Source organism: Streptomyces sp. NPDC096176, from assembly GCF_044763255.1.
Lineage (GTDB): Bacteria > Actinomycetota > Actinomycetes > Streptomycetales > Streptomycetaceae > Streptomyces.
Genome location: NZ_JBIWFV010000002.1, coordinates 230,903 through 287,527, shown reverse-complemented (window position 1 = coordinate 287,527; position 56,625 = coordinate 230,903). Strand labels below are relative to the sequence as shown.

General features: G+C 69.8%; 50 protein-coding genes and 3 tRNA genes (1 of these 53 running past the window's edge). 21 read left to right on the top strand and 32 right to left on the bottom strand.

The genetic code is table 11. The annotated features are described in order from the left end of the window. Nucleotides 1-348 carry the start of a pyruvate dehydrogenase (acetyl-transferring) E1 component subunit alpha gene (pdhA, locus tag ACIQ7Q_RS06475; protein ID WP_403856961.1) on the bottom strand. It extends 810 nt beyond the left edge of the window, so the window shows 348 of its 1,158 coding nt (coding positions 1-348); its start codon is at nt 346-348; the stop codon falls past the left edge of the window. Between the two features lie 211 nt (nt 349-559). Here pdhA and ACIQ7Q_RS06470 point away from each other — a divergent pair, with 211 nt between their 5' ends. Beyond that, nucleotides 560-1,099, top strand: a complete 540-nt coding sequence (locus ACIQ7Q_RS06470; protein ID WP_403857987.1) for an Lrp/AsnC family transcriptional regulator — start codon at nt 560-562, stop codon at nt 1,097-1,099. 175 nt (nt 1,100-1,274) lie between these two features. Here the strand turns inward: ACIQ7Q_RS06470 and ACIQ7Q_RS06465 are convergent, their stop codons facing one another. Next, complete coding sequence (locus tag ACIQ7Q_RS06465) at nt 1,275-1,883, bottom strand: TetR/AcrR family transcriptional regulator (RefSeq protein ID WP_403856958.1); 609 nt, start codon at nt 1,881-1,883, stop codon at nt 1,275-1,277. After that, complete coding sequence (locus tag ACIQ7Q_RS06460; RefSeq protein ID WP_403856955.1) at nt 1,880-3,394, bottom strand: 3-hydroxyacyl-CoA dehydrogenase; 1,515 nt, start codon at nt 3,392-3,394, stop codon at nt 1,880-1,882. Before ACIQ7Q_RS06460 ends, ACIQ7Q_RS06465 begins: the two co-directional genes overlap by 4 nt. A 122-nt stretch (nt 3,395-3,516) precedes the next feature. Between ACIQ7Q_RS06460 and paaN the strand changes: the two genes are divergently transcribed. Then, nucleotides 3,517-5,193, top strand: coding sequence for a phenylacetic acid degradation protein PaaN (gene paaN / locus ACIQ7Q_RS06455; protein ID WP_403856953.1), 1,677 nt, complete (start codon nt 3,517-3,519; stop codon nt 5,191-5,193). Between the two features lie 109 nt (nt 5,194-5,302). Here the strand turns inward: paaN and ACIQ7Q_RS06450 are convergent, their stop codons facing one another. The 3 genes from ACIQ7Q_RS06450 to ACIQ7Q_RS06440 are packed head-to-tail and all read right to left on the bottom strand — an operon-like array spanning nt 5,303 to nt 7,931. Next, nucleotides 5,303-5,962, bottom strand: coding sequence for a TrmH family RNA methyltransferase (locus ACIQ7Q_RS06450; RefSeq protein ID WP_403856950.1), 660 nt, complete (start codon nt 5,960-5,962; stop codon nt 5,303-5,305). Then, complete coding sequence (locus ACIQ7Q_RS06445; protein WP_403856948.1) at nt 5,959-7,146, bottom strand: HTTM domain-containing protein; 1,188 nt, start codon at nt 7,144-7,146, stop codon at nt 5,959-5,961. The genes ACIQ7Q_RS06450 and ACIQ7Q_RS06445 overlap by 4 nt, the downstream gene beginning before the upstream one ends. After that, the gene (locus tag ACIQ7Q_RS06440; RefSeq protein WP_403856945.1) at nt 7,146-7,931 is read right to left on the bottom strand and encodes a DUF5819 family protein; all 786 of its coding nucleotides are present in this window, start codon (nt 7,929-7,931) and stop codon (nt 7,146-7,148) included. The genes ACIQ7Q_RS06445 and ACIQ7Q_RS06440 overlap by 1 nt, the downstream gene beginning before the upstream one ends. A 135-nt stretch (nt 7,932-8,066) precedes the next feature. Here ACIQ7Q_RS06440 and ACIQ7Q_RS06435 point away from each other — a divergent pair, with 135 nt between their 5' ends. The 7 genes from ACIQ7Q_RS06435 to ACIQ7Q_RS06405 all read left to right on the top strand — a co-directional run bounded on the left by ACIQ7Q_RS06435 (nt 8,067) and on the right by ACIQ7Q_RS06405 (nt 13,326). Further along, nucleotides 8,067-8,378 (top strand): hypothetical protein, encoded by a 312-nt coding sequence (locus ACIQ7Q_RS06435; RefSeq protein ID WP_403856942.1) that lies wholly within the window; start codon nt 8,067-8,069, stop codon nt 8,376-8,378. A gap of 68 nt (nt 8,379-8,446) precedes the next feature. Beyond that, on the top strand, nt 8,447-9,412 hold the full coding sequence (paaA, locus tag ACIQ7Q_RS06430; RefSeq protein ID WP_403856939.1) for a 1,2-phenylacetyl-CoA epoxidase subunit PaaA: 966 nt from the start codon (nt 8,447-8,449) through the stop codon (nt 9,410-9,412). Then, on the top strand, nt 9,409-9,699 hold the full coding sequence (paaB, locus tag ACIQ7Q_RS06425; protein WP_403856936.1) for a 1,2-phenylacetyl-CoA epoxidase subunit PaaB: 291 nt from the start codon (nt 9,409-9,411) through the stop codon (nt 9,697-9,699). The genes paaA and paaB overlap by 4 nt, the downstream gene beginning before the upstream one ends. Nucleotides 9,700-9,773: 74 nt before the next feature. Further along, nucleotides 9,774-10,481 carry a 1,2-phenylacetyl-CoA epoxidase subunit PaaC gene (gene paaC, locus ACIQ7Q_RS06420; RefSeq protein ID WP_403857985.1) on the top strand — a complete coding sequence of 236 codons (708 nt, stop codon included), beginning with the start codon at nt 9,774-9,776 and terminating at the stop codon, nt 10,479-10,481. Further along, nucleotides 10,475-10,990, top strand: coding sequence for a 1,2-phenylacetyl-CoA epoxidase subunit PaaD (paaD, locus tag ACIQ7Q_RS06415; RefSeq protein WP_403856933.1), 516 nt, complete (start codon nt 10,475-10,477; stop codon nt 10,988-10,990). Before paaC ends, paaD begins: the two co-directional genes overlap by 7 nt. Beyond that, nucleotides 10,991-12,046 carry a 2Fe-2S iron-sulfur cluster-binding protein gene (locus ACIQ7Q_RS06410; RefSeq protein WP_403856930.1) on the top strand — a complete coding sequence of 352 codons (1,056 nt, stop codon included), beginning with the start codon at nt 10,991-10,993 and terminating at the stop codon, nt 12,044-12,046. Between the two features lie 137 nt (nt 12,047-12,183). Beyond that, entirely contained in the window at nt 12,184-13,326 is a 1,143-nt protein-coding gene (locus ACIQ7Q_RS06405) for an acyl-CoA dehydrogenase family protein (RefSeq protein ID WP_403856927.1), read from the top strand. Nucleotides 13,327-13,420: 94 nt separating this feature from the next. Here the strand turns inward: ACIQ7Q_RS06405 and ACIQ7Q_RS06400 are convergent, their stop codons facing one another. The 6 genes from ACIQ7Q_RS06400 to ACIQ7Q_RS06375 form a co-directional block, all read right to left on the bottom strand. Continuing rightward, nucleotides 13,421-13,765, bottom strand: a complete 345-nt coding sequence (locus ACIQ7Q_RS06400) for a rhodanese-like domain-containing protein (protein WP_403856924.1) — start codon at nt 13,763-13,765, stop codon at nt 13,421-13,423. A 137-nt stretch (nt 13,766-13,902) separates the two neighbouring features. Further along, on the bottom strand, nt 13,903-14,751 hold the full coding sequence (locus tag ACIQ7Q_RS06395) for a hypothetical protein (protein WP_403856922.1): 849 nt from the start codon (nt 14,749-14,751) through the stop codon (nt 13,903-13,905). A 33-nt stretch (nt 14,752-14,784) separates the two neighbouring features. Further along, on the bottom strand, nt 14,785-16,299 hold the full coding sequence (locus ACIQ7Q_RS06390) for a DUF2252 domain-containing protein (protein WP_403856919.1): 1,515 nt from the start codon (nt 16,297-16,299) through the stop codon (nt 14,785-14,787). Nucleotides 16,300-16,523: 224 nt separating this feature from the next. Further along, nucleotides 16,524-17,834, bottom strand: a complete 1,311-nt coding sequence (locus ACIQ7Q_RS06385; RefSeq protein ID WP_403856916.1) for a D-alanyl-D-alanine carboxypeptidase family protein — start codon at nt 17,832-17,834, stop codon at nt 16,524-16,526. Nucleotides 17,835-17,981: 147 nt separating this feature from the next. Beyond that, on the bottom strand, nt 17,982-18,704 hold the full coding sequence (locus ACIQ7Q_RS06380) for a spermidine synthase (RefSeq protein WP_403856913.1): 723 nt from the start codon (nt 18,702-18,704) through the stop codon (nt 17,982-17,984). Nucleotides 18,705-18,908: 204 nt separating this feature from the next. Beyond that, nucleotides 18,909-20,594: a ribonuclease J gene (locus tag ACIQ7Q_RS06375; protein ID WP_403856910.1), complete on the bottom strand. Its 1,686-nt coding sequence runs from the start codon at nt 20,592-20,594 to the stop codon at nt 18,909-18,911. A gap of 600 nt (nt 20,595-21,194) precedes the next feature. On the opposite strand from ACIQ7Q_RS06375, the gene ACIQ7Q_RS06370 reads away from it, so the two are divergent. After that, entirely contained in the window at nt 21,195-22,715 is a 1,521-nt protein-coding gene (locus ACIQ7Q_RS06370; RefSeq protein ID WP_403856907.1) for a SulP family inorganic anion transporter, read from the top strand. 261 nt (nt 22,716-22,976) lie between these two features. Here the strand turns inward: ACIQ7Q_RS06370 and ACIQ7Q_RS06365 are convergent, their stop codons facing one another. The 4 genes from ACIQ7Q_RS06365 to ACIQ7Q_RS06350 all read right to left on the bottom strand — a co-directional run bounded on the left by ACIQ7Q_RS06365 (nt 22,977) and on the right by ACIQ7Q_RS06350 (nt 31,153). Further along, on the bottom strand, nt 22,977-23,450 hold the full coding sequence (locus tag ACIQ7Q_RS06365) for a hypothetical protein (protein WP_403856904.1): 474 nt from the start codon (nt 23,448-23,450) through the stop codon (nt 22,977-22,979). A gap of 78 nt (nt 23,451-23,528) precedes the next feature. Next, nucleotides 23,529-28,358: a DNA repair ATPase gene (locus tag ACIQ7Q_RS06360; RefSeq protein ID WP_403857983.1), complete on the bottom strand. Its 4,830-nt coding sequence runs from the start codon at nt 28,356-28,358 to the stop codon at nt 23,529-23,531. A 97-nt stretch (nt 28,359-28,455) separates the two neighbouring features. Further along, the gene (locus ACIQ7Q_RS06355; RefSeq protein WP_403856902.1) at nt 28,456-30,501 is read right to left on the bottom strand and encodes a flotillin family protein; all 2,046 of its coding nucleotides are present in this window, start codon (nt 30,499-30,501) and stop codon (nt 28,456-28,458) included. A gap of 46 nt (nt 30,502-30,547) precedes the next feature. After that, a complete protein-coding gene (locus ACIQ7Q_RS06350) occupies nt 30,548-31,153 on the bottom strand; it encodes a hypothetical protein (RefSeq protein ID WP_403856900.1) in 606 nt (201 codons plus the stop codon). Between the two features lie 236 nt (nt 31,154-31,389). Here ACIQ7Q_RS06350 and ACIQ7Q_RS06345 point away from each other — a divergent pair, with 236 nt between their 5' ends. Beyond that, the gene (locus ACIQ7Q_RS06345; protein WP_403856896.1) at nt 31,390-32,451 is read left to right on the top strand and encodes a PucR family transcriptional regulator; all 1,062 of its coding nucleotides are present in this window, start codon (nt 31,390-31,392) and stop codon (nt 32,449-32,451) included. 319 nt (nt 32,452-32,770) lie between these two features. On the opposite strand, the gene ACIQ7Q_RS06340 is transcribed toward ACIQ7Q_RS06345, so the two are convergent. Beyond that, nucleotides 32,771-32,857 (bottom strand) — tRNA-Leu (locus ACIQ7Q_RS06340). A 337-nt stretch (nt 32,858-33,194) separates the two neighbouring features. On the opposite strand from ACIQ7Q_RS06340, the gene ACIQ7Q_RS06335 reads away from it, so the two are divergent. The 6 genes from ACIQ7Q_RS06335 (at nt 33,195) to pknB (ending at nt 41,306) form a co-directional block, all read left to right on the top strand. After that, complete coding sequence (locus ACIQ7Q_RS06335; protein WP_403856893.1) at nt 33,195-34,046, top strand: FhaA domain-containing protein; 852 nt, start codon at nt 33,195-33,197, stop codon at nt 34,044-34,046. Nucleotides 34,047-34,056: 10 nt separating this feature from the next. Continuing rightward, nucleotides 34,057-34,569: an FHA domain-containing protein gene (locus tag ACIQ7Q_RS06330; RefSeq protein ID WP_403856890.1), complete on the top strand. Its 513-nt coding sequence runs from the start codon at nt 34,057-34,059 to the stop codon at nt 34,567-34,569. Nucleotides 34,570-34,710: 141 nt separating this feature from the next. Further along, complete coding sequence (locus ACIQ7Q_RS06325) at nt 34,711-36,207, top strand: Stp1/IreP family PP2C-type Ser/Thr phosphatase (RefSeq protein ID WP_403856887.1); 1,497 nt, start codon at nt 34,711-34,713, stop codon at nt 36,205-36,207. 24 nt (nt 36,208-36,231) lie between these two features. Next, nucleotides 36,232-37,659, top strand: a complete 1,428-nt coding sequence (locus ACIQ7Q_RS06320; protein ID WP_403856885.1) for an FtsW/RodA/SpoVE family cell cycle protein — start codon at nt 36,232-36,234, stop codon at nt 37,657-37,659. Further along, the gene (locus ACIQ7Q_RS06315; RefSeq protein ID WP_403856882.1) at nt 37,656-39,116 is read left to right on the top strand and encodes a peptidoglycan D,D-transpeptidase FtsI family protein; all 1,461 of its coding nucleotides are present in this window, start codon (nt 37,656-37,658) and stop codon (nt 39,114-39,116) included. Before ACIQ7Q_RS06320 ends, ACIQ7Q_RS06315 begins: the two co-directional genes overlap by 4 nt. Nucleotides 39,117-39,284: 168 nt before the next feature. Next, entirely contained in the window at nt 39,285-41,306 is a 2,022-nt protein-coding gene (gene pknB / locus ACIQ7Q_RS06310) for a Stk1 family PASTA domain-containing Ser/Thr kinase (protein ID WP_403856879.1), read from the top strand. 86 nt (nt 41,307-41,392) lie between these two features. On the opposite strand, the gene ACIQ7Q_RS06305 is transcribed toward pknB, so the two are convergent. From ACIQ7Q_RS06305 to ACIQ7Q_RS06280, 6 genes are read right to left on the bottom strand one after another with little or no spacing between them, the layout of a single operon-like run. Then, nucleotides 41,393-42,070, bottom strand: coding sequence for a class E sortase (locus ACIQ7Q_RS06305; protein WP_403856876.1), 678 nt, complete (start codon nt 42,068-42,070; stop codon nt 41,393-41,395). Nucleotides 42,071-42,097: 27 nt separating this feature from the next. Further along, nucleotides 42,098-43,420 (bottom strand): class E sortase, encoded by a 1,323-nt coding sequence (locus tag ACIQ7Q_RS06300; protein ID WP_403856873.1) that lies wholly within the window; start codon nt 43,418-43,420, stop codon nt 42,098-42,100. Then, nucleotides 43,417-44,055, bottom strand: a complete 639-nt coding sequence (locus tag ACIQ7Q_RS06295; RefSeq protein WP_403856870.1) for an aminodeoxychorismate/anthranilate synthase component II — start codon at nt 44,053-44,055, stop codon at nt 43,417-43,419. The genes ACIQ7Q_RS06300 and ACIQ7Q_RS06295 overlap by 4 nt, the downstream gene beginning before the upstream one ends. Further along, nucleotides 44,052-44,225, bottom strand: coding sequence for a hypothetical protein (locus tag ACIQ7Q_RS06290; RefSeq protein WP_403856867.1), 174 nt, complete (start codon nt 44,223-44,225; stop codon nt 44,052-44,054). The genes ACIQ7Q_RS06295 and ACIQ7Q_RS06290 overlap by 4 nt, the downstream gene beginning before the upstream one ends. A gap of 56 nt (nt 44,226-44,281) precedes the next feature. Next, on the bottom strand, nt 44,282-45,040 hold the full coding sequence (locus ACIQ7Q_RS06285) for a class E sortase (RefSeq protein WP_403856865.1): 759 nt from the start codon (nt 45,038-45,040) through the stop codon (nt 44,282-44,284). A gap of 15 nt (nt 45,041-45,055) precedes the next feature. Beyond that, nucleotides 45,056-45,823, bottom strand: a complete 768-nt coding sequence (locus ACIQ7Q_RS06280; RefSeq protein ID WP_403856862.1) for a DUF881 domain-containing protein — start codon at nt 45,821-45,823, stop codon at nt 45,056-45,058. Between the two features lie 140 nt (nt 45,824-45,963). On the opposite strand from ACIQ7Q_RS06280, the gene crgA reads away from it, so the two are divergent. Next, nucleotides 45,964-46,221: a cell division protein CrgA gene (gene crgA, locus ACIQ7Q_RS06275; RefSeq protein ID WP_403856859.1), complete on the top strand. Its 258-nt coding sequence runs from the start codon at nt 45,964-45,966 to the stop codon at nt 46,219-46,221. A 271-nt stretch (nt 46,222-46,492) separates the two neighbouring features. Here the strand turns inward: crgA and ACIQ7Q_RS06270 are convergent, their stop codons facing one another. Both ACIQ7Q_RS06270 and ACIQ7Q_RS06265 read right to left on the bottom strand, forming a co-directional pair. Continuing rightward, the gene (locus tag ACIQ7Q_RS06270) at nt 46,493-47,395 is read right to left on the bottom strand and encodes a rhomboid family intramembrane serine protease (RefSeq protein WP_403856856.1); all 903 of its coding nucleotides are present in this window, start codon (nt 47,393-47,395) and stop codon (nt 46,493-46,495) included. A 202-nt stretch (nt 47,396-47,597) separates the two neighbouring features. Next, nucleotides 47,598-48,131: a peptidylprolyl isomerase gene (locus tag ACIQ7Q_RS06265; RefSeq protein WP_403856853.1), complete on the bottom strand. Its 534-nt coding sequence runs from the start codon at nt 48,129-48,131 to the stop codon at nt 47,598-47,600. 275 nt (nt 48,132-48,406) lie between these two features. On the opposite strand from ACIQ7Q_RS06265, the gene ACIQ7Q_RS06260 reads away from it, so the two are divergent. Next, on the top strand, nt 48,407-49,087 hold the full coding sequence (locus ACIQ7Q_RS06260; RefSeq protein ID WP_403856850.1) for a DUF5324 family protein: 681 nt from the start codon (nt 48,407-48,409) through the stop codon (nt 49,085-49,087). Between the two features lie 55 nt (nt 49,088-49,142). Here the strand turns inward: ACIQ7Q_RS06260 and ACIQ7Q_RS06255 are convergent, their stop codons facing one another. Continuing rightward, entirely contained in the window at nt 49,143-49,982 is an 840-nt protein-coding gene (locus tag ACIQ7Q_RS06255) for a DUF6344 domain-containing protein (protein ID WP_403856847.1), read from the bottom strand. Between the two features lie 828 nt (nt 49,983-50,810). Beyond that, a tRNA-Ala gene (locus tag ACIQ7Q_RS06250) sits at nt 50,811-50,883 on the bottom strand. A gap of 189 nt (nt 50,884-51,072) precedes the next feature. On the opposite strand from ACIQ7Q_RS06250, the gene ACIQ7Q_RS06245 reads away from it, so the two are divergent. Continuing rightward, on the top strand, nt 51,073-51,621 hold the full coding sequence (locus ACIQ7Q_RS06245) for a helix-turn-helix domain-containing protein (protein WP_403856844.1): 549 nt from the start codon (nt 51,073-51,075) through the stop codon (nt 51,619-51,621). 45 nt (nt 51,622-51,666) lie between these two features. Next, nucleotides 51,667-53,025, top strand: a complete 1,359-nt coding sequence (locus ACIQ7Q_RS06240) for a protein kinase (RefSeq protein WP_403856842.1) — start codon at nt 51,667-51,669, stop codon at nt 53,023-53,025. 67 nt (nt 53,026-53,092) lie between these two features. Here ACIQ7Q_RS06240 and ACIQ7Q_RS06235 read toward each other — a convergent pair whose 3' ends face one another. The 5 genes from ACIQ7Q_RS06235 to ACIQ7Q_RS06215 form a co-directional block, all read right to left on the bottom strand. Then, nucleotides 53,093-54,532, bottom strand: a complete 1,440-nt coding sequence (locus ACIQ7Q_RS06235; RefSeq protein WP_403856839.1) for a hypothetical protein — start codon at nt 54,530-54,532, stop codon at nt 53,093-53,095. Next, nucleotides 54,529-54,777 carry a hypothetical protein gene (locus tag ACIQ7Q_RS06230; RefSeq protein WP_403856836.1) on the bottom strand — a complete coding sequence of 83 codons (249 nt, stop codon included), beginning with the start codon at nt 54,775-54,777 and terminating at the stop codon, nt 54,529-54,531. Before ACIQ7Q_RS06230 ends, ACIQ7Q_RS06235 begins: the two co-directional genes overlap by 4 nt. 240 nt (nt 54,778-55,017) lie before the next feature. After that, complete coding sequence (locus ACIQ7Q_RS06225; RefSeq protein WP_003958712.1) at nt 55,018-55,152, bottom strand: DLW-39 family protein; 135 nt, start codon at nt 55,150-55,152, stop codon at nt 55,018-55,020. 741 nt (nt 55,153-55,893) lie between these two features. Continuing rightward, nucleotides 55,894-55,970 (bottom strand) — tRNA-Ile (locus ACIQ7Q_RS06220). Nucleotides 55,971-56,052: 82 nt separating this feature from the next. Then, entirely contained in the window at nt 56,053-56,619 is a 567-nt protein-coding gene (locus ACIQ7Q_RS06215; protein WP_403856833.1) for a DUF3566 domain-containing protein, read from the bottom strand. Between the last annotated feature and the right edge of the window lie 6 nt (nt 56,620-56,625).

Here is a 56,625-nt window from a genome sequence, read left to right as displayed (position 1 = left end):
GCGATAGCTCGGGAAGAGCCAGTCGCGCTCCTCCAGCGCCAGCGCCGCGCCCACCTCGCACGCCTCCTGCCCGGTGGTCGACGGGTAGACGGCGAGCCGGCCCTGCTTGGTGAGTGCCGTGGCCTGTGCGTTGTAACGGCGGCCGCGCACCAGCTCGGCGTACAGCCGCAGCAGCAGCTCGGGGTCGGCCGCGGCGGCGGCTTCCGTGCCGAGCACGCGGTAGGGCTCCGGGTCCGGAAGCAGGGGTGCGGGATCGGTGCGCGGCTGCCACGCGGGGGGCGGTGTGGGCCGGTAGGCGGCGGCAGCGGAACCGGGCAGCTCCTGAACCGTCGTGCTGCTTTTTCTCAACGCGAGCACCTCCTCGTGGGAGCGACGACGAAAGCGATCAAGAAACGGGTCGTAGGCGCACGTGTGTGGCGCGCCTCACCTACCGATTGTTCGGTCGTGGGCGCATTTTGGCTACAGGCACGGGCAGCCTGTGGACAAACGGTTCTCCACAGCATGAGATGGAGACAGGTCGTCCATGCTAGGAAGGCGGGGGGACGTGGCTGCTGAACAAATGGCCGAGGGCGGGGACCGCGCGGGGCAGACGCCTCCGGCGCGCCCTCTGGATGCCATCGACCGCGACATCCTCCGCATGCTCCAAACGGACGGGCGCGCTTCCATCCGCTCCGTGGCGGAGCGGGTGCACGTCTCCCGTGCCAACGCGTACGCCCGGATCAACCGGCTGATCGACGACGGTGTGATCCGGGGCTTCAGCGCGCGGGTCAATCACGAGCGGGCAGGCCAGGGCGCCTCCGCCTACATCACGCTCAAGATCGTCCAGAACTCCTGGCGGACCGTCCGGGAGCAGCTGCAGGCGCTGCCGGGCGCGGCTCACATCGCGCTGGTCAGCGGGGACTTCGACGTCCTGCTGCTGGTGCACACGCCCGACAACCGCACTCTGCGCGAACTGGTCCTGACCAGGCTCCAGGCCATCCCCGAGGTGCTGTCCACCCGGACGCTGCTGGTCTTCGAGGAGACGGACCTGGACCCCGTGGCGGGGCAGGGGGCGGCGACTCCGGCGCAGGGTACGGCTCCGGAGACGGACGAGCTGTGACTTCCGGCCCGCCGGGCTACGGCATCTCGGTCAGGGGGCTGGCTGTCCGCAGCCCGGTCCGGTCATCCGCCAAGGCAGCCCGCGGGCGCTGCGCTGCACGGCCCGGTCCGGTCCGGTCCGGTCCGGTCCGGCCGGGCAATACGGCATCTCGGTCAAGGGGCCGTCTGCAGCCCGGTCAGTCCGCAGCCCGGTCAGGGGTGTTCCGCAGCCCGTCGAAGGCGAGCCGGACCACCGTCTCCGCCACCTGGTCCCCGTCGTAGCCGCCACCGGGATGCGGGCGGTACCACTCGACCAGGGAGTTCACCATGCCGAAGAGCAGCCGGGTCGCCAGCCGGATGTCCACGTCGGCTCGGAGATCGCCGTCCACGGCGGCCGCCTTCAGCAGATCGGCCACCCGCTGGTCGAACTCACGACGCCGCTCCAGCGCCCACCGCTCGGTCTTGGTATTGCCTCTCACCCGGAGCAGCAGCGTCACATGGGGCAGCTCGGCCACCAGCACCTCGACGGTGCGCCGGGTGACGTACTCCACCCGCTCGATGGCCCGTCCCCGCTGTGCACCGCTCTCGTCGAGGATCGCGAACAGGGCGTCCAGCGCACGGCTGACGGCACGCCGAAGCAACTCCTCCTTGCCGGAGACATGGTGGTAGATCGAGGACTTGGAGATCCCGGCCGCCTTGGACAGATGCTCCATGGACGTACCGTCGTAGCCGCGTTCGTTGAAGATCTGCACGGCGACGGTCAGCAGCGTCTCCGGCGTATAGGTGTCGCGCTTTGCGGTGGTCATGAGGCGTCCTCACCCTCCGCGCCGGCGAGCGAGTGCTGGAACAGCGCGAGGCTGGGGGCGTACCGGCCGGTCGGGCAGCGGCCGTGCAGCAGATCCAGTAGGTCGTGGGCCCAGCCGGCGGGGAGCTTGCGACTCCATTCCATGGGCCCCTGCGGGTAGTTGACGCCCAGGCGCATCGCCGTGTCGATGTCGGCCTCGCTGACGACACGCTTCGCCGCCGCGTCGACCGCGACGTCGATCAGCATCGCGACCGTACGTGCGACGATCATGCCGGGCACGTCGGGGATGACGCTGACCTTCTTGCCGAGCGCCTGGAAGAGGCCGGTTGCCTGGGCGAGTGTGTGGGCCGGGACATCGTGCGCGGCGGACAGCGCGATCCGGGTCGCGGAGCGGTAGTCGAGCGCAAGATCGAAGTAGACGACATCACGGAACTCCGCGGAGAGCTGCCCGTCCGCGAGCACCAGCTGTCCACCGCTGGGGAGTATCAGGCGCGTCCCGGCGTCCTCGCCCTCCTGCCTCACCTCGATCCCGGCTTCGCGGATCATGTCGACCAGCGCACCTGCGGGCTCGAGATCGCCCTCGATCACGACGTACTCGGGTGCGTCCTGCGGCTGCGCGGTGTGCGGCTCGGGTTTCGCGGCGCCCTCCTCGTAGGAGAACCAGCCGTGTCCGGATTTCCGGCCGAGACGGCGGGACTCGACCAAGCGGCGCTGCGCAAGTGAGGGCAGGAATTTCGGGCTGTGGAAGAAGGACTCCCAGACGGAACGGGTCACGGCCTCGTTCACGTCCTGGCCGATCAGGTCCGTGAGCTCGAAGGGGCCCATCTTGAACCCGCCGGACTCCCGCAGGATCGCATCGATGGTCGCGGGGTCGACGCCGTGCTCCTCGTGTACCGCGAAGGCCTCCGCGTAGAAGGGCCGGGCTATGCGGTTGACGATGAAGCCCGGGGTGTCGGCGCAGCGCACCGGTGTCTTCCCCCAGGCCAGGACGGTCGCGTAGACCCTCTCCGCTGCGTCGCCCTCGGTGGCATGGCCGCTGACGACCTCGACGAGGGGCAGAAGTGGCGCGGGGTTGAAGAAGTGCAGGCCGACGAAGCGCGCCGGGTTCCGCAGTGCTCCCGCGACGGAGGTGACGGACAGGGAGGAGGTGTTGGTGGCGAGCAGGCACTCGTCGGCGACGATCTTCTCCAGCTCCGTGAACAGCTCCTGCTTGACCGCGAGCTGCTCCAGGACCGCCTCGACGACGAGGGCCGCGTCGGCGAGCTCGGCGAGGTCCGTGGCAGGCAGGAGCCTCGCACGGGCGGCGTCCCGCTCGGCGGGCGCCATGCGCCCCTTCTCGACGAGCCGGTCCAGGCGGGCTCCGATCGCGGCCGCGGCCTCGCCCGCACGTCCGGGAACGGCGTCGTGGAGACGTACGGGATGGCCTGCGACCAGGGCGACCTGCGCGATTCCCTGGCCCATGGTTCCGGTGCCGACGACGGCGACGGTACGACTCGTATCGATGGCGGTCATGGAGGCGATCCTCCCCGATGAGTTGTCCACAGGTTCGACAGGCCCCCTTGTACCGACCGATCGTTCGGTTACTCTAACTCTGTCATTCCTCCCCTGCCCAGCTCGATGAGGAGTTGGTCCGCATGCAGCTGACCGAGACCCACCGGCCCAGGCTCGACCAGGCCCTCGAAGCGATCCGCACGCGCGCGTACTGGTCTCCGCACCCCGAGCACCCCAAGGCGTACGGCGAGAGCGCGCCCGCCGACGGCCTGGCCGCCTTCGAGGCGCTCCGCGGCTCGCGCTTCGACCTGGACCAACCGGGCACTGACGGCTGGACCGGCGGCGAAGTCTCGCCGTACGGACCGGAGTTGGGTATCGAATACCCGCACCCGGAGCTGGACGTCCTGCTGCCGGCGATGCGCGCCGGCATGACGACCTGGCGCGAGGCCGGCCCCGAGACGCGCGCCCTCGTCTGCATCGAGATCCTCTCCCGGATCAGCGCCCGCACCCACGAGTTCGCGCACGCGGTGATGCACACCAGCGGACAGGCCTTCATGATGGCGTTCCAGGCCGGCGGCCCGCACGCCCAGGACCGCGGCCTGGAGGCCGTCGCTTACGCGTACGCGGAGCAGACCCGCACCCCCGCCGCCGCCGACTGGTCCAAGCCCCAGGGCAAGCGCGACCCCCTCGAGCTGCGGAAGACCTTCACGACCGCAGGACGCGGCATCGCGCTGGTGATCGGCTGCAACACCTTCCCGACGTGGAACGGCTACCCGGGTCTCTTCGCCTCCCTGGCGACGGGCAACCCGGTCCTGGTCAAGCCGCACCCCCGCGCCGTACTGCCCTTGGCGCTCACGGTGAAGGTGGCACGCGAGGTCCTCGCGGAGGCCGGCTTCGACCCGAACCTCGTGTGTCTCGCCGCCGAGCGTCCGGGCGAGGGGATCGCGAAGATCCTCGCGACGCGCCCCGAGATCAAAATCATCGACTACACGGGCTCCACGGCCTTCGGCGACTGGCTGGAGGCCAACGCCCGCCAGGCGCAGGTCTACACGGAGAAGGCCGGCGTCAATACGGTTGTCGTCGACTCCACCGACAACTACAAGGGCATGCTGTCCAACCTGGCCTTCTCCCTGTCGCTGTACAGCGGCCAGATGTGCACCACCCCGCAGAACGTGCTGATCCCCCGGGACGGCATCACGACCGACGCCGGCCCGAAGGCGTACGACGAGGTTGCCGCCGACCTGGCCGCCGCCGTGGGCGGTCTGCTCGGCGACGACGCCCGGGCGAACGCCCTGCTCGGCGCCCTGGTCAACCCCGACGTCAAGGCACGCCTCGAGGCCGCGGCCGGCCTCGGCGAGGTGGCGCTGGAGTCTCGCGAGGTCGTCAACCCGGAGTTCCCCGAGGCGACGGTGCGGACTCCGGTCATCGTGAAGCTCGACGGCGCCCGCAAGATCTGGGAGTCGGCCGACTCCGAGCCGGCGTACCTCTCCGAGTGCTTCGGACCGGTCTCCTTCGTGGTCGCCGTGGACTCCACGGCGGACGCGCTGGACCTCCTGCGACGCACGGTCCGTGAGAAGGGCGCGATGACTGTCGGCGCCTACACCACCTCTGCCGAGACGGAGCGTGCGCTCGAGGACGTCTGCCTGGACGAGTCGGCCCAGCTCTCGCTGAACCTGACCGGCGGGGTGTACGTCAACCAGACCGCCGCGTTCTCCGACTTCCACGGCTCGGGAGGCAACCCGGCGGCGAATGCGGCCCTGTGCGACAGCGCCTTCGTGGCCAACCGCTTCCGCGTGGTGGAGGTCCGCCGCCAGGCCTGATGTGCACGGGGTGCGGGGCGGGGGCGTGTGCGGCGAAGCCCGAAGCGGTCCTGCCCCCACAGTCCTCCGGCGGCCCGGCGTCAACCGGTTCCCCGGAGGAAGCCCGCGATCAGGCTCCCGGCGCCGGAACGTCGGCGTGCCGCTGCACCCAGGCGTGCATCGCGATCGCGGCCGCCGCACCCGCGTTGATCGAACGTGTCGAGCCGAACTGCGCGATCGAGCACACCATCGCCGCGTGTTTGCGTGCCTCGTCCGTGAGGCCGGGCCCTTCCTGGCCGAAGAGCAGCACGCACCGGCGAGGGAGCTCGGTCCGCTCCAGGGGCACAGCCCCCGGCAGATTGTCGATCCCGATGATCGGCAGATCCTCCGCTGCCGCCCACTCGGTCAGCGAGGCCGTGTCCGGGTGGTGCCGCACATGCTGATAGCGGTCGGTGACCATGGCGCCGCGCCGGTTCCAGCGTCGGCGACCGACGATGTGGATCTCCCGGGCCAGGAAAGCGTTGGCGGTGCGCACCACCGAGCCGATGTTGAAGTCGTGACCCCAGTTCTCGACGGCCACATGGAAACCGTGCCTGCGGATGTCGAGGTCGGCGACGATCGCCTCACGCGTCCAGTACCGGTACTGGTCGACGACATTGCGCCGGTCGCCTCCCGCCAGCAGCTCGGGGTCGTATCGCTCGCCCTGGGGCCACGGCAGCGGATGCGGGCCGACGCCGACCTCGGGGGCGTAGCCCTCGTCGTACTGAAGCGGTTCTTCGGTGGTGCTCACCCGACGAGCGTACGGTGCCGCTCCTCGCTCCCCCGTCGCAACTGGGACGGGACGGCTCTCCCGGCCAGCAGCCGGTTCCGCCTGCGCACCACCAGAGCGCCCAGGTTCACCAGGAACGCGGTCGGCAGGAACACCGCGTCCGCGGCGATCATCGCCAGTGAGAAGAACGGCAGGCCGAGCAGGACGGCGATGGCCGCGTGCTCGAGCATCATGACCGCGAGCAGGACGTTCTTGACGCGACGCCGGAGCAGCGTGAACGGGAACGCGACCTGCACGGCAACCGTGCCGTAGGTCAGCAGCATCACGATCACGCCACCGGAGGCCAGCAGCGCGGAGAGTTCCGGCCAAGGGGCGAAGTAGTCCAGCTTGAGCGGGTAGTACAGCGCGGTGCCGTCCTGCCAGCGCGAGCCCTGGATCTTGTACCAGCCGGCGGTCGCGTAGATCAGGCAGACCTCGGCCATGATCACGAAGAGGGCGGCGTTGTGGGCGAGGTTCGCCAGGACGTCCAGCAGGGTGCGCGGCTCGCTGGCCGGCGCGTAGCGGTTCACCGCCCACCACACGCCCTGCGAGATCCACAGGAGCCAGAAGAGGACGATCAGCCAGGTGTCCCCGCCGACCCGGCCCAGCAGCGTCCCGACGGAGAGCAGCCCGCCGAGCACCGCCCACAGAACCGGCCCCACGCGGTCGGGGCCGGGGTGCCGGTCCGCCCGTCGGGCGTCCAGCGACCAGACTTGGGCACAGCGCGTGAGCACCAGGTAGATGGCCATGAGGTGCACGACGTTGTCGCCGCCGTCCCCCACGAAGATCGAGCGGTTCTGCAGGGACAGGACGCCGATCATGAAGACCACGGACACGGCGCGGGTGTGCCAGCCGAGCAACATCAGCAGGCCGGACAGCACGCAGACGCCGTACACGACCTCGAACCACAGGGTGCTGTCCGACACCAGGAGCACGCTGAACGCGTTGTTCTCGGCGATCAGCTCCCGGCCCATGTCCCAGCTCCACGGGCCGTCGGGTCCGTAGAGGGCGTGCCGGTTGGGCAGCTCGTACAGGAGGAACAGCAACCAGGTCGCGGCGAAGCCGATCCGGACGACGGCGCTCTGGTACGGCCCGAGAGCGGTGGCGGTGACCCGCTGGACGGCGCGGGCGACCCTGCGGTCGGCAGTGGGCTTCGCGGCGGGCATCACCGCCCCACCCCCGCTTTGCCGGTCATCCCCTCGCTGTCGGCGCGTCCGGCCGCGGCACGTCCGGCCTGGTCACGTCCAGCCTGGTCACGTCCGGCCTGTGGACGGTCGGACTCGGCACGTCCGGCCGCGTCACGCCCGGCCTGCTCGCGTCCGTTGTCGACGCCTCCGGGCAGATCCGCCGCGGTGACCGTCCACCACGGCAGCTCACGGTGGACGGGCCGCGTGTCGGTCTTCTCGTCGCTCCACTCAGGAGCTTCGATCGACGTGGTCGACGCACGCAGCTGGATGCGCTCGACGGGACCGCCCAGGTCGTGGCGGTCGAGTCGCAGCATCGCGATGCGGCGGATGTAGCTCTCGGAGAGCCGTCCGCGCAGGCCGTTGGGCCGGTTCTCGGTGTCGTGCGAGCCCAGGTAGAAGTCCCAGGCACGTCGGAGCTGGTTCTGATGGAGGTGGCTGGGGAGAAGGTTGCCCCGGATCTTCGAACCGTCCTCGGCCGACAGGTCGATCCAGTCGCTGCTGCGCCGGCTGCCGTCGGCGGCCGTGTACTGGGCACGCACCTGAACGGCGATGTTCTGCTGGAGCGGATTGGGCGCGAAGAGTTTCCAGTTCTGCTCGAACTCCGGGTAGACCCAGCCGTCGACCGCCTCGCCGTGCTGCTTGGTCACGGTGTTGGAGGGAGCGACGTGGAGGAGGACCATCGTCAGGTGGACGCAGGCGACGACGGCGATCAGCCCGAGCGCCACGGCGGCGGCCACCTGGTAGGGGAGGGACAGTCCGGCCATGCCGCCACCGGTCGCGGGCGGAGCGAGGGCGAGGGGCCCGGGCGGCGGGCCGGCGTCGGAGGGCGGCGGGGTCTGCAGGGCAGGCGGGCCAGGCAGAGCCTGCCGGGCTATCGGCCAGGCCTCACGACCATGGACATGCGGCCTTTCCCCGGCCTCGGCCTCCTGCCCGCTCTCCTCGCTGTGACGGTCGCCGTCCTGGTCAGCACCCTCGCCGCCGTCCTGGTCAGCACTCTCGCCGCCGTCCTGGCGGTCCTGCGGCCCGTCCGCCCGTCGCAGCTGTCGGGTCCCGTCCTCGCGGCGGGGGCCGGGGAGATCGCCCGGCTCCAGGGCAGGGCGGGGGGCACGCGGGCCGGAGCTCAGGCTTTCGGCGCCATTGGCGTCCTCATCCTCGTAGGAGTCCATCCCGCCCCGATCCCCGTCGCCCACCTCGGTTATCCACAGGGTTGACACCCTACGGGCCGCCGACCGACCATTGAAGCCGATGAACCGAACGATCGGTCGGTAGGGGAGTCCGGATGACGGCAGTGACTGCGGATGGGTACGAGGCGGCTTTCGACGCCGCCGTGGCCGCCGATGAGCGCATCGAGCCGCGTGACTGGATGCCGGAGGCGTACCGCGCCTCACTGGTCCGCCAGATGGCTCAGCATGCGCACTCGGAGATCATCGGCATGCAGCCCGAGGCGAACTGGATCACGCGCGCGCCCTCACTGCGCCGCAAGGCGATCCTGATGGCCAAGGTGCAGGACGAGGCTGGTCACGGCCTGTATCTGTACAGCGCCGCGGAAACGCTCGGTGCCAGCCGCGACGACCTTTTGGACAAGCTCCACTCCGGCCGCCAGAAGTACTCCTCGATCTTCAACTACCCCACGCTGACCTGGGCCGACGTGGGCGCGATCGGCTGGCTGGTGGACGGCGCCGCGATCACCAACCAGGTGCCGCTCTGCCGCTGCTCGTACGGGCCCTATGCCCGCGCGATGGTGCGTGTGTGCAAAGAGGAGTCCTTCCACCAGCGCCAGGGGTACGAGCTGCTGCTCACCCTGTCCCGCGGTACGCCCGCGCAGCATGCGATGGCCCAGGACGCCGTGGACCGCTGGTGGTGGCCCTCGCTGATGATGTTCGGACCGCCGGACAACGCGTCGGCGCACTCCGCGCAGTCCATGGCCTGGAAGATCAAGCGCCACTCGAACGACGAGCTGCGTCAGCGCTTCGTGGACATCTGTGTCCCGCAGGCCGAGTCCCTGGGGCTCACCCTCCCGGACCCCGATCTGCGGTGGAACGAGGAGCGCGGCCACCACGACTTCGGCGCGATCGACTGGGCCGAGTTCCACGAGGTCCTCAAGGGCAACGGCCCCTGCAACGAACAGCGGATCAACCAGCGCCGGCGGGCGCACGAAGAGGGAGCCTGGGTAAGGGACGCGGCCGCCGCGTACGCGGAGAAGCACCAGGCACAGCACACCGAGTCCGTGGAGGCGACGGCATGAGCAGCTCGACCGAATGGCCGCTGTGGGAGGTCTTCGTGCGCTCCCGCCGCGGGCTCTCGCACACCCATGCAGGCAGCCTCCACGCACCGGACGCGGAGATGGCCCTGCGCAATGCGCGGGATCTGTACACCCGGCGCAGCGAGGGAATCTCGATCTGGGTGGTGCCCTCCACCTCGATCACCGCCTCCTCGCCGGACGAGAAGGACCCGTTCTTCGAGCCGGCCGCCGACAAGCCCTACCGCCACCCGACCTTCTACGAGATCCCGGAAGGGGTGAAGCACCTGTGAGCACGACGCCGACCACGCAGCCCACGCCCGCGGCAAAGTCCCCCACGGCGTACGCCCCGACGGACGGCGCCGCGGTGAACGCCTCGGCGGCACTGGCTCTCGGCGACGACGCCCTGGTGCTTTCGCACCGGCTGGGCGAATGGGCCGGCCACGCACCGGTCCTTGAGGAAGAGGTCGCTCTGGCCAACATCGCCCTCGACCTGCTGGGTCAGGCGCGTGTGCTGCTCTCGCTCGTCGGGGACGAGGACGAGCTGGCGTTCCTCCGTGAGGAGCGGGCCTTCCGCAACCTCCGGCTGGTCGAGCAGCCGAACGGCGACTTCGCGCACACCATTGCCCGCCAGTTCTACTTCTCGGTCCACCAGCACCTGCTGTACGGGCAGCTGGCGGCCGGAGACGGCCCGTTCGCCGGGCTCGCCGCCAAAGCGGTCAAGGAGGTCGCCTACCACCAGGACCACGCCGAGCACTGGATCACGCGACTCGGTGACGGCACTGCGGAGAGCCATGAGCGGATGCAGCGGGCGTGCGACGCGCTGTGGCATTTCACGGGCGAGATGTTCCATCCGGTGGACGGACTCGACGTCGACCTCGGCGCGCTCGAGGCTCTCTGGCTGGAGCGGGTCCGGGCCGTCCTGGAGCGGGCGACGCTGACCGTTCCCTCGGGCCCCCGCGGCGACGCCTGGTCGGCGGGAGCAGGGCGCCAGGGTCTGCACACCGAGTCGTTCGGGCGGATGCTGGCCGAAATGCAGCACCTGCACCGCAGCCACCCGGGGGCATCATGGTGACCTGGGCCGGACAGGTCGAGACCGACACGACGCTCGAGGCGGAGCTGCGCCGGCTCGCCGGTTCGGTGCCCGACCCCGAACTGCCGGTGCTGACGCTCGGAGAGCTCGGCGTCATTCGCGGGGTGAGTCTGCTCGGTCCCGGCAGCGTCAGGGTCGAGCTGACGCCGACCTACACCGGCTGCCCGGCCATCGAGGCCATGACCTCGGACATCGAGCAGGTGCTGCACGAGCACGGGATGGCCGACGTCTCGGTCGTCAGGGTTCTCTCCCCCGCCTGGTCGACGGACGACATCAGCGCGGAAGGCCGGCGCAAGCTCACCGAGTTCGGCATAGCGCCGCCCCGCCCCCACTCGGCGGACGAGCCGGTGCCGCTGACTCTCTCGGTGCGCTGCCCGAACTGCGGCTCGACCGAGACGGAGCTGCTGAGCAGGTTCTCCTCCACGGCCTGCAAAGCCCTGCGCCGATGTGTTTCCTGTCGCGAACCTTTCGACCATTTCAAGGAGTTGTAGATGTTCCATCCGCTCCGGGTCGGCGCGGTCGAACGGCTCACGGACGACTCGGTGGCTGTCACCTTCGAGGTGCCGCCCGAGCTGCGCGAGACCTTCCGCCACACACCCGGCCAGCACATAGCGCTGCGCCGGTTCGTGGACGGCGTGGAAGTCCGCCGTACCTATTCGATCTGCACCCCGGCCGCCGCGGGCGACGCCGCGCCCGTGCTCCGGGTCGGTATCCGCCTGGTCGACGGCGGCGAGTTCTCGACCTTCGCCCTGAAGGAGCTGTCCGTCGGCGACGTGGTCGAGGTCATGCCCCCCGCGGGCCGGTTCCTGTTTCCCCCCAGGCCAGGTCACTTCGCCGCGGTGGTGGGCGGCAGTGGCATCACCCCGGTGCTGTCCATGGCCTCGACGCTGCTCGCCCAGGAGCCGGAAGCCCGGTTCTGCCTCATCCGCAGCGACCGCACCGCGGCCTCGACGATGTTCCTCGACGAGGTCGCCGACCTCAAGGACCGCTTCCCCGACCGCTTCCAGCTGGTGACCGTTCTCTCGCGGGAGGAGCAGCAGTCCGGTCTGCCCTCCGGGCGGTTGGACCAGGAGCGTGTGACGAGCCTGCTGCCGGCCCTGCTGCCCGTGCAGGCCGTGGACGGCTGGTTCCTCTGCGGACCGTTCGGGCTGGTGCAGGGCGCCGAGCGCGCTCTTCGCGGGCTCGGAGTGGACCGGGGCCGTATCCACCAGGAGATCTTCCACGTAGACGACGGCTCGTCGCCGGTTGCCGTCGCTGTGGCCGCACCGGCACACGCCTCGCTCACCGCCACCCTCGACGGCAGATCGGGCACCTGGCCGGTCAAGGAGGGCGAGTCGCTCCTGGAGACGGTGCTGCGCAGCCGGGCGGACGCGCCATACGCCTGCAAGGGCGGCGTCTGCGGCACGTGCAGGGCCTTCCTGGTGTCGGGCGAGGTCCGCATGGACCGCAACTTCGCTCTGGAACCGGAGGAGACCGAGGCGGGCTACGTCCTGGCCTGCCAGTCCCACCCGGCCACACCGGACGTGGAGTTGGACTTCGACCGCTGACAAAGCCGCGAGCGCTCGGGGCGCCGCACATACGCCGCTCCGAGCGCTTCTCGGTCTTCACGACCATTCCCTTCACGCACAGTCTGCTTTATCTTGACGCTCCGTCAGATACAGCTGTGTCGTGGAAGGAGCGGGCTGTGGACTTCACCTTCACCGAGGAGCACCTGGCGGCCGTGGAGGCGGCGAAGGCGGTCTTCTCGTCGGTGGTCCCCGACGCGGTGCCGAGCCCGGCGATGGCCGTGGGCGCGGTTGCCGACGAGTTCGACCGCCCGCTGTGGGCCCGGCTCGCGGACTCCGACCTGCTGAGCCTGGTCCTGCCGCCGGAGCACGGCGGGGCCGGCCTCGACCCCGTCGCGCTCTGCCTGCTGCTGCGCGAGTCGGCGAAGGTACTGGCGCGTGTGCCACTGCTGGAGACGAGCGCGGTCGCCATGGCCGTGGCGCGCTTCGGCAGCGCCGAGCTCCGCGAGGCGGTCCTCCCCCGGATCGCGCGCGGTGAGCTGGTCTTCACGGTCGGGGCCAACGGCCGCACGGGCCACGATCCCGCCGAGCACGCCGTCACGGCACGCCGCCCCGCCGGATCGACGGACGGCTGGGTCCTCGACGGAGTGCAGACGGCGGTGCCCTGGGCCCGGTGCGCGGACCGTGTCGCCGTACCGGCCCACACCGAGGACGGCCGGGCCGTTCTGGCTCTCGTACCCAACGTCCACGACGGCGTCACCCTCTTCGACCAGGTCTCCACGAACGGGGAGCTTCTCGCCGAGGTCCGGCTCGACACCGTACGGGTCGACGACCGAGATCTGATCGACGACGAGGAGGCCTGGGAGTGGCTGCGGGGACTGCTCGCCACGGGCAGCTGCGCCTTGGCGCTGGGCCTCGGTGAACGGGTGCTGGCCATGACCGCCGATTACACCGGCAAGCGTGAGCAGTTCGGCTTTCCGGTCGCCACGTTCCAGGCTGTGGCCGTGCACACCGCCGATCGGTACATCGACCTGCGCGCCATGGAGGCCACGCTGTGGCAGGCCGCCTGGCGGATCAGCACCGACGCCGGCGGGGCTCTTCCACCGGCCGGCGACATCGCGGTTGCCAAGATCTGGGCGTCGGAGGGAGTACGGCGCGTGGTGCAGACGGCTCAGCACCTGCACGGAGGCTTCGGCGCGGATGTCGAATACCCGCTGCACCGCTACCACGCCTGGGCCAAGCAGCTGGAGCTCTCCCTCGGCCCTGCCGCCGCCCATGAAGAGGCTCTGGGCGACCTGCTGGCCGCCCACCCGCTCGGCTAGGCATCGGACCTCGAAGCCCCCGCACCGGGGCACCTGCGCGCCGGGCCGGCGCATCGCCTTGCCCGCGCATGCCTCTTCTCCCGGACCGCAGCGGTCAGAGTACGAAGGCGGGGCTGCCGTTCTCGGTGACCATCGGGCGTCCGGCGCCGTCCCAGGCGAGCATCCCGCCGTCGATGTTCACGGCGTCGATGCCCTGCTGCACGAGGTACTGGGTGACCTGCGCGGAACGGCCCCCCACCCGGCACATCACATATGCGCGGCGCCCGTCCGACACCGCCTCCGTCACCTCGCCGAAGCGGGCCACGAAGTCGCTCAGGGGTACGTGCAGCGCGCCGTCGACGTGGCCGGCCGCCCACTCGTCGGCCTCCCGCACATCCAGCACCAGGCCGTCGGCCGGTACCGCCGCGGCTTCCACCGAGGGCAGCGGGGCGAAGTTCATGGGTGATGCCTTCTCTCGTACGTGTCCGTATCCGGGGCGGCCGCAGGTGTCCCGCGGACGCCGCGCCGCCTGCTGTGGCGCGCGCGCCTGCCGAGTGCCCGAGTCCTGCGGCCCGAGTCCTGCGGGTCCCAGGAAACCTACTGCACGAGTGAGGCCAGTTCCGCCTCACGCGCGCTCACCTGTGCCAGCAGCTGCTCGGCGATCTCCTCGAGGAGCCGGTCCGGGTCGTCCGGCGCCATCCGCAGCATCGCTCCGATCGCGCCTTCCTCCAGCTCCCGGGCCACCGCGGTCAGCAGTTCCTTGCGCTGCGCGAGCCACTCCAGCCGGGCGTACAGCTCTTCGCTCTCGCTGGGTCGCGGCGCCGCCGGAACCGGCCCGGCGGCCCATTCGTCTGCCAGTTCCTTGAGCTGCGCCGCGTCACCGAGGCCATAGGCGGCGTTCACCCGCGTGATGAACTCCTCGCGCCGCGCCCGCTCCGTCTCGTCCTGAGCCAGGTCGGGATGCGCCTTGCGGGCCAGCTCGCGGTAGAGCTTGCGTGCCTCTTCGCTGGGCCTGACCCGCTTCGGCGCCCGGACCGGCCGACCGGTGAGCATCGCAGAGGCCTCGGGGGAGAGGCCGTCGGAGTCCATCCAGTCGTTGAACAGCTCGTCGACGCCGGGCATCGGCAGCACCATGGCCCGGGCCTCCTGTGCCTTGCGCAGATCCTCCGGGTCGCCACTGCGCGCCGCCCGCGCCTCGGCGATCTGGGCGTCGAGCTCGTCCAGGCGCGCGTACATCGGCCCGAGCTTCTGGTGGTGCAGCCGGGAGAAGTTCTCCACCTCCACCCGGAACGTCTCCACCGCGATCTCGAACTCGATCAGCGCGTGCTCGGCCGCCCCCACAGCCTTCGCGAGGCGGGCCTCGGGCCGCGCCTGCTCGTCCTGGTCCGCGGCCTGCTGTGCGTCGTCGTTCCGGGTCGTCGGTCCCCCGGCGGCATCCTGAGTCACCAGTCCAGACTAAGGGCGCTGCCGGGCCTGCCGTCACACGCCCAGTTCAGCGGCTATCCGGCCGTTCTTGACCGCCGTCAGCAGGTCCGCGTGGTCGGCCTCCGTGCGGTCCGCGTACGCCACCGCGAACGCCGCCACCGCCTCGTCCAGCTCCTCGTTCTTGCCGCAGTATCCGGCGAGCAGCCGCGGGTCGGCGCTGTGGGCGTGAGCCCGGGCCAGCAGGGCACCGGTCATGCGGCCGTAGTCGTCGAGCTGGTCCGCCGTGAGAGCCGCGGGGTCCACACTGCCCTTGCGGTTCCTGAACTGCCGGACCTGGAAGGGGCGCCCCTCCACCGACGTCCAGCCGAGCAGACTGTCGCTGACCACCTGCATGCGCTTCTGCCCGAGCACCACCCGCCGGCCCTCGTGTTCCACGGCCGGGACCTGGAAACCGGCGGCGGGCAGGTGGGGCACCAGCGCCGAGGCCCGTGCCTCCTTCACCTGCAGCACGAGCGGATCGCCCCGGTGATCGAGGAGCAGCACCACATACGACCGTGTTCCGACGCTCCCCGTCCCCACCACCCGGAAGGCGACGTCGTGTATCGCATAACGGGCGAGCAGCGGGAGCCTGTCCTCACCGACGGTCGCCAGATACGGCCCGAGCGAGGCGGCGACCGCCGCCGCCTCGGCGTCCGACACCCTGCGCAGAACCGGCGGGGCGTCCACGAACCGGCGGCCACCCCCCTGAGGGTCGTCGCCTTCTGCCACGGCCTCCGTCGCCTTGGCGGCAAAGCGCGCGCTCGTGTTGTTGCGTGCCTTGGCCGCGACCCGCTCCAGCGTGCCGGCCAGGTCCCGCGCGTCGGCGTGCGAGACAAGTTCCTCGTCGGCCTTGGCGTTCCACGCCTCGATGGCGGGCAGCTTGGCCAGCAGCCGCATGGTGCGCCGGTAGGAGCCAACGGTGTCGAACGCAGCCGCCCGGCAGATGTCCTCGTCGACATCCGCCACCCGTCCCGCCAGCACCAGGGACACCGCAAGGCGCTTGAGGTCCCACTCCCACGGGCCGACGACGGTTTCGTCGAAGTCGTTGAGATCGATGACGAGGCGCCCGCGGGCGTCCCCGTAGAGCCCGAAGTTCGCCGCGTGCGCGTCACCGCAGATCTGTGCGCTGATGCCTGTCGCGGGCGTGCCCACCAGGTCGTGGGCCATCAGACCGGCCGCGCCCCGCAGGAAGGCGAACGGCGAGGCCGCCATCCTGCCGACCCTTATCGGAGTGAGCTCCGGCACCCGGCCGCGGCTGGACTCTTCGACGGCCTGCACGGCATCGGGACGCCCGGTGGTGAGTACCAGCGAGTCGTGTGCCGTGCGCGGCACCCGACTGCGCAGGGCCTTGCCCGCGCTCTTCGGCGACGTACCGGAGCCCGAGATCTCGGTACGGGACGCGAAGCCCGGCACCTCGGGAATCCGCACGTCGCCGCCGGAACCGGCCGGGCCGGAGTCACTATCGGTCCCGACACCGCTCGCGCGGGTTTCCAGCCGCTGCTCCGGCACCGACGCTGCCGACTCACTCATGCCCACTGCCTCCCCCGGCGCCTGCGGACGCCATGCACATCACGTGCTCACGACCGTACCGCCGGGCCGGACAGCCGTCTCCCCCGAAGCGGACGGTCTCCATGCGCGGGTGTTCCACGTGAAACATGGCGTGGGCTCGCAGAAGCGGCGGGCTTACAGAATCGGTGGGCTCACAGAGTCGACGTGGCCCTCGCAATCGCGCGACCCACCGGAATCGCGGGGGCTCACAGATCCGCAGCACGCCGACGGAGCCGCAGCCGGAGCCGCCGCACGGTGGCAGAGGCCGCACAACGGGCAGGAACGACCCGGTCCCACCGCACCGGGGCGCGGTTTCTGCGCACCACGATGAGCCCAGCGGTCAGGAACGCGGCCGCGACGACGCCCCCGACCCAGGCGTAGGCGCTCCCGTCCCCGTAATCCTCGCCCCCCAGCGGAGGTGCCGGCGCCGGTAGCGGCTCCGGTGCGACGGGCCCCGGTCCGGCATGGGGAATCACCTGCTGCGCGGGGGGATCGGCGCGAGGTGCCGACGGCTGCAGCGACCCCACCGGACTGACGTGATCCACGGAGTCGAAGCCCCAGTCGAGCAGGTCCCGCGCCTCCCCATACAGGGCGTGCGCGCCGCTTTCCTGAGGGTTCATCACCGTCACCAGGATCGTACGGCCGTCGCGGCGGGCCGCAGCGATCAGCGTGTTGCCGGCCTCGGTCGTGTAGCCGTTCTTGATGCCGATCAGGCCCGGATATGGCTCGACCCCGCCCACTCCGGTCAACAGCCGGTTGGTGTTGAGGATGCCGTACGTCCAGGTCGGCGTCCCGTCGCTGTCGGTGTCGCCCGGGAACTGGGCGTCGACAGTCGATGCGTAATCGACGAACTCCGGGATCGCCAGCCCGGCCCGCCCGAAGACGGCCAGGTCGTACGCCGAGGACACCTGGCCCGGGGCGTCGTAGCCGTCCGGCGAGACGACGTTGGTGTCCCGCGCGCCCAGGCTGCGGGCCTTGTCCTCCATCTGGGCGGCCGTCTCCTCCCAGCCTCCGTTCATCTCGGCCAGTACGTGCACGGCGTCGTTGCCGGAGCTGAGGAAGACGCCCCGCCACAGGTCTGCCACCCGGTAGGTGTTGCCGGGGGCGACGCCCACCAGGCTGCTGCCCTCACCCACGGTGGCGAGCTCCTCATCGGTGACCGTGTGCGTCTTTGTCCCGGAAAGCCGGGGCAGCGCGGTCAGGGCGAACAACGTCTTCATCGTGCTGGCGGGCGGCAGCGGCTCATGTGCGTCGTGGGCCGCGAGGACATCGCCCGACTCCGCGTCGGCCACCACCCACGACAGAGCGGACACATCGTCAGGCAGATCGGGCGCCCCGTCGTGGAGCTCCACGTGCGTCCCCGGCTCGTCCAGCCGTGACGAGCCGGAGGACTCCGATCGGGGAGGAGGGTCGTCCAGCGGGGCCGCCGCAACGGGTGCCGGAAGGAGGGTAAGGGCGCCGGCCATGAAAGCCGCGGCGCCGCAGAGAGCCATCTTGGAAACGGGTCTGATGATCATTCAGTCAGCGTAAAAATGGGTCCCGCTCCCCGCAGCGCCGCTGAGCCGACCGGCCCAACCCGAGGCGGCGACCGGCCCAAACCCGAGGCGAACACCCCGTGCTCCCGAGCGACGGCCCGACCCGAGGCGGACGCGCCGCCCCGCCTCTCAGCCCGTTCGCTTCCTCGCCACGTAAACGGTGTTGGCCGCGTTCGCCTGCTGCAGGGGATTGGCGAACTCGACTACGTGGGCCGCGGATTCCGCGAAGACCCGGCCGAGCGCGGCGGTGAACTCCTCGTCCGGCGGGTCGTTCGACCACAGGGCGAAGACGCCGTCGGGGTGAAGCCGGCCGGCCAACGCCTCCAGTCCGGCGGGTCGGTAGAGCGCGGCGTGGCTGGGGTGCAGTACGTGCCGGGGCGAGTGGTCCACGTCGAGCAGAACGGCGTGGAAACGGCGGCCGGGCTCTTCGGGATCCAGCCCGCACGCGTCGTCCACTGCGGCGAAGAAGTCGCCGTGGACCAGTCGGCAGCGGGGGTCGGACACCAGCCCGGCACCCAGCGGCACCAGCTCCCGCTTGTGCCACTCGATCACCTCGCCGAGCGCCTCCACGACGATCAGGGAACGCACCCGCGCGTCGTCCAGCGCTGTTCGCGCCGTGTAGCCGAGACCCAGACCCCCGACGGCGACATCCAGTTCGGCACCGGGCAGCATCGCCAGGCCGAACCGGGCCAGCGCGATCTCGCCTGCTGTGAACAGGCTCGACATCAGGAACTCGTCCCCGAGCTTCACCTCGTACACGTCCTCGCCCGACCCCGGGTCCCGCCGACGCCGCAGGCTGATGTCGCCCAGCGGCGTCGGACGCCAGTCGATCTCCTCGAAACGCCGGCTCATCCGTGCGCCCTTCTGCTGTCGTCGAGTGTCAGGCGTCAAGCCTCACGCCCTCGGGTGTCACGCGTCGGGCGTCACGCCCCGGTCCGCCTCGGGGTTCACGCGTCGGGCCGCCTCGGGTCACGCGTCGGGCGTCACACCCCCGGTCCGCCTCGGGTGTCACGCGTCAGCGGCGTCATGCCTCAGCGGTGTCATGCCTCAGCGGTGTCAGGCGTCAATGATCACGGGGATGATGAGCGGCTTGCGGCGGTAGGTACGGAACGCCCATGCGGCCACTGCGCGGGCGATGAGCTGCTCGAGCTGGTGGGCGTCGCCTACGCCTTCCTCGGCCGCCGTAGCCAAGGTCTTCTCGATCACCGGGATGACCGGCTCGAACGTGGTGTCGTCATGCACGAATCCCCGGGCCAGGAAGTCCGGCGCCTCCGCGAGCGCTCCGGTGTCGGCGTCGACGATGGCGACCACGGTGACAACGCCTTCTTCGGCCAGGGTGAGACGGTCCTTCAGGGACGCCTCGGTGGCACCGCCGACGGTCATGCCGTCGACGTAGACGTTGCCCGCGGGCACCTTGCCGGTGATCGAGGCGCGCCCGTCGACCAGGTCCACGACGACGCCGTCCTCGGCGATCACCACCCGGTCCGGATCGACACCGGTACGGATCGCCAGGTCGCCGTTGGCGCGCAGGTGCCGCCACTCGCCGTGCACGGGCATGACGTTGCGCGGCTTGACGATGTTGTAGCAGTAGACGAGTTCGCCGGCACTGGCGTGACCGGAGACATGCACCTTGGCGTTGCCCTTGTGGACGACGTTGGCGCCCCACCGGGTCAGGCCGTTGATCACCCGGTAGATGGCGTTCTCGTTGCCCGGGATCAGAGAGCTCGCCAGCAGGACTGTGTCGCCCTTGCCGATACGGATCACATGGTCGCGGTTGGCCATCCGGGACAGGGCGGCCATCGGCTCCCCCTGCGATCCGGTGCACACCAGGGTGATCTTGTGGTCCGGCAGCTTCTCCATTTCCTTCATGCTGACCACCAGGCCGGAGGGCACCTTCAGGTAGCCGAGCTCGCGGGCGATCCCCATGTTGCGGACCATCGACCGCCCCACGAAGGCGACCTTGCGTCCGTGCTGGTGAGCGGCGTCCAGCACCTGCTGGATCCGGTGCACATGGCTGGCGAAACTCGACACGATGACACGCCGCGGGGCGGTGCGCAGGACCTGCTCGATCGCCGGGTTCAACTCGCGTTCGGAGGTGGTGAAGCCGGGCACCTCGGCGTTGGTGGAGTCGGTGAGGAACAGGTCCACGCCCTCCTCCCCGAGCCGTGCGAACGCGCGCAGGTCGGTGATGCGTTCGTCCAGCGGGAACTGGTCCATCTTGAAGTCGCCGGTGTGCAGCACCATGCCGGCACCCGTGCGGATGGCGACCGCAAGCCCGTCCGGGATGGAGTGGTTGACGGCGACGAACTCGCAGTCGAAGGGGCCGAATCCCCGCCGGTCGCCCTCCCGCACCCGCACCGCGCGCGGCTTGATGCCGTGCTCCTTCAGCTTGGCCTCCAGGAAGGCCAGCGTCAGTTTGGAACCGACGACGGGGATGTCGGACCGCTCACGCAGCAGATAGGGGACGCCGCCGATGTGGTCCTCGTGGCCATGGGTCAGGACGACGGCCACGATGTCGTCGAGACGGTCCCGGATCGAGGTGAAGTCGGGAAGGATCACGTCCACCCCGGGCTGCGTCTCCTCGGGGAACAGCACACCGCAGTCGACGATGAGCAGCTTGCCCGCGTGCTCGAAGACGGTCATGTTGCGGCCGATCTCGCCCAGGCCGCCCAGTGCGACGACCCTCAGTCCTCCTGCGGGCAGCGGAGGAGCGGCTTTCAATTCGGGATGTGGATGGCTCATACCCTGACGCTACCGAAGAGTCCTGCGCCATGATCCCCGGCTGTGCCTCAGGCATCCTGCGTCGTGATCCCGCGTGCTCCTCCGGCCGTTTCACGCGGCAGTCACCGCTGTGCCTCCGGTCGGCCCGTCCGCCGCGGAGCCCCCTCGGCCACGTTCGATCTCGGCCCTCTTGAGCTCCCTCACGTATCGCAAGGACATGAAAACGTGGAAACGACCACGCACGTGACCTGAATCACAGGCCTACAGCACCGTTTACCTGCACTTCACAAGCCGCAAACCGCCACCTTCCCGCACGTCACGGTAGAGTCTCGGCTGGGCCGACCCCACCACGCAGGCGCCGCGCGGTCGTCCCGCCAGGCGACGCGAGGCCAGATCGGGCCCTGGGCGGCCACCGCCGACCCCGGGCGATGAGGCCCGACCGGCAGCCGCAGCGGCCACCCGCCCGGCATACCCCGGCAAGGGCCGGACCACCGAGGTCCGGACCTCCTGGGGCCGGCCGCCGAAGTCCGGACCACGGGGCTTCCGCGAGCCGGAGTCGAGTACGAGACGCGCGCGCATCCAGCAGCAGGCGGATGCGGGTGCCCGAACAGGAACGGTTGCATGTCTTCACCGCTGTCCGCAGGCCCCGACCTGCGCGCCCGTCTCGCGAAGAACATCGCCAAGCCAGACTGGCTCGCCTCCCCCAAGGTCTTCCGCACCGAGGTGCTGGCGGGGCTCGTGGTCGGCCTGGCGCTCATCCCCGAGGCCATCTCCTTCTCGATCATCGCCGGCGTCGACCCGGCCATGGGTCTCTTCGCGTCGTTCACGATGGCCGTGGTGATCTCCGTCGTCGGCGGCCGGAAGGCCATGATCTCCGCCGCCACCGGGGCCGTCGCCCTGGTCGTCGCCCCCCTCAGCCATGAGTACGGTGTCGGCCACCTCGTCGCCGCCGTCATCCTCGGCGGTCTCATCCAGGTCGTCCTCGGCGCACTGGGCGTGGCGAAGCTGATGCGTTTCGTGCCCCGTTCCGTGATGGTGGGCTTCGTCAACGCCCTGGCGATCCTCGTGTTCATGGCGCAGGTGCCCGAGATGCACGACGTGCCCTGGGCCGTGTACCCGCTGCTCGTCGGCGGACTGGTGCTCCTGGTGCTCTTCCCCAGGATCACCAAGGCCGTGCCCGCCCCGCTGGTCTCGACCGTGATCCTTACCGCCATCACCGTCGCCGCCGGCATCGCCGTGCCCACCGTGGGCGACAAGGGCGAACTGCCCTCCTCGCTGCCGGTCCCGGGCCTGCCGGACGTGCCGTTCACGATGGACACCCTGACCACCGTCGCCCCGTACGCCTTCGCCCTCGCACTGGTCGGGCTGATGGAGTCGCTGATGACGGCCAAGCTCGTCGACGACATCACCGACACCCGCTCCAACAAGACCCGCGAGTCCGTCGGCCAGGGCATCGCGAACATCGTGACCGGCTTCTTCGGCGGCATGGGCGGCTGCGCCATGATCGGCCAGACCATGATCAACGTGAAGGTGTCCGGGGCCCGTACCCGGCTGTCCACCTTCCTGGCCGGAATGTTCCTGTTGGTCCTGTGCATCGCCTTCGGCCCGGTCGTCTCCCGCATCCCCATGGCCGCGCTGGTGGCCGTCATGGTCGTTGTGTCGGTCGCCACCTTCGACTGGCACTCCGTCCGGCCCAGGACGCTGCGGCGCATGCCGGTCGGCGAGACGACGGTGATGGTCGTCACCGTCGTCGCCGTGGTGGCCACCCACAACCTCGCCGTCGGCGTCGTGCTCGGCTCGGTCACGGCCATGGTCATCTTCGCCAGGCGCGTCGCCCACCTCGCCGAGGTGTCCGCAGTGGTCGATCCCGACGGCAAGCAGGCCATCTACGCGGTCACCGGGGAGCTGTTCTTCGCCTCGTCCAACGACCTCGTCCATCGGTTCAACTACAAGGACGACCCCGACCACGTTGTCATCGACCTGACCGACGCCCACATCTGGGACGCCTCTTCGGTCGCCGCGCTGGACGCGATCGAGACCAAGTACGCCCAGCGCGGCAAGAAGGTCACCATCGTCGGCCTGAACGAGCCGAGCGCCGCGATGCACGACAAGCTCGCCGGCCGGCTCACCGGGGGCCACTGAGCGGAGCCCTGTGTCCGCCCACGGCCAGTAGGAGCCGGCGACCGTGAGCGAGCAGGCGGATTCCCGACATCGACACCGCGATGGGCGACCGTGTGTGTCTCCCTGCTCCTCAAGGGGCAGAGCGTGCCCGCCGGGGAGTTTTGGCGGCCGGCCGAACCGACCACCACCGACTTCCGGGCCGGTCGTGAACCCGCAGCTGGTCGATCCGGTGGTCGATCCGGTTTCCTGCCGAGCATGGCCAACGGGGGCACGGATGGGTCGTCAGCAGTTTCGGTCGTCCACCGACACCACGAGATGCACGGTTCGGTAGTACCCCACCGCCTTCTCGGGTACTTCGGTGATCGTCATGCAGTGAGCTGCATCCGCCCCGTCCGCGGTGATCTCGTAGACATGCGCGTCGTCCTCCATCTGTGACGCCTGGACGCCGTACGACGGCCCGTGGCCGGTCTTCTCGATCGCCTCGCCTATCTGGTGGCCGTAGTCGACATGGTCGGTCCACTCGCCCTTGTGCGTGGGCGTGGCCTCCAGCGCATCTGCGGCCTCGTCCACCGCCCGCCGCAGCTCGCCGTCGCTCCACTCGGACGAGGCCTGCAGGTGGTACATCGCGCCGCCGGCCAAGAGCAGCGAGAGCACGATCAGAGCGAGTCCGGCCGGATTGTGCGGGTTGTAGACGTGGCGGTTGGTACCCCACGTGGAACGCACGAATACAGGCTCGTGCTCGTTGTCGGTGCTCACGGACGGCTCCTCACGGCGTGTGGCGTGTGGCGTGTGGCGACGGCACATCGTGCTCATACCTTCGGGGCGTCGCCCCTGTCATCGGCCCGGGGCGCCTTCCGGGCGGGCCGGGTGTCGGGCAGGTGGGCGACTGAGCATGTGGCGGGGGTCCGCCGCCCGTACGATCGCCATCTCGACGGCCGCGATCCGGTCGGCCAGCAGGCCGAGAGCGGCGACCGCACGGCCGATGGCGTCGTCGCCGGAACCGCCGAGGGCCTGGGCCCGGGTGTACGCCGCGGTGACGGCCGCCCAGCGATCGGCCTGGTCCTCGGTGAGTGTGCCGCGCAGGGTGCCCAGCTTCAGCAGGTTGGCCTCGGCTCCGGTGGTGAGGGTCTGCGCCTCGCCGGCGTAATGGTCGTCGATCACGGCGGCGAGTTCTGCGCCGTTCATGGCCGGGGAGATGCGTGCCGCGATCTTGTTCATGTTGCGGTAGGAGCCCTGGAGCCGGAAGAGAGGTTCGGTGCGTGTGGCCTCGGCCTGGCCGGCGGAGGCGATGTACGCCTCGTTGACCGCGAGGACCGTCTCGCGGGCGGTCAGCAGGTGACGCAGTACCGCGAGGATCCGGTCGAGTTCGGCGGGCGGGTAGGAGTGGGTGAGCCGGTCCGGGTGGGTCGAGGGGTCGCCGGTGGCCAGCCGTACCAGCAGCTCCAGGTCGGTGCGCTCGCGTCCGGCCAGGGGGGCGAGGACCGGGTTCGATGTGAGGGCGTTCTCGATGAAGCTGAAAGCGAAGGCGTCCTGCTTGCCGGTCAGGACGTCGCCGAGGTTCCACACATCGGCGCGGTTGGCGAGCATGTCGGGGATGCGGAAGCGCTGCCCCGACTCGGTGTAGGGATTTCCGGCCATGCAGACGGCGAAGCGCTTGCCGCGCAGGTCGTGGCCGTTCAGCGTGCGGGTCGCATCGCACAGGGGAATGAACTTCTGCAGCAGCTCCGGTGAGGTGTGCTGGATGTCGTCCAGGTACAGCAGGACGTTGGTGCCCGCCTCCAGCGAGAAGTTGATCTTCTCGATCTCCTTGCGGGCGGCTGCATTCGGTGCCTCCTGCGGGTCGAGGGAGGTGACGCCGTGCCCGAGGGCCGGTCCGTCGACTTTGACCAGGAGGAGGCCGAGGCGGTCGGCGACGTACTCCATGACGGTCGTCTTGCCGTAGCCGGGCGGCGAGACGAGCAGCAGCAGACCGTGGTTGTCGGTCCGCTTGCCGTCCCCGGCAGCGCCCAGCTGCTTGGCCAGGTTGTCACCGATGAGCGGCAAGTACACCTCGTCGACCAGGCGGCCCCGTACGAACGAGGACATGACGCGTGGCCGGTACTCGTCCAGCCGCAGCCGTCGGCGCTCGGCCGCGACGAGCGCGCTTCTGTGCCGCTGGTACGCCCGGAAGCCAGGTACCACCCGCTCGGCGAAGTCGCCGGTCCTGGCCAGGAACTCGTCGAGGCGCAGGCTCAGGCCCCCGCGGTCGATCCTCGGGTGCGCGCCGATCAGGGGCTCCACCCGGGTGGCGAGGGCCCCGTCCAGGTCGTAGCGGGCCAGCTCCGGGCAGGTCTCGATGGCCACGGCTTCGGCCAGGTCGCCGGCGTCGAGGTCCTCGCCGCAGGAAGCGGCGTACGAGACGAGCCAGCCCTCCACCAGCCGCTGCGCGGAGGCCCGGTCCCCCGTTGCGAGTTGGGTGTTCACGTCGTCGGCGTACGGGGAGGAGCCCACCGCCCGGCGCAACGTGTCGAGCAGCGTGCGGGCCGCGGGACCGGTCACGAAGGTCTCGCCGGTCGCCAGCTCCTCGACCAGGTACTCGGCGGCGAGGCCGGACAGCGATCCGGCCCGGGCCAGCTCGATGCGCAGCGCGCCGAGTGCCGGGACGGACCCGAACGTCTCCCTGGCCCGTACCAGTGAGGCGGCCTCACCGGCCCACGCTGCCCGGGTCTCGCCGGTGGTGCCGTGGGCCCAGAAGAGCTGGGCGGCGGCGCGGTCGGCGGCCGGATAGCGCAGCAGTCCGGCGTGCTCGTGCAGCCCCAGCAGGGCGGAGAGGATGGCCGTCGCGTCGTGGTCGTGGACGCCCCGCTCGTACCCCTCGTCGTACGCGGCCTCAGCTGCCTGCCGCACGAGCGTCGCCAGATCCGCTTGCGCCAGAGCGTGCGCTCCGTGCTCGGCCAACAGCCGCGCGGCGAGGTACTCCGCCCGGTAGACATCTGCGTTCTCGGAGGGCAGGAGCTGGTCCCAGTAGGCGGCGGTGTTCGCGAACTGCGGATCGGTGACCGGGCGGCGGTAGTCCGTGCCCGTCAGTGCGAACGCCATCCCGCCCTCCGCTCCCGGTACGAGCGTGAGCTCGGGAGTCCGGGTGTCGACAGCGAACCGGTGCACGCCAAGGCGGATGGTGTCGCCGCCGTCGGCGAACAGCTCGATACGGTCCCGCAGCGCCCGCCCGGCTTCCTGGCGGGCGGCCTTCAGCCGTCCCTCCAGTTCCTCCGCGCGAACCTGGTCGCCGAGTTGACGCAGCCCGTCGGCGGTGCGGCGGACCTTCGCGGCCATGGGGTCGGAGGCGAAGTAGGCGTTGACTGCGTCGAGGCTGTCGAGGCCGGCCGCCCGCCGGGCGATCGTCTCGAGGACCCGCTCTGCCGATGCGGCGAGGCGCTCGGCACGGCGGGCGCGGGCGTCCTGGAGCGTCTGCCTGCGCCCGGAGAACGCGTCGTTGACCTCGGTGCGCTTGTCGGCGATCGCGGTGAGGAAGCCGTCGTGGTCGGCGAAGCGTGACTCCAGGGTGTCCAGTTGGAGCAGCAGCCGGGCCAGCTGGTCGTCACAGGTCTCCGGGGTGTCCGCAGCGGCCAGCGCGCCGGTGACTGCTTGGGCGAGCAGCGCGAATTCCGCGGCGAATTCTGCGCGCCCCTCCTGGTCGAGGAGGTCTCGGCGCCGTGCGGCGAGGGTCGCGCGGGCCCGGTTCAGACCGCCGAGCACCTCCGCGACCCGCTCCAGAATGGCGGTGCGTACGGTTGCGTCGCCGATGTCCAGGCCGGCGACGACCTCGGTGAGGGTCTGGAGGCCGACGACATGCTGGTCGAGCCGCTCGGTGACCGGGAGCGCTCCGGCGGCGGTGGTGATCTCCGCGGCGGCCGTCGTGAGCCGCTCCACTTCCGTGTGGTGGGCGGCGAAGGCGTCGTCGCGGTGGAGGAAGGCCACGGCCCGCTGCGCGGTGGAGGTGATGCAGTCCTCCGCGTCCTGGGCGAGTGCGTCGACGGCCTGCGAGTCCGCGTACCGCATCTCCTTCAGCGTCACCAGGTGCCCCTGCGCTCGGCGCAGTGCGGTGATACGCGCGATCCACTCCTCGGCGGCGGCGGGGGCCTCCCCGCGCACCCGCCTCACCAGGCGCCGAAGGTCCTCCGCCGCCTCCGCGAGCGCTTCGGCCGCCTGCTTGGTCAGTGACTGCACGGACGCGAACTCAGCCAGCACCTGCTCGGCTGCGGTCCGCACCTCGTCCAGCGGGGTGCGGAGGTCACCGGCCTCCTCGTCGCCGAGCCAGTGGTAGCGGTCGGCGACCCGGGCGCAGGCGGCGACCAGCGCTTCGTACAACTCGGCGGTGGCGGCGGTCTCGACGGCCTGGCGGGCGACAGCGAGGCAGTCCGAAATGCCGCGTACGAGGTCGGCGTTCCCCATGCGGGTCAGAACTCCGCCGTCCGCCGGGGCGGTGAAAGTGTCGGAGACGTACGGGGTTCGCCACACCTGTACCGGGTGCACACGGGCGGGCTCATCGGATTCGATCCGCAGGACCGTGAGGATCCCGTCGTCGAAGAGGGCATAGCCCCGGCAGGCCAAGGGCGGAGCAACCTCCTTGCGGATGAGGTTGTAGGAGAGCAGCAGGGTGCGGCCCGTCGTCCGCGCGTGGAACGCGAACAGCACGTCCTCGCCGTTGGGCGAGCGGACGACCCTTTCGAACTCCATGCCGGAGGTGTCGGTGTCGAAGGTCTTCACTCCGCCTGCGGCGAGGCAGTAGCCGCCGGGGAAGACGATGCCCTGGTCGTCGGGGAGCCGGAGGCAGGACTGGCCGATGCCGTCCAGCCGGACCACGCTCTTCGTGAGTGTGTGAAAGACCAGGTACCGCCAGGCGTCCTCCTTGTAGGGCCGGACCCTCAGCAGGAGCAGGGCGCCGACGACCGCGTACCCCACCTCGGCGTCCGCCAGGGACTGCAGTGGCTCGTCGACCGGCTCACTGTGGATGCCCTCATCGGTCTCGGTGTCGTCTTCGGTCTTCACGGTGAGCGTCCCGCCGACCGTAGAGACGTAGACCGTGCCACCGGCCACGGCGATGTGCGGGTGGCGGCCGAGGACGTGGTGGTCGCGGGTCGTCGCCGTCCACGTGAAGTCGAAAGGGTCGGGGAGGACATGGTCACGCTCGCCACGGGCATCGAGGAACCGCACCTCGCCCGACGGATGCAGTGCCCAGCGCAGGACCCGGATGTCGTCGGCCTGCTCCCCGGTCCGGAAGACGGCGAGCAGCTTGCCCTCCACCCGGCGGAACCGGAGAAGCCGCGCACCCTGGAAGTAGCGGTGCAGCTCCGCCGATTCGCGCACGAAGGCCGGATCATCGAGCAGTCCGGGCACCGCGTCGTCCGGAAGGCGGTTCAGGTCGCGGTCGTAGAGGCCGAGGGCATCGATTGCCGGGGCCTCGTGGCCGACGAGCAGCGCATCGCCGACGGCCACGATGTCGCGAGGTACGACGCTGTGTTGGGTACGGATGTGCTCGGTGCCGGTCAGGGCGAGTTCGGAGCCGCCGAAAGCCTCCACACGTGCGGTGTTGAGGGCGTCGGCCCGCCGGGCCAGCTCGGCAGCCCGGGCAGTGAGGCGGTCACGCAGCACCTCGTACGTACCGGCGTCCAGACCGTTCCCCATGCCGGTGCCTGTCACTGTTCCGCTCCCTCGTATCGGTGAATGGCTCCGGAGTTGCCGCCCCCCGCGCGGCAACTCCGGGGGATGTGGCCCGCGGTGCTCAGCTCTTCGCGGTGCCGTTCAGACCGGCGAGCTCGGCCACCGGCATGTCGGCCAGCCCCAGCTGCCGGGCCTTGCCGATCAGCTCGTCGAGCTGCCCGGACCCGGCGGGCATGAGCTTCATCAGCAGCGCGGACACGGTCAGGTTCTGGACGTCGGCGGTGGAGACCGATCCGAGCACCTTCGTCAGGTCGTCGGTGAAGGAGGCGGAGCCGTCCAGCCACGGTCCGGCGAGCGCCTGCGCGGTCCGTGAGCTGTCCATGAACCCGTCCACGCTCTTGCCGAGCGAGATGGACTGCACAAGGCGGTCGAAGAAGACGGACTCGCCTCCGACGATGTTGATGTCGGCGTTCTCCAGGCCGGTGGCGAGCACCGTGGCCTGTGCCTCTGCGACCTGCCGCTGGACGTCGAGCCCGGCGAGCCGGATCTCTTTCTCCGCCTCCAGGCGCAGCCGGTACTCCTCGTGTGTACGGGACGCCTCGTCCAGCGCCGCCATGGCGGCGGCCTTCTCGGTGAGGCCCGCGGCCTCGGCCTTGAGCTTCTCCCCGATGGCGGTGGCCTCCGCGAGGGCCTTCTCGCGGGTACCCGCGGCCTCGGCGCGCAGCCGTGCCTCGGTCGCCCCGGCCTCGGCGAGGCCCGCCTTCTCGATGGCGTCCGCTTCCTTTTCGCGGATCTGGACGGCGGCGAGCCCCGCGGCGGCGGCTTCGGCCTGGATGCCCTCGGCGAGGCGGATCTTGGCGCGGGCGTCCATGTCGGCGGTCTTGTGGCGCGCCTCGGCGAGGGTGAGTTCCTCGGCTGCCCGGTGGATCGCGGCCTGCTCGGCGGCCTCGGCCGCCTTGATGTCCTTGACCAGCTGCTTCTGCGCCTCGGCCTCGGCGGCGATGACGACGGCCTGCCGGTTGCGCTCCGCCTCCTCGACGGCGCGCAGCTTCTTGATGGACTCCTCCTGCTCGGCGACCGTGCGGTCCACCGCAACCCGCTCGCGGATGACCTCGGCGATCTCGCGGCGCTCGGCCTCGACCTCCTTCTCCGCCGAGATGCGGGTCAGTTCGGTCTCCCGGTCGCGGGCGATGACTTCGAGCAGTCGGTCCTTCTCGATGCGCTCGTTCTCGATGGCGATGACCCGCTCGCGGTTCTTCTGCGCGACGGCCACCTCGCGGGCCTGGTTCTCCCGCTGGACGCCGAGCTGCTCCTCGGTCTTCAGGAAAGCGCTCTGCGCGCGCAGCCGCTCCTCCTCGACCACCCGGGCGGTCTCGGCCTCCTCGCGGGCACGTACGGTCTCGATCTCCCGCTTCTGCTTGATCTCAGCGTCCGTCTGGCGGCGCTCCAACTCAAGGATGGCTTCGCGGGCGTCGACGTTCTGGCGGGTGATCTCCTTCTCCTCCGTGCGCTGGAACTCGTTGGTGCGCACGTGCTCGACGGCCGTCAGCTCGGTGATCTTCCGGATGCCCTGCGCGTCGAGGATGTTGGAGGCGTCCAGCTGCGCGAGCGGGGTCTGCTCCAGGTAGTCGATCGCCGCGTCCTCGAGGCTGTAGCCGTTCAGATCGGTACCGATGACCTGGATGATCCGGTCCCGGAACTCGTCCCGTTTCGTGTAGAGGTCCGTGAAGTCGAGCTGCTTGCCGACCGTCTTGAGGGCCTCGGAGAACTTGGCGTTGAACAGCTCCTGCAGCGTGGCCTTGTCACTGGCCCGGGTCGTACCGATGGCCTGGGCGACCTTGATGACGTCCTCGACGGTCTTGTTGACCCGTACGAAGAACGAGATGCGGATGTCGGCACGGATGTTGTCGCGGCAGATCAGGCCGTCGCGGCCGGTCCTGCTGATGTCGATGGTCTTCACCGAGATGTCCATGACCTCGGCCTTGTTCAGAACGGGCAGGACGACCTGCCCGGTGAAGGTGACGTCGACCTTCCGCATCTTCGACACGATCAGCGCTTTGCCCTGCTCCACCTTGCGGAACAGCCGGCTGATCACGAACAGCATGGCGATGGCGATGAGCAGGACAACGGCGACGAGCACGCCGATGCCCCAGGTGATGGCATCCATGGAGAATCCCCGGTTCGAAGGGTGGGAACTGAAGAGGGGGCGCGGGTCAGCCGCGGGGGTCGAGCGCTTTGTCGAAGGGGGCGACCCAGAAGAATTCGCCGGCGTCGTCGTAGGCGTACAGCAGCCCCGTGCTGCCGAGCCCCAGCAGGGCGCCGTCGTTCTGGCGGACCTGGACGACGGCGGTGGAGCCGTCCCGGGACGTGACCTCCGCCTGGCCGAAGTCCGCGTCAACCCGACCGGTGCGGACGGTGCAGGTCAGTCCGACGAAGTCCAGCCGGGACGGCCCGGGTTCGTCGGGGAAGAGCTTGGCCAGGGGCCGCGCAAGCATGCGGGTCAGCCGCCAGGAACCGACGAGGGAGGCGAACAGCACGAGGGTGCCGAGCAGGTCGACCAGGGCACCGGGCCACCCCGTACGGGAGAGGATCACGGACCCGGTCACGCTGAAGAACCAGGACTGGGCGATCAGCAGTGAGGCCGACACCGAGACGGGGACTCCGCCGAGGCCCAGGGCGTCGCTGTCCACGTCCGCGTCGAAGCCGTCCGTGTCGGCTCCGCCGACCAGCACCAGCAACCAGAAGCACACGACGACCGCGAGGGCCGCAGTGAACAGCACGGCGGGGAAGGTTGCGGTGGCGCGCAGGAACTCGTCCATGTCTCTTCCCCTGTTCTGGGCAGCAGCGTGCTGCTTTCCGTGCTCCGGCAGTGGCCTCGCTCACCGGGCCCCGGCCGGTCCATGCTGTCAGGACGGAACGCCCGTTCGCATTGCCGTCGACCGGCAGCCTTTACGCTTTCTTGATGCCGGTGGCCGCCCCTCGGTACGCGCATGCCAGGCTTGACGTCCACGCGTCAGAAGAGCGTCATCTGCGCGTCAGGAACCGGGGAGGGGTCATGGCGGAGCGGGACACAGCCGATGAGTATCTGCAGGGGTATTCCCAGATCCTGGCCGGCGCCTGCGCCACCGGCAGAAGGCTGACCCGCGACGAGCTCGAAGCGCTGCGGGAGCAGGGCGAGCGGGCCGCCGAGGCCGGCCTTGGGTTGCGCCTGATGGTCCGCGCCCATCTGTCCGCCGCCCAGGTCGTACACGCGGACGTACGTGGCACGGCCGCCGATCACGTGCTCGCGGCGGTCGAGCAGGCGGTGGACGCCTTCGCGGAAGGTCACGAGCGGGCGCAGCGGCTCGCGATCCGTCGGCAGGAGGCCTCGCGGCGCGAGTTCATCGACGACCTGCTCCACGGCCGCAGCGATCCGGGGCGGCTCGCGGAACGGGCTGCGCGTTTCGGGCTGTTGCTGTCCCACGCCCACGCGGTCGCCGTCGCAGAGGGTCCGGAGCCGTACGACGACGGGTACTCCGTCACCCGCGGCATCGAATCGAGCCTGGCGGCCCGCTTCGGCGACCGCCGGATCCTGCTGACCACCAAGGGCGGCCGGCTGATCTGTATCGCCCCAGGCGACCAGAGCAACGTCCTGTCGTTCTTCGCCAAGCAGGCCTACGCCGCGACCGACGGCGGGCGGGTGGCGATCGGCCGCCCCCATCCGGGCGTCGGTGGCGTCGTCCACTCCTACGAAGAGGCACTCAACGCCCTGGACCTGGCCATCCGGATGCACTTGGACGCCCCGGTGCTGCACGCTGCGGACCTCCTGGTCTACCCGGTGCTCACCCGCGACCGGCAGGCGATGGCCGATCTGGTGCGTACCGTTCTCGGCCCGCTTCAGCAGGCCCGTGGTGGCGCCCGGCCGCTGATCGACACCCTCGCCGCGTACTTCGACTCCGGCTGCGTGGCGGTCGAGGCCGCGCGGCGGCTGTCGCTGAGCGTGCGGGCGATGACCTACCGGCTGGACCGGATTCACCGGTTGACGGACGCCGACCCCGGCAACCCCGTCGACCGCTACACCCTCCAGACGGCGGTCATCGGCGCCCGCCTGCTGGACTGGCCGGATCAGCCCCTCTGAGGTCCACCGTTGCGTGGACGCGCCTGCGGCCGAAGCCCAGCGGGTCCGCGGCCTCCGCCGAAAGATCACGTACTGGCCAAAGGTCTCGCCCTGAGCGGCCGGCATCCCGCAGACGCACCCCACCAGCCGGGCCGCGCCGAACCGGTCACACAGGTGAAGATCTTGGCCCGCCCCGTGATGCGTGCCACGGAGCGGGCCCCGCTGCGCCCCGACCACCGCTCACCACGAAGCGCCGGCGCCGCCACGGCTCCGGGGCTTCGTGCGACAACGAAGAACGGGCCCCCACCGGGACTTTCGTCCGGTGGAGACCCGTCTCCTGTGGTGCGCGAGGGGGGAGTTGAACCCCCACGCCCTTGCGGGCACTGGAACCTGAATCCAGCGCGTCTGCCTATTCCGCCACCCGCGCATTGGGTGTTGTCGTCGGTTCCTCACCTGTTTCGGTGCGCCCCCTGGCGACATGCAGAAGATTAGCACGCTGCACAGGGTGGATTCACATCCGTTTGTTTCGGGGGCCCGGCCGGCGAACAGGGAACAGAGCGAGTGATCGGGGAACGCAGGGCGGCCTCCCCCCACTCCTCCTGTATGCACCCCGGGTGCGGGACACTGTCAGGAGGCCGCCTCTACGATCCGGTGTGAGGGGTGACACTCATCGACGGGGCAGACAAGGGGAACCAGCCGATTTCCCGACGCGTGGATACGATCAGTAAGCAGTACCAGGGCGACAACGACGGAGGAGGTGCCCCATGGGAGTCCTGAAGCGATTCGAGCAGCGTCTTGAAGGCCTGGTCAACGGCACCTTCGCCAAGGTGTTCAAGTCCGAGGTCCAGCCCGTCGAGATCGCGGGCGCCCTCCAGCGGGAGTGCGACAACAACGCGACGATCTGGAACCGCGAGCGGACGGTCGTCCCCAACGACTTCATCGTGGAGCTCAGCACCCCGGACTTCGAGCGCCTCAGCCCGTACTCGGGCCAGCTCGGTGACGAACTGTCTAGCCTGGTCCGCGACTATGCCAAGCAGCAGCGTTACACCTTCATGGGCCCGATCAAGGTCCACCTCGAGAAGGCCGACGACCTCGACACAGGTCTGTACCGGGTGCGCAGCCGCACCCTCGCGTCGAGTACGTCACAGTCGCCGGGGGACCGGCCCGCCGACGGCGCCCCGGGTGCCCAGGCAGGTGCCCGCGGAGGTTACGGTTACCCACCGGCCGGTGCTCCTCCCATGCCGGCCGCACCGCCGCCCGGCATGCCCGCGGGCCCGCGTCCCGGCCCCGCACAGGGCCAGCGCGTACCCGGCCCCGGCGCCATGCCGAGCGCACAAGTACGACGCTGGATCGAGATCAACGGCACACGCCATCAGATCTCCCGCCCGACGCTGGTGCTGGGTCGCAGCACCGACGCCGATGTGCGGATCGACGACCCCGGCGTTTCGCGCCGGCACTGTGAGATCCGGACCGGAACGCCCTCGACGATCCAGGATCTCGGGTCCACCAACGGCATCGTGGTGGACGGGCAGCACACCACCCGCGCTACGCTCCGCGACGGCTCGCGGATCGTCGTGGGCAGCACCACCATCGTTTACCGGCAAGCCGAAGGGTGAAGCGGGGGCAATGTCAGAGCTGACCCTGACGGTCATGCGGCTAGGTTTCCTGGCTGTTCTGTGGCTGTTCGTCATCGTGGCCGTCCAGGTCATCCGCAGCGATCTGTTCGGTACGCGGGTGACGCAGCGCGGCTCACGCCGTGGCGCCGAACAGCGTCCACAGCAGTCGCGCCAGAACACGGCGCCGCCGCAGCAGCGGCAGCAGGCGGGCGGCCGCCAGCGCCGAGGAGCGCCGACCAAACTGGTCGTGTCCGAGGGCACACTCACGGGCACGACCGTCGCCCTCCAGGGCCAGACCATCACCCTGGGCCGGGCGCACGACTCCACGATCGTGCTGGACGACGACTACGCGTCCAGCAGGCATGCCAGGATCTACCCGGACCGTGACGGCCAGTGGATCGTCGAGGATCTCGGGTCCACCAACGGCACGTATCTCGACCGGACCCGACTCACCACCCCGACACCGATTCCGCTGGGCGCGCCGATCCGCATCGGCAAGACCGTCATCGAGCTGCGGAAGTAGTACGACAATGAGCGAGCGGAGCGAGCGAGCCGCGGCGGTCCCCACAGGCGACCCGCACCGGCTCCCGACCGGAGGGTGGGCAGTGTGGCTCGAGACCGGCTGGCGCGACAGTCGAGCGGCGAGCCGACGGGCGAGGTGCGTATGAGTCTCTCTCTGCGTTTCGCCGCCGGATCGCACAAGGGCATGATCCGGGAGGGCAACGAGGACTCCGGTTACGCCGGCCCCCGCCTTCTGGCCATCGCCGACGGCATGGGCGGCCAGGCCGCCGGTGAGGTCGCCTCCTCCGAGGTCATCTCCACACTCGTCACGCTCGACGACGACGTGCCCGGCTCCGACATCCTGACCTCGCTCGGCACCGCGGTGCAGCGCGCCAACGACCAGCTTCGGATGATGGTCGAGGAGGACCCCCAGCTCGAGGGCATGGGCACCACGCTCACCGCCCTGCTGTGGACCGGGCAGCGGCTCGGCCTGGTGCACGTCGGCGACTCCCGCGCCTATCTGCTCCGCGACGGCGTGCTGACCCAGATCACCCAGGACCACACCTGGGTGCAGCGGCTCGTCGACGAGGGCCGGATCACCGAGGAAGAGGCCACGACCCATCCGCAGCGCTCGCTGCTGATGCGCGCGCTGGGCAGCGGCGACCACGTCGAGCCCGATCTCTCCATCCGCGAGGTCCGCGCCGGTGACCGCTATCTGATCTGCTCCGACGGCCTGTCGGGCGTCGTCTCCCACCAGACCATGGAGGAGACGCTCGCCAGCTACCAGGGCCCGCAGGAGACCGTGCAGGACCTGATCCAGCTCGCGCTGCGCGGCGGCGGGCCCGACAACATCACCTGCATCGTCGCCGACGTCCTCGACACCGACTCGGGCGACACCCTGGCCGGGCAGCTCAGCGACACCCCGGTCGTCGTCGGCGCGGTCGCAGAGAACCAGCACCAGCTGAACGACGGCGGCGCCATGCAGACCCCGGCCGGCCGCGCCGCGGGTCTCGGCCGCCCCTCCGCGCCCCCGGCGCCGAACGGCAGCTTCGGCCCGCCCGGATCCGGCGACTCCGGCTACGGCGGCATGCCGCCCGAGGGCAGCTTCGGCGCCTACACCGACGACGACTTCGTCAAGCGCGGCGGCGGCCGCACGTGGCTGAAGCGCTCGTTCTACATCGTTCTCGCCCTGGCGGTCGTCGGCGGCGGCCTGTACGGCGGCTACCGGTGGACCCAGACCCAGTACTACGTCGGCTCCCAGGGCGAGCACGTGGCGCTGTACAGAGGCATCAGCCAGGACCTGGGCTGGGTCTCGCTCTCGGATGTCGAGAAGGACCACCCCGAGATCGAACTCAAGTACCTCCCGCCCTACCAGCGCAAGCAGGTCGAGGCGACGATCACCGAGGACAGCCTCGGCAAGGCCCGCACGAAGATCGAAGAGCTCGCCAAGCAGGCCGGCGCCTGCAAGAAGGAAGAGCAGCGCCGCGAGGCGGCCGATCGCGCGAGCACCCCGCCCCCGGGCGAGGGCGAGGCCGGCGGCACCGCCGGCACGCCCACCACCCAGGGCGAAAAGACCAAGCCGACCGCAGCCTCTCCCTCCCCGGGTCCCACCCTCTCGGAGGAGGAGCAGAAGCTGGCCTCGAACTGCGGCAAGCAGTAATAGTCCGTAGGGGGCCTTCTCCATATGAGCGTTGTCACCAACACGACCACGATCGGCGCGATCGACGCACCGAGCCGGCGGAACACGGAGCTGATGCTCCTCGCCTTCGCCGTCGCCATCCCCGTCTTCGCGTACATCAACGTGGGACTCGCCCTCGACGGCGCATTGCCCGCGGGTGTCCTCGGTTACGGGCTCGGTCTCGGCCTGCTCGCGGGCGTGGCCCACATCGTGGTCCGCAGGTTCGCCAAGTACGCCGATCCGCTGCTGCTGCCGCTGGCGACGCTGCTGAACGGCCTCGGGCTGGTGCTGATCTGGCGGCTGGACCAGTCTCCCCGCCTGCTGGCACGCAGCGACTTCGCGCCGCAGGCAACGAACCAGCTGATGTACTCGGCGCTCGGCATCGCGCTGCTGGTGGGTGTGCTGCTGGTCCTGAAGGACCACCGCATCCTCCAGCGGTTCACGTACATCTCGATGGCGGCGTCCATCGTTCTGCTGCTGCTGCCGCTGGTCCCGGGTCTCGGAATGCCGGTCTTCGGCGCCAAGATCTGGATCAGGGTCGGCGGATTCTCCATCCAGCCCGGCGAGTTCGCGAAGATCATCATCGCGGTGTTCTTCTCCGGGTACCTCATGGTCAAGCGCGATGCCCTCGCGCTCGCCAGCCGGCGGTTCATGGGCCTGTACCTGCCGCGCGGACGCGACCTCGGTCCGATCCTGACGATCTGGGCCGTGAGCCTGCTCATCCTGATCTTCGAGAACGACCTCGGTACGTCGCTGCTCTTCTTCGGCATGTTCGTGGTCATGCTGTACGTGGCCACCGAGCGCACCAGCTGGATCGTCATGGGTCTGCTGATGTCCGTCGGCGGCGCGGTCGTCGTGTCGCAGTTCGCGAGCCACGTCCAGTCCCGTGTCGCCGCCTGGCTCGACCCGTTCGGATGCCTCGAGACGGCTCCCGAGGGCTCCAACATGGTCTACGCCTGCGACCAGATGACGCAGGTGCTGATGTCGTTCGGCGCCGGAGGCACGCTCGGCACGGGGTGGGGCCAGGGCAACTCCGACCTCATCGCCTTCGCCGCCAACTCCGACTTCATCTTCGCCACCGTCGGCGAGGAGCTGGGGCTGGCCGGCGTGATGGCCTTCCTGCTGCTGTACGGCCTGATCATCGAGCGCGGTGTGCGAACCGCGCTGGCGGCGCGCGACCCGTTCGGCAAGCTGCTGGCGATCGGCCTGTCCGGCGCCTTCGCGCTCCAGGTGTTCGTCGTCGCCGGCGGTGTGATGGGCCTCATCCCGCTGACCGGTATGACGATGCCGTTCCTCGCGGCCGGTGGTTCGTCCGTGATCGCCAACTGGGCGCTGATCGGAATCCTGCTGCGTATCAGCGACACCGCACGCCGCCCGGCGCCCGCGCCCGCACCTTCACCCGACGCCGAGATGACCCAGGTGGTCCGACCGTGAACAAGCCCCTGCGCCGGATCGCGATCTTCTGCGGGCTGCTCGTGCTCGCCCTGCTGCTCCGGGACAACTGGCTCCAGTACGTGCGGGCCGACGAGCTGAACACGCACAAGCTCAACAAGCGCGTGGAGATCGAGCGCTACGCCTACGAGCGCGGCAACATCGTCGTGGACGGCAAGGCGATCACCGGCTCGGCCGCGACCGCCGACACCTACTACAAGTACAAGCGGACCTACACCGACGGGCCCCTGTGGGCTCCGGTGACCGGTTACGCCTCGCAGGTCTTCGGTGCCAACCAGATCGAGAAGCTCGAGGACGGCATCCTCACCGGCAACTCCGACCAGCTCTTCTTCGACCGCACGATGGCGATGTTCACGGGCGACAAGAAGAAGGGCGGCAATGTCGTCACCACCCTCAACGGCAAGGCCCAGAAGGCCGCCTTCGAGGGCCTCGGCGACAAGAAGGGCGCCGTTGCGGCGATCGAGCCGAAGACCGGCAGGATCCTCGCCCTGGCGTCCACCCCGTCCTACGACCCGTCGTCCTTCGCCGGTCGCCTGAAGGACGACGAGAAGGCCTGGGTCGCGCTCGGCAAGGACCCGGACAAGCCGATGCTGAACCGCGCGCTGCGCGAGACGTACCCGCCCGGCTCCACCTTCAAGGTGCTCACGGCCGCGGCGGCTCTCGAGCACGGGGCGGTCGACGACATCAACGCCGCCACGGACACCCCCGAGCCGTACATCCTGCCGAACACCAGCACCCCGATGGTCAACCACGCGAACGGGTGCGAGAACGCCAGCCTCAACAAGGCGCTCGAGGTCTCCTGCAACTCCGTCTTCGCGAAGCTCGGTGACACGGTCACCCGCGACAAGATGGTGGAGACCGCGGAGAAGTTCGGCTTCAACAACCCCGAGATCGACACCCCGGTCCGCGCCGCCGCCTCCGTCTACGACAAGAAGATGGACCGGCCCGGCAACGCACTGTCGTCCATCGGCCAGTTCAACACCGCCACCACCCCCCTCCAGATGGCCATGGTCACGTCGGCGATCGCCAATGACGGCAGGCTGATGAAGCCGTACATGATCGACCAGCTGGAAGCGCCCAACCTGGACGTGATCGAGAAGACCGAGCCGGAGGAGATGAGCCGGCCGCTCAGTCAGGAGAACGCCCAGCTGGTCCAGCAGATGATGGAGAACGTCGTCGAGAACGGCACCGGCGGCAACGCGGCGATCAGCGGCGTGAAGGTCGGCGGCAAGACCGGTACCGCCCAGCACGGCGAGAACAACAGCAAGAACCCGTACGCCTGGTTCATCTCGTACGCCAAGGACGACAACGGTTCGCCGGTCGCCGTCGCGGTCGTGGTCGAGGACAGCAACGCCCGCCGCGACGACATCTCCGGCGGCGGTCTGGCCGCCCCGATCGCGAAGGCCGTGATGCAGGCCGTACTCAACGAGAAGCAGTGACGAGGATCACGCCCGGCCTTCATACCTGCACATTGCGATACCGGTCGGGTATCAGCTGCCGCTTGCGGGCGGATCAAGTACGGCGTGCCCGGTAGCCTTTGCGCGAACAGCACACCGGAGGACCACACACGGGTGCGGTCGGGACTGACGGAGAGGGCTGGAACAGTTATGGAAGAGCCGCGTCGCCTCGGCGGCCGGTATGAACTGGGCTCGGTGCTCGGCCGTGGTGGCATGGCCGAGGTCTACCTCGCCCACGACACCCGGCTCGGCCGCACTGTCGCCGTGAAGACGCTGCGGGCCGACCTCGCCCGCGACCCGTCCTTCCAGGCCCGGTTCCGCCGTGAGGCCCAGTCTGCCGCCTCGCTGAATCACCCGGCGATCGTCGCTGTCTACGACACCGGCGAAGACATGGTGTACGACAACGCCTCGGGAACCGGGGCCGGCGTCTCGATCCCGTACATCGTGATGGAGTACGTCGACGGGTCCACCCTGCGTGAGCTGCTGCACTCGGGCCGGAAGCTGCTGCCCGAGCGGACGCTCGAGATGACCGTCGGCATCCTGCAGGCCCTCGAGTACTCGCACCGCGCCGGCATCGTCCACCGCGACATCAAGCCGGCGAACGTCATGCTGACGCGTACCGGCCAGGTCAAGGTCATGGACTTCGGCATCGCCCGCGCCATGGGCGACTCCGGCATGACCATGACACAGACCGCGGCCGTCATCGGCACCGCGCAGTACCTCTCCCCGGAGCAGGCCAAGGGCGAGCAGGTCGACGCGCGCTCCGACCTCTACTCCACGGGCTGCCTGCTCTACGAGCTGCTCACCGTCCGGCCCCCGTTCGTGGGCGACTCCCCGGTCGCCGTGGCCTACCAGCACGTACGGGAAGAGCCGCAGCCGCCGAGCAACTTCGACCCCGAGATCACGCCCGAGATGGACGCGATCGTGTTGAAGGCCCTGGTCAAGGACCCCGACTATCGCTACCAGTCCGCCGACGAGATGCGCGCGGACATCGAGGCGTGCCTCGACGGACAGCCGGTCGCCGCCACGGCGGCGATGGGCGCGGTCGGCTACGGGGGCTACGGCCCGGACGACCAGCCCACGACGGCGCTGCGCCAGGCGGACCCGGCCGGCCAGACGTCGATGCTGCCGCCGATGAACCCTGACGACGGGGGCTACGGCGGTTACGACGACCGCCGGGACCGCCGTCGCCAGAAGAAGTCCAACACCTCGACCATCCTGCTCGTGCTCGCGGGCATCCTGGTGCTGATCGGCGCGGTGCTGATCGGCAAGTCGCTCTTCGGCCCGAACGAAGGCGGCAACGATGTGACGGTGCCGAAGCTGGTCGGCATGACCTTCAAGGAAGCCGAGAGCGCGGCCGAGAGCGCGCGCGTCAAGGTCACCCAGTCCGGCACGGAGCGCTGTGACCAGCCCAAGGGCAAGATCTGCAACCAGACGCCGGAGAGCGGAAAGATGGCGGAGGGCGAGACCATCACGGTCGTGGTCTCCGAGGGCGCTCCCAAGGTCAAGGTCCCCGATGTCGTGGACAAGGACGTGGACCAGGCGACCGAGATCCTCGAGGACGAGAAGTTCAACGTCGAGACCGAGGAGATCGAGTCCACCGAAGAGCCCGGCACGGTCCTGGAGCAGGACCCTGCGGGCCGCAGCCTGGCCGAGGCCGGCGCCACGGTCACCCTGACCGTCGCCAAGCAGGCCAAGCAGGACGTGCCCCCGGTGGTCGGCCAGCAGTTCGACGCCGCGAAGGCGCAGCTGGAGGCGGTCGGATTCCAGGTCGCCCGCCAGGACGTCGACTCGGACAAGCCCGCGGGCGAGGTCACGGAGCAGAGCCAGTCCGGCAAGGCCGCCAAGGGCAGCACGATCACCCTGAAGGTGTCCAAGGGCCCGCAGAAGACGCAGGTCCCGGTTCCGGAGTTCCGCACCAAGACGGTCGCGGAGGCCAAGCAGATCCTGGCGCAGGCCGGTTTCACCACGATCCAGTTCGCCCCGGGCAGCCCCCAGGACGACAACGCGATCGTCACCGGCTCCAACCCGGCACCCGGCACGCCGGCCGACCCCGCCACCACCACGATCGTCCTCCAGACGATCGGCGGCAACAACGGTGGCAACAACGGTGGCAACGGTAACGGCGGCGGAGACAACGGCGGCATCTTCGGCGGCCTGGACGGCGACTGACGCCACCCCGTCCCGCACGGCACAGCGATGAGCCCCGGCACCTTCTCAAGGTGCCGGGGCTCACTGCTTCAGCGGGGCGGACGGGGTCAGCGCAGCTCCGCCGGCGGTGTGCGCTGCGTGTCGACCTTCTCCGTGCGCTGCAGCTCGCCCCACACGATGTACCGGTAGTCCGACGTGTAGATGGGCGTGCAGGTCGTGAGGGTGATGTAGCGCCCTGGCTTCTTCTTTCCCGACTCCTTCGGGACCGGCTGCAGGACGTCCACGTTGAACTTCGAGGTCTTCGGCAGCGTCTTGTAGACCTTGTAGACGTACCAGGTGTCCTTGGTCTCGAAGACGATCGGGTCGCCGTCCTTGACCTTGTGGATGTTGTGGAACTTGGCCCCGTGTCCGTCCCGGTGCGCGGCGAGGGTGAAGTTGCCCTTGTCGTCCGAGGGCAGTGCCGACTTGATCGGTTCGGTGTAGTAGCCGGCGATGCCGTCGTTGAGCTCCTTGGTGTCGGTGCCCTTCTTCACCAGGATCTCGCCGTCGCTCATCGCGGGTACGTGAAGGAAGCCGATACCGTCCTTGGTGTCCAGATCGCCGGGGCCGCTGTTCGCCCAGTCGTTGCGGATCCGGTCGCCCTGCTCGGAAGCTTCGCGGTCGGCGAGAACGTTGGTCCACCACAGCGAGTAGACGACGAAGAGCCCCAGCACCACGCCCGCGGTGATCAGCAGCTCTCCGAAGACACTGATGGCGCCGGCGATCCGGCTTCGTGCACGTGCCACTGCACCTGTTCCCTGTCTTGAAGTGTCTCAGCCGACGAGTGCGTCGGGTTTGCCCTTGCTGCGCGGCCGTTCCTCGACCATCTTGCCCCACACGATCATTCGATAGGTACTCGTGAATTCGGGGGTGCACGTCGTCAAAGTGATGTAGCGGCCGGGCTCCTTGAACCCCGACTGCGGGGGCACGGGACCGATCACGCTCACGTTCGACGGCGGGGTCTGCGGAAGGATGCTCGCCATCTCGTACGTGTAGTAGGTGCCCTGCGTCTCGACGACGATCGGATCTCCCGGCTCGAGGCGGTTGATGTACCGGAACGGTTCGCCATGGGTGTTGCGGTGGCCGGCGACCGCGAAGTTGCCCTGCTTGTCCTCCGGCATCGCCGTCTTGAGCTTTCCCTCGCCGTAGTGGCCGACCATTCCCCGGTCGAGCACACCCTGCTTGTCGATGCCCTCGGCGATCGGCACGACGACGTCCAGCTTGGGGATGTACATGATGGCGAAGCCCTGCCCCGGCTCGAACGCGTCGGGCTTGCGGCCCTTCGCCCAGTCGTCCTGGATCTGGTTCGCCGCCCTGTCCGCCTGCTGGCCGGCCAGCACGTTCGTCCACCACAGCTGGTAGGTGACGAACAGCAGCATCAACACGCCGAAGGTGATGAACAGTTCGCCGATGGCCCGGCTGGCGATGACCGCTGGGCTGTCCTTGGCCGCGCGCGCAGCACGGCGGGCCTCGACGCGGGAGAGCGGCTTCGCCGGCTCGGCCGGCTCGGCGGCCGCGCCTGCCGCCGGAGCGCGTCTGCGGCCACCACCCCGGCCTTTGGCGGCCTTTCGTCGCTCGGCCCGGCCGGGACCGGGAGGTGTCTCCACGGCACGGCGCGTGTCGGACGTGCGCAGGGCCACCGTCTCGTCGTGGGGCACGTCACGCGTGTCGGGCACTTCGCCCAGGTCGGGTGCCTCGGGCACGACGACGGGGTCCGACACCGGTCTGCGCAGCTGCTCCGGTTCGGGCTCCGGTGCCTGCACAGGCACGGGAGCGGGCGGGGGCGTGTACGTCTCCCGCCCGTACCAGTCGTGCGGTTGACCCTCCGAGCCGCTCAGCGGGCCGTTCAACGGGTCGCTCAGCGGGTCGCTCGTCGGATAGTGCTGCGGGTCGGCCCACCCCTGCGGCTGCGCCTCCTCGGCCGCCGCGATGCTCGTCGCCCGGAACCACGGCGAGCCGTGCTCGCCGGGCGGGATGGGGTCCGTCAACGGGTCGTACGCAGGCTCGTACGCCTGCTCACTCTCCCCCTGTGGCCCGTACCCGTACCGGCGCTCGTACTCGTATTCGTGCTCGTGCCCGGGGCGCACGGCGCTCACGCCAGAGCCTTGCCCACCACCGGTGCGAGCCCCGCCGAACGCCCGACCGCCCCGGCGTCGCCGCACTGCTCGAGCCAGTTGGCGAGCATCCGATGCCCGTGTTCGGTCAGAACCGACTCCGGGTGGAACTGCACGCCCTCGACCCGCAGTTCACGGTGGCGCAGCCCCATGATGATGCCGTCCGCCGTACGCGCCGTCACTTCCAGCTCCGCGGGGAACCGCGCCGGCTCCGCCGCGAGGGAGTGGTAGCGCGTCGCGACGAAGGGTGAGGGCAGGCCGGCGAAGACGCCTTGGCCGTCGTGCGTGACGGGCGAGGTCTTGCCGTGGAGCAGCTCCGGCGCGCGGTCGACCACGCCGCCGTACGCGACGGCCATCGACTGCATCCCCAGGCACACCCCGAAGACGGGCACGCCGGTTGCCGCGCAGTGCCGCACCATCTCGACGCACACACCGGCCTCTTCGGGCGCGCCGGGGCCGGGAGACAGCAGCACGCCGTCGAAGCCGTCCTGTGCGTGCTCCAGCGCGACTTCGTCGTTGCGCACGACCTCGCACTCGGCGCCGAGCTGGTACAGGTACTGGACGAGGTTGAAGACGAAGCTGTCGTAGTTGTCGACGACGAGAATGCGCGCACTCACCGTTCCGCCCCCTCACCGTCGACCGTGACATCGCCGAACGGCAGCAGCGGCTCCGCCCACGGGAAGACGTACTGGAACAGCACGTAGACGACCGCCAGGACGAGGACGAGCGAGATCACCGCCCGCACCCACACGTTGCCCGGCAGATGCCGCCAGATCCAGCCGTACATGCTGTCCCTTTCCGTTCGGTACGGCACCAGACTAAAGGGCCGCAGGGGCGCGTGGGTCAGCTGCGCAAAGCCGGTGGTTTGCCGTCGGTCACAGGCTGCGTCGCATCGAGGTGGGCCCAGACGACGAGCCGATGGCTGCTGCCCCACTCGGGCTCGCAGGTGGTCAGCGTGAGATAGCGCCCGGGCGCGTCGAATGCGGTCGCGTCCTCGTTCAGCGGCCTGGGCACGGCGTCGATGACGCCGACATCGCTCGGGACGGTCCGGTACGGCTTCCGCTCGATGCGGTAGGTGAACCAGGTCGTCCCGTCCGTCAGTACCACCGTGTCACCGGCGCGCAGCTCCGGGAAGTCCTTGAACGGGTCCCCGTACGTGCGCCGGTGTCCCGCGACCGCGAAGTTTCCCGTGGCGCCGAGCGCGGCGGTGGAGGCGTAGTGCCCGAGCCCCTTCTTCAGTACGCCCGTGCCGGTGCCCTGGAGCACGGGCCAGTCCCAGCCCTTGCCGAACCTGGGGATGTACATGACCGCGAACGGCTTTCCCGGCTCGTACGCCGCCGGGGCGGGCGTCGCCGTGCGCTCGGGTGCGGGCGCCGCCGTCCCGGGCGCTGCCTCGGGGGTCTCGGGGGCTGTCTCCGGGTCCGCCGTGGGTGTGTGCGCCGACCAGCCGGCCCGCAGCCGCTCGATCTCGCGGTCGGTGGCGTCCTCGGCACGGACACCGGTCCAGAAGAGCAGGTGGACGACGAACAGCACGATCAGGGTTCCGACGGTGATGCACAGTTCGCTGAAGGTCCGGACGACCACACGCACCGATCTCGACACCGGCTCCCCCAAGCTCTACCCGACGGGCTTCGCGTAGTGGAGATCCACTGTGCCCGAGTAGCCGGGGAGAGTCACCGCCTCGTTCTCGTCCACTTTCCAGCCGAGGCCGTACGCCTCGACGTACAGCTGGTAGTTCTTCACGGCGGGTGACCGGGCGAGCGCCTTGGTGAGCGCCTCCTGGTCGCCGACGGCGGTGATCTTGTAGGGCGGGGAGTAGACCCGGCCCTGCAGGATCAGGGTGTTGCCCACGCAGCGCACGGCGCTGGTGGAGATCAGCCGCTGGTCCATCACGCGGATGCCCTTGGCACCGCCCTGCCACAGCGCGTTGACGACGGCCTGCAGGTCCTGTTGGTGGATGACCAGGTCGTTGGCCTGCGGCTCGGGGTAGCCGGGCGCAGCCCTGGCGTCGGGCGGGGCGTCGTTGAGGGTGACGGTCAGCGCCGAGCCTTTGAGCGGCTCTGTGCCCGAGGACTTCTCGAGCGCCTTCAGCTTCGCGTCCTCCGCCTGTGTGGAGTCGTCGTCGCGCTGCGCGAGCGCGTCCACCTCCCGGCGTACGGCGGCGGTGGACTCCTCGAGGTCGCCGTTCTTGTCGCTGCGCTGCTTGATCAGGTCGGAGAGCTTCAGCAGGGAGTCGTCGGTGCGCAGGTCCGTACCCTTGGCAGTATTGAAGCTGGTCACGAAGATCAGGCCCGCCAGGGCGAAAACGGCAGCCGTGAGCAGCCGGACCGGCCGCCACGCGAAGCGGCGAACGGACCCTTGGGGGGTGTCGGCAGAATTGCTCAACGTACCCTTATCTCCTTAGACGCCGCGGAAGCACTACGCTAACGGACGCCCGGGGGCGGCAGTGGTCCCCCTGGCTCCATCCCCGGCGCCAGCCACAGTTCCCTGCGCGGTCACGCAGCGCATCGACAGGAGAGTCCCTCGTGCCGAAGTCACGTATCCGCAAGAAGGCCGACTTCACGCCACCCCCGGCTGCAAGGCAGGCGGCGAACATCAAGCTCACCAACCGCAGCTGGGTCGCTCCGGTGATGCTCGCACTGTTCCTGATCGGTCTCGCCTGGATCGTCCTTTTCTATGTGACCGAGGGCGAACTTCCGATCAAGAGCTTCGGCAACTGGAACATCGTCGCCGGCTTCGGTTTCATCGCCGCGGGCTTCGGCGTCTCCACTCAGTGGAAGTAGCCGCTCCGCAGCCGGCCGCCCGGGCCGTACCCCGAGTTGTCCACATGGTTTTCCACAGGCCGGGGAAAAGGTCAGACGATCTGTGGATAACTCTCCGGCCGTTGACGCCGATGTGACTGCGTCGTCCATGTCGGTGAAGCGATGCGCCCCTTGTCACTCCTGGGAAAACCCAGCTCAGCGACAAGGGGTACGCTTGTTCCCCGCGGAATGCACAAGATCCACCACACTCTGTGGACAACTCTGGGGAAAGCTCGCCTCCGCTCCCGCGGCCTCACGTGAGGGAAGCAGTCCTGACCACCAACACGACGGCGACGAGCAGCAGCACGAGCACGCAGGCCGCGAACTGCACGGCGTTCCGCCGCTTGCCCTGCGGCGCGTGGACCATCCCGTAGGCGAGCACCACGCCGGCGATCAGACCGCCGATGTGCGCCTGCCAGGCGATGCCCTCCCACCAGAAGGTCATGACGAGGTTGATCGCCAGGAGCACCAGGATCGGTCGCAGGTCGTACCGCATACGGCGCATGAGGACAACGGTCGCGCCGAGCAGGCCGTAGATGGCGCCGGAGGCGCCCAGCGACCCCTGGTTGGGCGCGGCGATCAGATAGGTCAGCGCACTGCCGGCCAGCCCGGAGATCAGGTAGAGGGCCAGATAACGCACCCGGCCCAGCGCCTGCTCCAGCGGCCCGCCGAGCCACCACAGCAGCAGCATGTTGAAGAAGATGTGCCAGACCGCCTCGTGCAGGAACATCGACGTGACCAGGCGGTACCACTCACCCTCGGCCGCCACGCCCACCAGCTCGCCCAGGTCGGGGTCGAAGGCGCCCGCGATGAGCGTCAGCCGGTTGAGGAGCTGGTCCCCGAGCGCCAGGACCGCCAGAAAGACCGCCAGATTGATCCCGATGAGGATCTTCGTCACCAGGTGCGGGTCCGCGGCGACGGCCCCGCCCGCGATCGTCCGCGGCCGGCTGGCGTTCGGATGGTGGCCCGTGCCGGAACCGGTCCGTACGCACTCCGGGCACTGGAAGCCGACCGACGCGTCGACCATGCACTCCGTGCAGATCGGCCGCTCGCAGCGGGTGCAGCTGATGCCCGTCTCACGGCCCGGATGCCGGTAGCAGCCGGGCAGACCATGGGCGTTCTGCGGCTCCTGCGGGCTGCCTGGCGCCTGGTCCATGAGGTCACCTCACCAATCTGGGGTCGCAACGTCGCCCCGCCCATCCTTACGGACGGACGGGGCGAAAAGTTTCCCCTCGGCCGATCCGGCAGGGAGCGAGCCCCCGGTCAGGCCCTCCCGGATCGCGGATCCCCCGTGGGTCGCGGACCCGCCCTCGCAGTCAGCCGGCGCAGCTCAGCCCTCGCGGATCAGTCGGAGCAGCTCAGCCCTCGCGCGTCTCCACGACAACGGACTCGATCACGACCTCGTCGAGCGGGCGGTCGGTGCGCGGGTTGGTCTGCGTGCCGGCGATCTCGTCCACGACCTTCTTGCCGGCCTCGTTCGAGACCTCACCGAAGATGGTGTGCTTGCGCGTGAGCCACGCGGTCGGCGACACGGTGACGAAGAACTGGGAGCCGTTGGTGCCCGGGCCGGCGTTGGCCATGGCCAGCAGGTACGGCTTGTCGAAGGCCAGGTCCGGGTGGAACTCGTCCTCGAACTCGTAACCCGGGCCGCCCGTGCCGTTGCCCAGGGGGTCGCCGCCCTGGATCATGAAGCCGCTGATCACGCGGTGGAAGACCGTGCCGTCGTACAGCCTGTCCGTGGACTTCTTGCCGGTCGCCGGGTGGGTCCACTCCCGCTCGCCCTGAGCGAGCTCGACGAAGTTCTTGACCGTCTTGGGCGCATGGTTCGGCAGAAGCCGGATCTCGATGTCGCCTCGGTTGGTCTTCAGGGTGGCGTAAAGCTGCTCGGCCACGATCTGCCTTCCGTAAGTCTTCTCTGACGGTTCCCGATCCTTGCACGGAAGAGCCGGCTACGGAGAAAAGCAGTCTGTCGTCGTCGTACGGGCGCATTGTGAGCGGAACAGTGGCATCGTCGTCCACAAGCTCCCGACATGACCCGGATGCCCGCCCCACATGCCGAGGCGGCTTTCAACGGGCATGATTTCGAACCGGGTGGATAGGCGGAACAGTGCCCCAACAGGGGACGAACTTCCATCGCCCTCAGTACGCCACCGAGGAGGAGGATCCCGTGACCCGCATGGACAGCGTGCGCGCCGCGACCGGTACGGCGAAGGACAGCGTGCTGCACGCCGCGGACGTGGTGGCGCCTTACGCCGGCACGGCCAAGGACCAGGCCGCGCATTATGCGCACGAGGCCCGCGTACGGCTTGCGCCGAAGGTTTCGCAGGCCACTACCGCGGCCCGTGTTCAGTACGGCAGTCGTGTCGCACCCCACGTGCCGCCGAAAGTCGATGTGGCCGCGCGCCGCGCCGCGGTGCAGGCCAGGAGGGCCGCCCGCCAGGCGGCCGACTACACAGTCCCGCGCGTCGAGCACGCGATGGCCGCTGCTCAGCCCGTACGGGAAGAGGCTGCGTCTCGTTCAGCCGCGGCTGTGGCCGCTCTGCGCGGTCAGGTGACGGCCAAGGAAATTCAGAAGCTTGTGAGAAAGCACGAGCGGCGGTCCAAGGCCGGCCGTCTCGCCAAGGGCCTCGCGGTCCTGGGCGTCCTGGCGGGTGGTGCTTTCGCCGCATGGAAGTGGTGGGACAAGCAGGCCAACCCCGACTGGCTGGTGGAACCGCCCGCTGCCACGGAGGTTTCCGACCGTGCCCCGCTGTCGTCCGTCGACGGCAGCAAGCAGACCGGGCTGGACCCCGAGGTGGAGGCGAAGCAGAACGAGACCGAGGCTGCGGACCGCGACGACCGTCCCTGACGGTCTTCCGTCCTTCGGACTTCGGGCGCCGGGAGTGGAGAACGCTCCCGGCGCCTCATGCTGCGAGGAGTGCGGCGTGCGGGCCCTGCTCTTCGTCGGCGGGGTAACCGGCCGTGACGCCGCTTCGAGAGCCGGCGGAGGAAGCGGCCGAGAGCTCCGAGACACTGGCCGAAGAACCGGCCGAAGAACCGGCCGAAGCGTCCACCGAGGCGTCGGAGACGGCGATCGAGGCGACGGACGCGGTGACGGGCTTGGCGACGGACGAGACCGTGGACGACGAACCGGCGTGCGACGAACCGCTGGTGGGGGAGCCCGCTTGAGCGTCCGCCGGGGAGCCGGAGCCGGGCCGAACGCCGGTCGGGGAACCGAGCGGAGCGTCGTGCGGGGTGTCGTTCCGTGTGACGCCGTCTGATACGGCGGCGGAATCCAGGACAGGGGCCGCAGGGGCGGCGGCAGCGGCGGAGCCGGCTGAGGCCGGGGCGGTGGCAGAGGCAGGGGAGGCGGCAGAGGCAGGGGAGGCGGGGCCGACCGGAGTTGCGCCGGCGGCGACGTCGTTCGCGTATGCGGCGATCTCGGCCGCGCTCGCGTCGAGAGCGGGCTTGTGCCGGACGGCCGGCGACGAACCGTGCGCCTCAGCGCTGATGCGCTGCTTCATCGTGGGCGGCAGCGCGCGGGCGCGCGCCGTCGGCGCCCATCGTGTACTCGGTCGCCTCGTCTGCGCCGGGACGGTGGGGCGAACGCCCTGCTGACGAGCGGCGTTGGCCGGCTCGTCGGACGTCTGGACGGCGGGCTGCGTCGCGGCAGCGGCGGCGGTGGTGAGCCCCACCGAGGCAAGCAGAGCAAAGAACGCGGTGATGAACGCGGTCCACAGATTCCTGACCTTCAAGGCGGCCATGACCCCTCGCTTTCGGGTTGAGCGTTTTACATACCTTCCTCATGATGTGTACGCATCTTGAGAAGTGGGGGAGCGACGCCGCCACTGCGCAGTTCTTCTGATGAACACCACCCGGATGGTCCAGTCCCCGGCCCTACGGCCCCGATTTGCGCATACGTCCTCCCGCGTCCAGCGCCCGTTCCGGCTTCTCCCCCAGCGGCGAATATGCAGGTCAATGGGGTGAAGTGGGGCCCGTCCCGCACATCGTGGCCGCCGTCGCACCCGCGCGCCGACGCACTGCGCCCGGGCCGGAACCCCCGTGACGGCGCAGTGCAGGGGAGGAGTCGAGGTGAAGGCGCCCGATTCGACAGCGCCCGCTCACACAGTTACAGGGGGCCGTGTGCGTACTTTGCTCCCCCATGACGATCAGCTCCGTCGCCGTGTGCGCCGATGACCAGGCACACCGACAGAAACCCGGGGAGCGAACCGTCAACGAACTGTCCGTCCTGAGGATCTCCGCACTGGAGGAGTCGATCTACCGGCACTTCCTGCGCACCCCCGGGACTTCCGCAGAAGAGATCCACCAGTCGGTCGACGGCGGTCGCCGGATCCGCCGGCGACAGGATTTGCCCGCTCTCTTCCTCCGCGGCCCTCAGCAACCGCAGTTCGCGCAGCCGATCCATGGCTGCGGCCGCGGACTCGACCGACGTGTGTCATCTTGCTGCAGCCGCTCGTGCAGCATGGTGCAACCCCCGGAAAGCCGGCCGCCGGGCAGGCGGTCGACCAGGCCGCCGGAAACGCGAAGAGGTCCCCTGACCACCGAAGGCGGTCAGAGGACCTCTCACACTGTGGAGCCTAGGGGAGTCGAACCCCTGACATCTGCCATGCAAAGACAGCGCTCTACCAACTGAGCTAAGGCCCCGGAACGGCGACGACGGCCGAGGAGAACCCCGCCCCGGCAACCGCCGTGCACCAGAGTACCGGGTCACCCCCATGATCCTGCAAAAACATTGGGGTTCCGACTGGACTCCCCGTGACCGGACACGCTCCGTAAGATGCAGCACAAGGTTCGCAGCAGCGAAGCCGCTTGGGGAAGCGATGGGGAGACGCAATGGACGCAGCGCAGCAGGAGACAACCGCAAGAGCCAGGGAACTGCAGCGCAGCTGGTACGGAGAGCCCCTGGGTGCCCTCTTCCGTCGCCTCATCGACGACCTCGGACTCAATCAGGCCCGGCTCGCCGGCGTGCTCGGTCTGTCGGCTCCGATGCTGTCCCAGCTGATGAGCGGCCAGCGCGCCAAGATCGGCAATCCGGCGGTGGTCCAACGCGTCCAGGCGCTTCAGGAGTTGGCGGGCCAGGTCGCCGACGGCAGCGTGAGCGCCGTGGAGGCGACTGCGCGGATGGAGGAGGTCAAGAAGTCGCAGGGCGGCTCCGTCCTCACCGGCGCCAGCCAGTCGACCGGCACCTCGGGGGCACCGACGGTCCGGCGCGTGGTGCGTGAGATCCAGTCCCTGCTCCGCTCCGTCGCAGCGGCCGGGGACATCATCGATGCCGCGGACTCCCTCGCACCGACCCATCCGGAGCTGGCAGAGTTCCTCCGGGTGTACGGTGCCGGGCGCACGGCCGACGCGGTGTCCCACTTCGAGTCGCACCAGAGCTGAGCGAGGCAGTCGCCTCCATGAGGAACGGGGAGCTGGCGCAGCACCATGGGTGAGGTCTTCGCTGGTCGCTACGAACTGATCGACCCGATCGGACGCGGTGGCGTGGGCGCGGTATGGCGCGCCTGGGACCACCGACGTCGCCGCTATGTGGCGGCGAAGATTCTGCAGCAGAGCGACGCGCACACCCTGCTCCGCTTCGTGCGCGAGCAGGCGCTGCGGATCGACCACCCGCATGTCCTCGCCCCGGCCAGCTGGGCCGCGGACGACGACAAGGTGCTGTTCACCATGGACCTGGTGAGCGGTGGCTCGCTGGCCCACGTCATCGGTGACTACGGGCCACTGCCGCCGCGGTTCGTGTGCGCCCTGCTCGACCAGCTGTTGTCCGGACTTGCCGCGGTGCACGCGGAGGGGGTCGTGCACCGCGACATCAAGCCGGCCAACATCCTGATGGAGGCGACCGGGAAGGGGCGGCCCCATCTCAGGGTCTCCGACTTCGGGATCTCCATGCGCAAGGGCGAGCCCCGGCTGACCGAGACGAACTACGTGGTGGGAACGCCCGGTTACTTCGCGCCGGAGCAGATGCTCGGCGCGGAGCCGGACTTCACCGCGGACCTCTTCGCCGTCGGGCTCGTCGCCCTCTATCTCCTCCAGGGCAGGAAGCCCGACTCCCAGGCCCTGGTCGAACACTTCGCCAACCACGGCACGCCGGGTGCCCCACAGGGGATACCCGAGCCGCTCTGGCAGGTGCTCGCCGGCCTGCTGCAGCCGGACCCGCAGGTGCGGTTCCGGACCGCCACCGGCGCGCGCAAGGCGCTCACGGCCGCGGTGGAGATGCTCCCCGAGCCGGCCCCGGACGAGGAGCCCGTCGAGATCTTCGACCAACTGGGCCCGCTCCCGGCCAATTTCGGCCCCAACGGGCCGGAGACCGCCCAGCAGACCGGCGATCAGTCTTCGCCCGCGCAGCAGCCCTCTCCGCCGTCGGAGACGGGCAGCTTCCATTTGGCCCCGCCACCGCAGCAGCCGCCCACGCAGCCGCCGCACACGGCACAGACCGTGCACGCCACACAGCTGCCGCACGCCGCACTACCGCACACTCCGCCCCCCTCGCCGGTCCTGTCGGACCCCACGCCGAGCCCGACGCCGAGCGGCGCCCCCACGCCCCCCGCCCTTCCCACTCCCGGCGGCGCTCCCGCGGCTCCTGTCGCTGCGCATCTCGCTTCCCCCCACCCGCCACCGACGCGGTACGGACAACCTTCCACTCGGGCATACAGCGCTCAGGCCTCGCAGGTTCCCCGACCCGCTGCGCAGAAGCGGCCGGGACCGCCCCCGAAGGTCGCGGTCCCGGTGCTGCTCTTGGCTGTGCTGTGTTTCGCGGTCGGAATCTGGGCGCTGACCCAGACCTGACGCTCGGGCCCGGCCGGGCCGCTGCGGGGCCGGGCGGTTACGGCCCGGGCATTTACTGTCGGGGCATTTACTGTCCGGGCGGCGGCCCGTACTGCCCGTACCCGTGCCCCGGCCCTTGGCCGGACGGCTGAACCGGCGTCTGACCCGGCGTCTGAACCGGTGTCTGGACGGGCCCGTGCGGCTGCCGCTGCCCCGGCATCGAGAAGGCGGCGGGTTCGCCGTCCGCCGGCACCCGACGCCGCGCCAGCAGCGTCCACGCACCGAGCCCGAGCAACAGCACCGTGCCCGCACCGATCCCGGCGGCGGCGACGACTGCCATCGTGTCGCTCTTGGCCGTCCCTTCGGCGTTCTTGCCGCTCTCCGCGGCTGCCTGGTCGTCCTCGGTGACCCGGAAGTCATCGGCCGGGCCCGCGTAGGCGGGCGCCCCCTGCGGTTCGCCCTTGACGTTCACCCTCAGCGTCAGCGGGATCGGGGCCTTCCCGTACGCCTCCGCGATCTCCGGGCTGAGGGTGACCGAGAGGTAGTACCAGCCCGCGAACCGCATGGCCCCGGAGGAGTCGTCGGAGTCGTAGCGGTTCTCGTACACCACGGGCGGGAGCGGGTCGAGCGAGATCGACTTCTGCTTGCCGTCGTAGTACATGCTCGACTCGTCGTCGACAAAGCCTCTCGCCGGGTTGTACAGGGCGAGCACCAGGGCGTTGCCGACGCTCTTGAGACCGTCGCCCTTGGGGCTGTTGGCGAGGTCGGCACCGGCGAAGATCTGCTGCCCCCAGTCGACCGGCACCCGATAGAAGAGGGTCTGCCCCGGCTTGATCTCGTCCTTCCACTCGCCCTGCTTGAGGCTGGTGGAGTCGTGGAAGCTGGTGCCCCCGTGACGTGTCTGCGGGCCGCCGGCCGGTGCCGCGGGCGAGGCGGAGGGCCAGCTCTCGGGAGCGGCGGTGGGCCCGGCGGACTTCAGGCCCGGCTCGGAGACGTAGAGGAGCTCCACGTCCCACGGTCCGGGTATGGACGTGGTCTCGCTCGACCGCTCCAGCAGCACGTAATACGCTCCTGCCTCCTGGCAGCTGCTGCTGTCCTTCTCGATCCTGCGGCTCGCGTAGTCGGCGACCGGGCGGGCGTAGGCCGCCGAACCGAACTTCGCCTCGCCGTCGCTGCACTCCCCTCCCGAGCTGTCCTCGATGCTCACCTCGAGCTGGTCCGCGTAGGAGACCTTGGCGCCCGGCTCCGGAACCGCCACCGCCGATACGTAGGCGTTGGTCTTGTCGTCCAGGTCGATGCGGTAGTACCGCTTCTCGCCGGGCTTGATCGAGTCCTTGTACGTCGAACCGGGCGTCAGTTCCGGGCCGTTGCTGTTGACGGGCGTGCCCTGGACCGGCTTGGCCTCGCTGTCGAAGACGTACGGACTGGGTTCGCCCGCCGCCCACGACTGCCCGGGCAGCGCCGCCACCACGCACACCGCCGCCATCCCGGCCAGCGCCACCCGGCCCCTGCCGCGCTGCCTCTTCACGCACTTCTCCTTGTGGTCGACGATTCCGCCGGGTAGCCGGACGGGCCTCCCGCCGCCTCGATCCTGCGTCGTACGAGGAAGAAGACCAGAGCCGTGACCAATACGGCTTCGGCGCCCGCCGCCGCGGCGATCGTGGTGCCGGACCATCCTGCCCCGGAGGCCGCGCCGTTGTCTGCGTGCGCGGGTGAATCGCCCTTGTTGTCCGTCTGCTTGTCGCCCTGCTGGTCCGTGCCGACGGCCAGCACGGAGGCATCGTGGTGCGGCCCGGTTTACCGTGTCCCCTCCCGGAGACCCACGAATTTGCTCTCGCAAGCCGATCATTTGCTGGGGTGAACTCACGTGGATTGCGTCACGGTCACGCAACAGCGAGTGGCGACCGGTCCGGCGGAACGGCCACCCGACGGCCTGCCCGGCAGAGGCCCCCGAGCAGCACGAAGCCCCGGCCGCTTCCGCGACCGGGGCTCATGTCCAAGAAACGCTGCGTCTCACACACCCGAACCTGCGGGCACGGAGTCGGTCGCCTCCGTCCACAGATCCTGCTCGGCGCGATCCGCCTGGATCTGGCGGTACACGAGGAGCCCGCCGATGGCGGCCAGTGCGACCAGGAGAAGCTTCTTCACCGCGCGACCTCGTCTTTCCTTGACGTATGAGGACTTCTGGCGCCCGACTATACACACCGACCGATACCGATCGGTGACCTGCGTTCGCCCGGCCCACGCTCATGCCGCGCCCCAACTCGGGCCAGGGGCAAAGCGTCAGGCCCGGACGGAAACCCTCCGTCCGGGCCTGACGTCCCTGCGGGCCGGAGATGACGAAGACCCCCCACCGGAACCGGTCGGGGGTCTTCGCACTGGTGGGGCCAACAGGATGTGACCCTGGGGGCCTCATCCTCATCAGGTCGGTCACGCACAGCGCGTCACGGGTCGGCGTCACTCGGTGGCGTGGTCGGCGTCGGGCCCATCACCATCGCTCCCGCTGTGCAGAACTGGAGAGCGGGCCGCCGGCTGATGCGGGACGTGATGCAACGGTCCGCCGAGTAGTCGGGGCCCGTGAGCTTCCCGCGACTCGGGCAGTCTCTGGACCTGCCCTCCAAAGCCCGATGTGGGCCCCGATCCTCGAGGCTCCATCGGCCGCAGTCGCCGAACCCCTGCGGACGCCCTGCGCGCATTCCTCACGTCTCGCCTGGAAGAGGCTGCCTGATGGCCGAGCGACGCCCCAACGGTGGGGAACCATCACCCAGCGCAAGCTGCGGCCATGCTGGCCGACTTCTGGAGGATCCGCTCCTCGGGCTGATGCCGGCCGGAGATGTCAGCCGGAAATGTCAAAGGCCCCCAACCGGAATCGGCTGGGGGCCTTTGCACTGGTGGGGCTAACAGGATTTGAACCTGTGGCCTCATCCTTATCAGGGATGCGCTCTAACCAACTGAGCTATAGCCCCGCCGCGCTGCGCGCTGACCTCTGAAGATTAGCGCACACGCGGTGCAGCGCCAAAATCGGAATCCGCGGACCCCGCAGCGGCGCTACTCGTCCTCGGCGAGCGTGAGCTCGACACCGCCCACGAAACCGGCGGAGAGGTTGTAGATGAAGGCTCCGAGCGTCGCCAGAGCTGTGGCCAGGACCACATCGATCACCGCGATGACCGAGGTGAAGATGAGGACCCGCGGCAGTGACAGGAACGACTGGAGATCGAAGCCGTTGCTCTCGTTCGAGCCGGTCGCCTCGCTGATCGTGCCGCCGACGGTCGAGAACACGCCCATCGCGTCCATGACCATCCAGAGCACGGCAGCCGCGACGACCGTGCACACGCCCAGCGCGATGGAGAGCAGGAAGCTCACCTTCATCACCGACCACGGGTCGGCCTTGGCCACCCGCAGCCGCGCCTTGCGCGTACGCGGCGTCGTACGGGCCCCTGTGCGCGGCCGGCGCACGGCGGCGCCCGCCTGCTGTCCTGGCCCCTGGCCACCGTGTGTGCCGTCCGGCGAGGGATACGCCTGCGGCGGGTGGTACGGCTGCCCGGCCTGCTGCCGGGCGGGCTGCTCGCCGCCATACATGTCATACGAGGGCTGGTGCCCCCGGGTGTCCGTCACTGTGGC

What these genes read in the sequence shown, in the direction of transcription:
- ACIQ7Q_RS06325 (WP_403856887.1), top strand. Translation starts at nt 34,711, where the DNA reads ATGAGTCTCTCTCTGCGTTTCGCCGCCGGATCGCACAAGGGCATGATC.
- ACIQ7Q_RS06470 (WP_403857987.1), top strand. Translation starts at nt 560, where the DNA reads ATGGCCGAGGGCGGGGACCGCGCGGGGCAGACGCCTCCGGCGCGCCCT.
- ACIQ7Q_RS06255 (WP_403856847.1), bottom strand. Translation starts at nt 49,982, where the DNA reads ATGGCCGCCTTGAAGGTCAGGAATCTGTGGACCGCGTTCATCACCGCG.
- ACIQ7Q_RS06370 (WP_403856907.1), top strand. Translation starts at nt 21,195, where the DNA reads ATGTCTTCACCGCTGTCCGCAGGCCCCGACCTGCGCGCCCGTCTCGCG.
- ACIQ7Q_RS06335 (WP_403856893.1), top strand. Translation starts at nt 33,195, where the DNA reads ATGGGAGTCCTGAAGCGATTCGAGCAGCGTCTTGAAGGCCTGGTCAAC.
- ACIQ7Q_RS06360 (WP_403857983.1), bottom strand. Translation starts at nt 28,358, where the DNA reads ATGGGGAACGGTCTGGACGCCGGTACGTACGAGGTGCTGCGTGACCGC.
- ACIQ7Q_RS06355 (WP_403856902.1), bottom strand. Translation starts at nt 30,501, where the DNA reads ATGGATGCCATCACCTGGGGCATCGGCGTGCTCGTCGCCGTTGTCCTG.
- ACIQ7Q_RS06320 (WP_403856885.1), top strand. Translation starts at nt 36,232, where the DNA reads ATGAGCGTTGTCACCAACACGACCACGATCGGCGCGATCGACGCACCG.
- ACIQ7Q_RS06245 (WP_403856844.1), top strand. Translation starts at nt 51,073, where the DNA reads ATGGACGCAGCGCAGCAGGAGACAACCGCAAGAGCCAGGGAACTGCAG.
- ACIQ7Q_RS06380 (WP_403856913.1), bottom strand. Translation starts at nt 18,704, where the DNA reads ATGAGCCGGCGTTTCGAGGAGATCGACTGGCGTCCGACGCCGCTGGGC.
- paaD (WP_403856933.1), top strand. Translation starts at nt 10,475, where the DNA reads ATGGTGACCTGGGCCGGACAGGTCGAGACCGACACGACGCTCGAGGCG.
- paaB (WP_403856936.1), top strand. Translation starts at nt 9,409, where the DNA reads ATGAGCAGCTCGACCGAATGGCCGCTGTGGGAGGTCTTCGTGCGCTCC.
- ACIQ7Q_RS06400 (WP_403856924.1), bottom strand. Translation starts at nt 13,765, where the DNA reads ATGAACTTCGCCCCGCTGCCCTCGGTGGAAGCCGCGGCGGTACCGGCC.
- ACIQ7Q_RS06410 (WP_403856930.1), top strand. Translation starts at nt 10,991, where the DNA reads ATGTTCCATCCGCTCCGGGTCGGCGCGGTCGAACGGCTCACGGACGAC.
- ACIQ7Q_RS06440 (WP_403856945.1), bottom strand. Translation starts at nt 7,931, where the DNA reads ATGGCCGGACTGTCCCTCCCCTACCAGGTGGCCGCCGCCGTGGCGCTC.
- ACIQ7Q_RS06460 (WP_403856955.1), bottom strand. Translation starts at nt 3,394, where the DNA reads ATGACCGCCATCGATACGAGTCGTACCGTCGCCGTCGTCGGCACCGGA.
- ACIQ7Q_RS06330 (WP_403856890.1), top strand. Translation starts at nt 34,057, where the DNA reads ATGTCAGAGCTGACCCTGACGGTCATGCGGCTAGGTTTCCTGGCTGTT.
- ACIQ7Q_RS06350 (WP_403856900.1), bottom strand. Translation starts at nt 31,153, where the DNA reads ATGGACGAGTTCCTGCGCGCCACCGCAACCTTCCCCGCCGTGCTGTTC.
- ACIQ7Q_RS06465 (WP_403856958.1), bottom strand. Translation starts at nt 1,883, where the DNA reads ATGACCACCGCAAAGCGCGACACCTATACGCCGGAGACGCTGCTGACC.
- ACIQ7Q_RS06240 (WP_403856842.1), top strand. Translation starts at nt 51,667, where the DNA reads ATGGGTGAGGTCTTCGCTGGTCGCTACGAACTGATCGACCCGATCGGA.
- ACIQ7Q_RS06435 (WP_403856942.1), top strand. Translation starts at nt 8,067, where the DNA reads ATGCGGCCTTTCCCCGGCCTCGGCCTCCTGCCCGCTCTCCTCGCTGTG.
- ACIQ7Q_RS06390 (WP_403856919.1), bottom strand. Translation starts at nt 16,299, where the DNA reads ATGAGTGAGTCGGCAGCGTCGGTGCCGGAGCAGCGGCTGGAAACCCGC.
- paaA (WP_403856939.1), top strand. Translation starts at nt 8,447, where the DNA reads ATGACGGCAGTGACTGCGGATGGGTACGAGGCGGCTTTCGACGCCGCC.
- paaN (WP_403856953.1), top strand. Translation starts at nt 3,517, where the DNA reads ATGCAGCTGACCGAGACCCACCGGCCCAGGCTCGACCAGGCCCTCGAA.
- pknB (WP_403856879.1), top strand. Translation starts at nt 39,285, where the DNA reads ATGGAAGAGCCGCGTCGCCTCGGCGGCCGGTATGAACTGGGCTCGGTG.
- ACIQ7Q_RS06385 (WP_403856916.1), bottom strand. Translation starts at nt 17,834, where the DNA reads ATGATCATCAGACCCGTTTCCAAGATGGCTCTCTGCGGCGCCGCGGCT.
- ACIQ7Q_RS06270 (WP_403856856.1), bottom strand. Translation starts at nt 47,395, where the DNA reads ATGGACCAGGCGCCAGGCAGCCCGCAGGAGCCGCAGAACGCCCATGGT.
- ACIQ7Q_RS06290 (WP_403856867.1), bottom strand. Translation starts at nt 44,225, where the DNA reads ATGTACGGCTGGATCTGGCGGCATCTGCCGGGCAACGTGTGGGTGCGG.
- ACIQ7Q_RS06345 (WP_403856896.1), top strand. Translation starts at nt 31,390, where the DNA reads ATGGCGGAGCGGGACACAGCCGATGAGTATCTGCAGGGGTATTCCCAG.
- ACIQ7Q_RS06445 (WP_403856948.1), bottom strand. Translation starts at nt 7,146, where the DNA reads ATGCCCGCCGCGAAGCCCACTGCCGACCGCAGGGTCGCCCGCGCCGTC.
- ACIQ7Q_RS06375 (WP_403856910.1), bottom strand. Translation starts at nt 20,594, where the DNA reads ATGAGCCATCCACATCCCGAATTGAAAGCCGCTCCTCCGCTGCCCGCA.